The organism is Enterobacter sp. T1-1 (genome assembly GCF_000710795.1).
In the GTDB taxonomy this organism is placed as follows: Bacteria; Pseudomonadota; Gammaproteobacteria; order Enterobacterales; family Enterobacteriaceae; genus Enterobacter; species Enterobacter cloacae.
In genome coordinates this window covers 1-46,090 of the sequence record NZ_JALW01000046.1, presented here as the reverse complement: position 1 = coordinate 46,090, position 46,090 = coordinate 1, and the positions used below count along the sequence as shown (strand labels likewise).

Sequence of the window (46,090 nt, the reverse complement as noted above, 5' to 3'; positions counted from 1 at the left end):
CCCTCAGCCCACAGGGAGAGGGGACAAAAAACGCCCTCTCCCCTATGAGGAGAGGGGTTCAAACCCACCCTTTCCAACCCACCCCGCAAGCCGTGAATAGACCACTTCCACCGCGGCTTTCACCGGTGGTGTCATCGGGTAATAAAATCCGACGATGTCCGGCTGAATGCCCAAAAACAGCACCTCGCCCACGTCCTCTTTGATCTGATCCACCAGATAGTTAAGCGGCATATTATGCGTGGTCATCATGAACATGTCGGCAATGTCGTCCGGGTCGATCAGGCGGATTTCCCCCGGGTTCAGCCCCATATCCGTAGCATCGACAATCAACAGCCGATCAGGGTGCAGTTCACGGATGGCCACCACGTCGTTTTCCGGCGCGCTGCCGCCGTCAATCACCACCCAGTTGCCCTGCGGGTTCGCGGCACACATCTCTGCCAGCAGCGGGCCTGCGCCGTCGTCGCCCATCATGCTGTTGCCGACACACAGTAAAACGTCAGTCACGTAATCTCCTCACCATCAGGTAGATGGCACTTTCCTGATGAATATCATGCAGCATGCTGAGCAGCGTTTTGCTCCACGCCTGCTGTTCGGGGGTTTGCCGTTTCAGCGCCGCGTCAAACGCGTTCGCCAGCATCGCAATATGGTTGGCGTCGATAACGATCTCACCGTACTTCGGTACCCCTTCCATTTTGCGCCGCGCCGTACTGCCCTCTTCCAGCGTGGCGATCCACGCCAGATAGTCGGACCACGGGCAGCTCAGCGCCGCCTCCAGGCAGTCGATCACCCCGAGGTGATGCCCAATCGCCAGGCTGTAATAGACCACCTGCTGCGCCGCGTCCGGCGTGGCATCGTTCTCATCAATAAATTTACGGCTCAGCTGACTGAACACCACCGTCTCACTCATCGGATACGCGCCTCATCCACAATGCTGTTCAGGTTCGCCACAATCTCATTAAGACGCGGATCGTTTTCCGCCTCCAGCCAGCGCGCCACCTGGTGCTCGCCCTGGCTCAGCAGGCGCAGGTAATCGTCGGCAATCTGACGGCCATAGCGATAGCCCGCCAGCCTGCGCGCCGTGCGGTCGACCTTCACCCGCAGCGGCTGCACCATGTCCGGGTGCAGGATCATCGCAGGCTGATTGTCGGGTTCACCCGGTTCACGGGCGTGGATTTTCTGCTCCAGCAGGCCGAGCGCCATGGCAAAGCCGTACAGCGTGGCGGCAGGCGTCGGCGGACAGCCCGGAATGTAGACGTCCACCGGCACGATTTTGTCGGTGCCGCCCCACACGCAGTAGAGGTCATGGAAGATGCCGCCGCTGTTACCGCACGCCCCATAGGAGATACAGATTTTCGGATCGGGCGCAGACTGCCAGGCGCGCAGCGCGGGCGAGCGCATGGCGCGGGTGACGGCCCCGGTGAACAGCAGAATGTCGGCATGACGCGGAGACGGCACCACTTTGATGCCGAAGCGTTCGGCGTCAAACAGCGGTGACAGCGTGGCGAAGATCTCAATCTCGCAGCCGTTGCAGCCGCCGCAGTCCACGCGGTAAACGTAGGCCGAGCGTTTGATTTTTTTCAACAGCGACGCCTTCATGCTGGCGATGGACTCCTCCACCGTCATTGGCACCGGAATGCCCCGCTCGTCGCGCGGACCGAGTAAGTTTTCCATCAGCTGGCCTCTCTCATATGACGGGTGATATCGATGCGGTCGGACGGCAGCAGGCATTTCTGCCGTTTGCATTCCGGGCAGGTTTCAAAGCTTTCGCGATGATGCTCCGCGCGGGCGTCGCCGTTGTGCTTCAGCAGCGCGATGGCGTAGTCGATCTCTTTTTGCACGGCGAACGGACGTTTGCAGACGCGGCAGTTACACAGGGCAAAACGCGACTGCTGCAAAAAATCCTCTTTCTTCCACACCGCCAGCTCGTACTCCTGAGACAGACGAATGGCGACCGTCGGGCAAACCTCTTCGCAGCGGCCGCAGAAAATGCAGCGTCCGAGGTTAAACTGCCAGGCCAGTTGGCCGGTTTTCAGATCCGTTTCCACCGTCAGGGCATTCGACGGACAGGCGTTGACGCAGGCCGCACAGCCGATGCACTGCTGCGGGTTGTGCTCCGGCTTGCCGCGGAAGTTTTTATCCACCGGCATCGGCTCCAGGGGGTAGCTGCTGGTGGGCGTGCCGGTTTTGATCACTTTTTTGATAAAGGTAAACATGACGAGTCCTTATTTCAGCGGCGAGTTCTTACGCTCGATGCTGTAGCGCTCAAGCTCTTTGTACGGCACCACCTGGCTTTTCTTCTTGCGCACGTCCACCACGGTCATGCGGTCGGTGCAGGAGTAGCACGGGTCGAGGCTGCCGATGATCAGCGGCGCGTCGGAGACCGTGTTGCCGCGCAGCATATAGCGCAGGGTTGGCCAGTTGGCGTAGGTGGCCGCACGGCAGCGCCAGCGGTAAAGCTTCTGGTTATCGCCGGTCATGCTCCAGTGGATGTCGTCCCCGCGCGGCGCTTCGGCAAAGCCGAGGGCAAAGCGGTTCGGGATGTAGGTGAAGCCCTCCACCATCAGCGGGCCGCCCGGCAGGTTATCGAGCCCAAAGTCGATCATATTCAGCGCGGTGAAGACCTCGTTGATACGCACCTTCAGGCGGGAGATGACGTCGCAGCCCTGTTCGCTGTGTACGGTCATTGGCAGCAGGCCGTAACCGACAAACGGGTGATCGGCGCGGGTGTCGCGGGCGTGGCCGCTGGCGCGCACCATCGGGCCAACGTTGCTGAAGTCGCGGGCGATCTCCGGATCAAGACGGCCGATCCCCACGGTACGCTGCTCGATGTTGGGCGTGCTGAGCAGCATATCCACCAGCTCCTGCACGTCGCGACGCATCTGCTGTGCCAGCTGTCGGGTCTGGATCATGTCGTTTTTAAGCAGGTCACGGCGGATCCCGCCGATCAGGTTCAGACCGTAGGTTTTACGCGCCCCGGTGAGGATCTCCGCCATCTTCATCGACGCCTCGCGCACGCGGAAGAACTGCATAAACCCGGAGTCGAAACCGACAAAGTGACAGGCCAGACCGAGATTCAGCAGGTGCGAGTGCAGACGTTCCACTTCCAGCAAAATGGCGCGGATCATCTGCGCGCGCTCCGGCACCACGATCCCCATGCCGTTCTCCACCGAGGTGGTATAGGCGGTGCTGTGGGCGAAGCCGCAGATGCCGCACACTCGGTCCGAGAGGAATGTCACCTCGTTATAGCCCATCCGGGTTTCCGCCAGCTTCTCCATGCCGCGATGGACGTAGAACAGGCGGTAGTCGGCGTCAATGATGTTTTCGCCGTCAACAAACAGGCGGAAGTGGCCTGGTTCATCAGAGGTGACGTGCAGCGGGCCAATCGGCACCACGTTGTTCTTTTTGTTGCCGAGTTCGTTAATGAACTCGTAGGTTTCGCTGTCGGTGGTTGGGGCCGGACGCTGGCGGTAATCCATGCTGTCCTTGCGCAGCGGATACAGTTCGTCCGGCCAGTCGTCCGGCAGCACCAGGCGGCGTTCATCCGGCAGCCCCACCGGCACCAGGCCATACATGTCACGCACTTCGCGCTCGCCCCAGACGGCGGCAGGCACGCGGGGCGTGACGGACGGGTACTCCGGCTTGTTCGGGTCGACTTCCACGCGTACGGTAAGCCAGCACTTCTCGCCCTGCTCCATCGACATCACGTAGTACACCGCGTAATTGCCGCACAACTGACGCTCGTCATTGCCGAACAGCACCGACAGCCAGCCACCCTGCTGGTAGTAAAGAAATTCCACCACTTCCGGCAGATAGTTCACCTTAATGGTGACGGTTACCTGGTCTTTGGTCTGCCATCCTTCATCCAGCACAACACCCGGAAAAGCCTGATGCAACGCGGCGAGATACTGCTGACCTTTCTTTTCTTCAGACATAAATACTCTCTTTAATCACGCCACCAGCAAGGAGACGAACGCTAAAAATGCAAAACCAAAACCGGCCCAGGTGATGCGCGAGGTCGCGACAAAGCGCAGACGTGCCATGCTGTTTTCAAACAGGGCAATCACCAGTACGCCGACCAGCAGCTTGAGCGCGGCAACCACCACGGCCAATACCAGTCCTCCAGCGGAGAAGTGCGTCATCTGCCCCCACGGGAAGAAGACGCCAACAAACATCTGCAGGACCACCAGCTGCTTAAGGCTGATGCCCCACTTAAGCACCGCAAAGCCGTAGCCGCTGTATTCGGTCAACGGCCCTTCCTGTAGCTCCTGCTCGGCTTCTGCGAGGTCAAACGGCAATTTGCCCATCTCAATAAAGGTGGCGAACGCGCAGGCGCAAAGAGCCAGCATTAGCGGGAGGGTGCGTGACACCGGCCAGTGGTAAACGGTGTGGGTGATAAAGCTGATATGGGTAGAACCCGCGACCTGCGCGGCCACCCACAGCCCCAGCAGCAGGATCGGTTCGACCAGCACGCCCAGCATCGCCTCGCGGCTGGCGCCGATACCGGTAAACGGGCTGCCGGTATCCAGGCCCGCAATAGCAAAGAAGAAGCGGGCAATGGCGAAGAGGTAAATCAGCGTAATCAGATCCCCAAGTGCAGGCAGCGGCGAGCCCACCGTCACCACCGGCAGCGCGGTGGCGATGGTCAGCATCACGCCGACCATCACGAACGGCGTCAGGCGGAAGACCCAGCCTGCGGCATCCGGCGCCACGCTCTGGCGGGAGAGCAGCTTGAAGAGATCGCGGTACTCCTGGAGCACGCCAGGCCCGCGACGGTTGTGCATCCGGGCGCGCGCCACGCGCGTGATGCCCGACAGCAGTGGCGCAACGGCGAACAGCACCAGCGCCTGAAGTATTGCCAGTAACAGACTCATGTCAGGCTCCTCGTGAAATCACAATGACCACCAGCACCGCCAGTTCGATCAGCGCCAGACGGCGGAACAGCGCAGGTACAGCGGCGCTCTGCCAGCCCGGCATCCAGCCCACCGGGTTCAGCCAGTGGCGCAGCTTCAGCACGGCAGCGAAGTTCTCTTTCACCGGCATGGCAAAACCGTGGGCGGTGATGACCATCGATTGTTCGTGTTCGTAGCCACAGGCCCAGGCCGCCCCGCGCGAGCGGGAGGGGAGTCGGTCGCGCCTGAAGAACAGCATCAGCACAAACGGCAGCAGCGGTGCGGCAACCAGCAGCAGCGCCATCATCGGCTGGGAGACGGTGGTATGGGCGGTGGTCAGCGGCAGTGGAATGGCGTTACCCAGCAGCGGCAACAGCCATGGGGCGGCGACCCCGCCCGCGATGCAGCACAGCGCCAGCGCGACCACGCTGGCACACATCAGTACCGGGGCGCAGCAGGCATTTTCCGCTTCCCGCGTGCGCGGTGCGCCGAGGAAGGTGACGCCGTAGACTTTTGCCATACACATCACCGCCAGCGCCCCGGTTATCGCCAGCCCAACCGCCAGCAGCGGGCCGAGCAGTCGGGCGATAAAGGCGTCGCTCTGACCGAGCGCGAAGAAGGACTGGTAGATCACCCACTCTCCCGCAAAGCCGTTCAGCGGCGGCAACGCGGCCATCGCCATCAGCCCGACCAGCATGGCGAGAGAAATCACCGGCATCTTTTTGCCAATGCCGCCGAGTTTTTCGATATCCCGATGACCGGTACGGAACCAGACGCTGCCCGCGCCCAGGAACAGGGTGCTTTTAAACAGGCTGTGGTTAACGAGGTGATACAGCCCCCCGATAAACCCGGCGGCAATCAGCGCCGGTTGATTAAGTGCCAGGCCGGTCACGCCTGCGCCGATGCCGAGCAGGATAATGCCGATATTTTCCAGGGTGTGGTACGCCAGCAGACGCTGAATGTTGTGCTCCATCAGCGCATACAGCCCGCCGACAAAGGCGGTAACCATACCTGCGATAAGCAGCGCGACACCCCACCACAGCGGCGGCTGGCCGCCGGTCAGGGTGATCGTCAGAATGCCGAACAGACCGACTTTCATCACCACGGTGGAAAACAGCGCGGCAGCGGGTGCAGAGGCATTCGCGTGCGCCTGCGGCACCCAGCCGTGCAGAGGGATGATCCCGGCCAGCAGGCCAAAGCCCGCCACGCCCAGCAGCCAGACGTCATTTCCCAGCGGCTGACCGTTAAGCGCTGCGAAGTCGAGCGTGCCGAAACGTTGCCACACCAGCCAGCAGGCCAGCGCCAGCAGCAGCGTGCCGAGGCGACCGAGCGCAAACCACAGCTTGCCGGAGGCGCTACATCCCGTCAGGAATACGCCGCAGAGCGCCATGATCTCCGCCATCACCACCAGCGCGCCGAGGTTGCTGGCAATGACGGTGCAGACCGCCGACGCCAGCAGCAGGTTAACCAGCAGACCATTCGCGCGGGTGTGCTGATGGCGGTGCCAGTCAATATTGAACAGGCTGATAAACACCCCGCACAGGCCAAAAGTCACCAGCCAGATGGCGTTCAGCGGCGTGAGCTGAACGGTATGACGGACGATCGGAATCATTGCTTCGGCGGTCTGGCCGCTGAGTAACACTGCCGTACCTGCTGCCAGCGTCATCAGGCTGCCCACCGCCCCGCCGATACCGGCGATCCAGCCGCTCAGGGTTTTATGGAATGACAGGAGCCACACCAGCACAGCAGCGGCGGCAAAGTACGCCACGGCGCTGTTAATCATGAATATCGCGTTCATTTCGCCCCCTCGTTAAGCGCCTGAAGCAGAGAAAGATCGCCGACGTCGGTATTAATGGTCAGCTCGCGCTTGCGTTTGCTGGTGCGGGCAATATCGCGAATGTTGACCAGAATCAGCGCTTTGGTCGGGCAGGTGCGCACGCAGGCCGGGCCCTGCTCATCGAAGCTGCACAGGTCGCACTTCACCGCCACCGCACGCACGCCGGGCACCCAGTCAAGCAGCGTACTGACACGTGCCGGAGCCGGGGGAGCAGGTGGCGCTTTTGGGGTGTTGGCATTCGCCGGAATATGCAGCGGACGGCTGCCGGAAAATTCAATCGCACCGAACGGGCAGGCTATGCCGCACAGCTTGCAGCTCACGCACAGGCTTTCGTTCAGCTGTACCGCGCCGTCAACGCGGGTGATGGCATTCACCGGACAGACGCCCGCGCACGGCGCATCTTCACAGTGGTGGCAGAGCTGCGGGGCAGACTCTTTTTCATTACGCATGACGCGCAGGCGCGGCATGGACTGGAGCCCGTGCAGGCGGTGCGTTTCCGAACAGGCCGCCTCACAGGTTCGACAGCCAATACAGACCGTCGAGTCAGCAATTACAAAACGGTTCACCGGGTCATCCTCTGGTGATAGTCATTTTTGACGAAAAACTGTCATGTCGACACTTCTCGACACGTGATGATCAGGCCACGTCCGCTGAGGCGTGTTCATCCATCAGCTGCTTCAGGTTGACCGGGAGATCGTGTTCAACGGCGGTGTACAGACCGTTATAAACCGGCGCGATTTTTTCCAGATAGTGCTCCAGCACCTGCTGGCGATCGCGGTTGCTGACGTGACCGTCAACCATGCCGTCGGCCATTAGTTGCGCCTTCGCAATACACTGTTTTTCACCCTCTTTTGTCTCGACGTAGTACTCAATGGTGTGGCTGTTGAAGGTGTCGGCCAAGGTGACGTAAATCGTGAAATGGCCGAACAAAACAAAGCGCATATCCCCCTGCGCCGCACAGCTCATGGCGTGGTGAAGACGGGCTTTGGAGAGGGTGATCCCCTGGACCAGTGAGTTGCAGTAAAGGTGCCACTGGTCCTGTAACTGCTGGTGACGCTGCGCGATGTAATCCGCTTTTTCGCTAATTTCCCAAATAGTCATAGAAGGTATCCGGTTAATGGAGATAGCGGCTGCTAAGCAGATTCCATGCCAGTTTTTAATGCATTGATATTTAATGGATTTAATTCAAAACAGGCTGTCAACAAGAGGGTGTCGACGTGTCATTTCGACAGCGTTGACATCGTCACCCCCTAACCAAAACCAGGCTGGCATTGTTATTGCATTAACGGGGCAATTCATTAAGGAAGCGTCATGCACGAAATCACCCTCTGCCAGCGGGCACTGGAACTCATCGAACAGCAGGCAGCGCAAAACCACGCGACGCGCGTGACCGGCGTCTGGCTGAAGGTCGGGGCCTTTTCCTGCGTCGAAACCAGCGCCCTCACCTTCTGTTTTGAGCTGGTGTGCCGCGGCACGCTGGCGGAAGGCTGCGAGCTTCATATTGAAGAGCAACAGGCGGAGTGCTGGTGCGAGCAGTGTCAGCAGTACGTCACCCTGCTGTCGTCGAAGGTCCAGCGCTGCCCACAGTGTCAGCACACCGGCCTTCGCATCGTGGCGGATGACGGGATGCAGATCCAACGCCTTGAAATCGAGAAGGAGTAAAGTATGTGTAGTACCTGCGGTTGCGCCGAAGGCAACCTGTATATCGAAGGGGATGAACACCGTCCTCACTCCGCGTTTCGCTCCGCCCCTTTTACCCCCGCACCGCGTCCGGCAGCGGCACTCACCGGGATTCGCTTTGCGCCTCAACGCTCCGATATGGGCGATCTTCATTACGGCCACGGCGAGGCGGGTACCCATGCGCCGGGCATGAGCCAGCGCCAGATGCTGAACGTAGAAATCAACGTACTCGATAAAAACAACCAGATCGCCGCCCGCAACCGCGCCCGGTTTGCCGCACGTCAACAGCTGGTGCTCAACCTCGTCTCCAGCCCCGGCTCCGGCAAAACCACGCTGCTGACGGAAACGCTCAAACGCCTGAACGAACGCGTCTCCTGCGCGGTGATCGAAGGCGATCAGCAAACGGTCAACGATGCCGCCCGTATTCGTGAAACCGGCACCCCGGCGATTCAGGTCAATACCGGTAAAGGCTGCCATCTGGATGCGCAGATGATTGCCGATGCCGCGCCGCGTCTGCCGCTGGCGGATAACGGCATTCTGTTTATCGAAAACGTCGGCAATCTGGTCTGCCCGGCCAGCTTCGATCTCGGGGAGCGGCATAAAGTGGCGGTCCTCTCGGTGACCGAAGGAGAAGACAAGCCGCTCAAATATCCGCATATGTTTGCCGCCGCGTCGCTGATGCTGCTGAACAAAGTGGACCTGCTGCCGTACCTGAATTTCGACGTGGATAAATGTCTGGCTTATGCCCGTGAAGTGAACCCGGACATTGCGATCCTGCTGGTCTCCGCCACGCGCGGCGACGGCATGGCGCACTGGCTAAACTGGCTGGAGAGTGAACGATGTGCATAGGCGTCCCTGGACAAATCCATTCCATTGACGGAAACCAGGCCAAAGTGGAGGTCTGCGGCATATTGCGTGACGTCGATTTAACGCTGGTGGGCAGCACCGATGAGACGGGCGTCTCGCGCCTTGGTCAGTGGGTGCTGGTACACGTGGGGTTTGCCATGAGCGTGATTAATGAAGCGGAAGCGCGCGACACGCTGGATGCCCTGCAGAATATGTTCGATGTGGAGCCGGACGTCGGCGCGCTGCTGTACGGCGAGGAACGGTAATTATGCGTTACGTTGATGAATACCGCGCACCTGAGCAGGTGATGCAGCTTATCGGTCATCTGAAAACGCGGGCCGCCCTGCTGAAACACACGGCGGAAAAGCCGCTGCGGATCATGGAAGTCTGCGGCGGGCACACCCATGCCATTTTCAAATTTGGCCTCGATCAGCTGCTGCCGGACAATATTGAGTTTATCCACGGCCCGGGCTGCCCGGTTTGCGTGCTGCCCATGGGGCGCATCGACAGCTGTATCGAGATCGCCAGCCAGCCTGACGTCATTTTCTGTACCTTTGGCGACGCGATGCGCGTGCCGGGGAAAAAGGGCTCGCTGCTGCAGGCCAAAGCGCGCGGCGCGGATGTGCGCATCGTGTACTCGCCGATGGATGCCCTGAAGCTTGCAACCGATAACCCTGGCCGAAAGGTGGTATTTTTCGGGCTGGGTTTTGAGACCACCATGCCCGCTACGGCGATCACGCTGCAGCAGGCAAAACGCAGCAATGTCACCAATTTTTTCTTTTTCTGTCAGCACATTACGCTTATCCCGACGCTGCGCAGCCTGCTGGACGCCCCGGACAACGGCATTGACGCGTTCCTGGCACCGGGCCATGTCAGCATGGTGATCGGTACCGGGGCCTACGGCTTTATCGCTGACGATTACCATCGCCCGTTAGTCGTCGCTGGTTTCGAACCTCTTGATCTACTGCAAGGCGTCACCATGCTGGTTGAGCAGAAAATAGCAGCCCTGAGCGCGGTGGAAAATCAGTACCGCCGCGTGGTGCCGGATGCCGGAAATGAACGGGCGCAGCAGGCGATAGCTGACGTATTTAGCGTTGAGGGCGACAGCGAGTGGCGCGGGCTGGGGTTGATTGCTGAATCCGGCGTACGCCTGACCCCAGCCTACCGGTCGTTTGATGCAGAAACGCATTTCCGCCCACAGCCACAACAGGTTTGCGACGATCCCCAGGCCCGCTGCGGCGAGGTCCTTACCGGAAGATGTAAACCCCACCACTGCCCGTTGTTTGGCAACACCTGTAACCCGCAAACGGCATTTGGCGCGCTGATGGTCTCTTCCGAAGGGGCATGTGCCGCGTGGTATCAGTACCGCAACCAGGAGAGTGAAGCATGAACACGGTTGAAATGGCACACGGCAGCGGCGGTCTGGCGATGCAGCAGCTGATAAACCGGCTGTTTATGGAGGCCTTTGATAACCCCTGGCTCGCCGAGCAGGAAGACCAGGCCCGCATTGACCTCGCTTCCCTCACCGCCCAGGGCGACAGGCTGGCCTTCTCCACCGACAGCTATGTGATTGACCCGCTATTCTTCCCCGGCGGCGATATCGGCAAGCTGGCCGTCTGCGGTACCGCGAACGATGTCGCCGTCAGTGGTGCCATTCCGCGCTACCTCTCCTGCGGATTTATCCTTGAAGAAGGTTTGCCGATGGAGACGCTCGCGGCGGTGGTCAGCAGCATGGCGCACACCGCGCGCGAGGCAGGGATTGCTATCGTCACCGGCGATACCAAGGTGGTGCAGCGCGGCGCGGCGGATAAGCTCTTTATCAACACCGCCGGGATGGGGGCGATCCCTGCTGACATTCACTGGGGCGCGCAGCAACTGGCCGTGGGCGACGTGCTGATGGTCAGCGGCACGCTGGGCTGTCACGGGGCGACCATCCTTAACCTGCGCGAAGGGCTGGGGCTGGACGGGGAACTGCGCAGCGACTGCGCGGTGCTCACCCCGCTTATCCAGACGCTGCGGGCGATCCCCGGCGTGAAAGCCCTGCGGGATGCCACCCGTGGCGGCGTCAATGCCGTGGTGCATGAGTTCGCGGCCTGCTGCGGCTGCGGTATTGAACTTACTGAGCGCAGCCTGCCCGTGAAGCCTGCGGTTCGCGGACTGTGCGAACTGCTGGGGTTGGATCCACTCAATTTTGCTAACGAAGGCAAGCTGGTGATAGGCGTTGAGCGCGCCGCGGCCGAAGCCGTACTTGAACAGCTGCGGGCGCATCCGTCAGGAAAAGAGGCCGCGATAATTGGTGAGGTGGTTGAGCGCAAAGGGGTGCGCCTGGCCGGACTGTATGGCGTGAAGCGCACGCTGGATCTGCCGCACGCGGAACCGTTACCCCGCATTTGCTAGAACCGCGCGAAAAGCGGTCGGCACGGAATTTATTTTTTTGCCCGTTTCTACTGGAAAGCACTATGCCGTATACACCGATGAGCGATCTCGGACAGCAGGGTCTGTTCGACATTACGCGAACACTTTTACAGCAGCCCGACCTGGGTGCGCTGAGCGATGCCCTGACGCGCCTGGTCAGGCAATCTGCACTGGCAGACAGCGCCGCCATTGTGCTCTGGCATAGCGGGAGCCATCGTGCGAGCTACTTCTCCACACGAGAAAACGGAAAAGCGTTTGAATACGAAGACGAAACGTATCTCGCTCACGGGCCGATACGCCGTATTCTTTCCCGGCCGGAAGCGCTGCACTGCAATTTTGAGGAGTTCCGTCAGGCGTGGCCGATGCTGGCCCGGAGCGCCTTATATCAGCCGTTTGGTCATTACAGCCTGCTGCCGCTGGCGGTGGAAGGCCACATTTTTGGTGGCTGCGAGTTTATCCGTAATACCGACCAGCCATGGAGCGAGGCGGAATATGAGCGTCTGCACACATTCACCCAGATAGTGGCCGTCGTCGCCGAGCAGATCCAAAGCCGCGTCAGCAATAATGTGGATTACGACCTGCTGAGCCGTGAGCGTGACAACTTCCGCATTCTGGTGGCAATCACCAATGCCGTGCTCTCCCGTCTCGACATGGATGAGCTGGTCAGCGAAGTGTCGAAGGAGATCCATCACTACTTCAAAATTGACGCCATCAGCATTGCCTTGCGCGGCCATCGCAAGGGCAAGCTCAACATCTACTCCACGCACTATCTCGACGAAGCGAACCCGGCCCATGAGCAGAGCGAGGTGGATGAAGCGGGAACCCTTTCTGAACGGGTGTTTAAAAGTAAGGAGATCCTGCTGCTCAATCTCAGCGAGCAGGATGTGATGGCGCCTTACGAGCGAATGCTGTTTAACATCTGGGGCAACAAAATTCAGACTCTGTGCCTGCTGCCGTTGATGTCCGGTAACACCATGCTGGGCGTTCTGAAGCTGGCGCAGTGTGAGGAAGGGGTGTTCACCACCGCCAACCTGAAGCTGCTGCGTCAGATTGCCGAGCGTATCTCCATCGCGCTGGATAACGCGCTGGCGTATCAGGAGATCCACCGTCTGAAAGAACGGCTGGTGGATGAAAACCTGGCGCTGACGGAACAGCTTAACAATGTCGACAGCGAGTTTGGCGAAATCATCGGACGCAGTGATGCCATGTACAGCGTGCTCAAACAGGTGGAGATGGTCGCGCAAAGCGACAGTACAGTGCTGATCCTGGGCGAAACCGGTACGGGTAAGGAGCTGATTGCCCGCGCGATCCACAATCTCAGCAACCGCAACAGCCGCCGGATGGTGAAAATGAACTGTGCCGCCATGCCTGCGGGTCTGCTGGAAAGCGATCTCTTTGGCCATGAGCGCGGTGCGTTTACCGGTGCCAGCAGCCAGCGACTGGGCCGTTTTGAACTGGCGGATAAAAGCTCGCTGTTCCTCGACGAAGTGGGCGATATGCCGCTGGAGCTACAGCCTAAACTGCTGCGTGTGCTGCAGGAACAGGAGTTCGAACGTCTTGGCAGCAATAAGCTGATTCAGACCGACGTGCGGCTGATTGCCGCCACCAACCGCGATCTGAAAAAAATGGTCGCCGACCGCGAGTTTCGCAGCGACCTCTACTATCGCCTGAACGTGTTCCCGATTTGCCTGCCGCCCCTGCGCGAGCGTCCGGAAGATATCCCGCTGCTGGTCAAAGCGTTTACCGCCAAAATTGCCCGCCGGATGGGACGCAACATCGACAGCATTCCCGCCGAGACGTTACGCACCCTTTCCTCGATGGAGTGGCCCGGCAACGTGCGCGAGCTGGAAAACGTCATTGAGCGTGCGGTGCTGCTGACGCGTGGTAATGTGCTGCAACTCTCCCTGCCGGAGGTTTCTCTGCCGGACTCTCCCGCGGCCGCGACCGACGTGGCCCAGGACGGGGAAGATGAATATCAATTGATCGTCCGCGTACTGAAAGAGACCAACGGCGTGGTGGCCGGGCCGAAAGGGGCAGCCCAGCGTCTGGGGTTAAAACGCACCACCCTGCTGTCGCGCATGAAGCGCCTTGGAATAGATAAAGAGAGCCTGATTTAAGGCGCATTCCGGCGGTGCTTTCTGGCACCGCCTTTTGTCACCCTGCGTTATTGTCCCTCATTGACACACAATATTTTCCTCTGTATAAAATTCCGCCTTAATAATGAGTTTCATTTGCATCAAAAATAACTTTAATGAAGGGTAGCGTTTAATGAAGAAGGTCATCTGCGCGTTAGGCCTGGCGGTTGCGTCGGTCAGTTCTGCTCTGGCAACCACGTATCCTCTGACCATTGAAAACTGCGGTTATAAAGAGACCTTCACCAAAGCGCCGGAACGCGTCGTGGCCCTTGGTCAAAATACCGTTGAGATTTTGCTTCTGCTGGGTCTGGAAGATAAGGTGAAGGCCAGCGCCTTCTGGCCGACCAAAGTGCTGCCGCAGCTGGCGGAACAGAATGCCAAAATCAAAACGCTCACCGTCGAAATTCCTACGCTGGAATCTATCCTTGCGCAAAACCCCGATTTTGTTCCTGCACAATTGCCGCTGCTGCTCGGGCCAGAAAGTAAGGTCGCAAAACGTGAGGATCTGGCTACCGTCGGCGTGAACAGCTATTTATCACCGGGCATGTGCGCCACTAAAAAAGCCTCGGGCGATATGTACGGCAGCCGCCAGAAGCTGTGGGACATGACATACCTTTATAAAGAGATTGAAGATTTCGCCAAAATTTTCAACGTTGAAGACCGTGGTCAGGCCGTTATCGCCAGCTTCAAAAAACGTGAGGCAGACCTGCGCAAAGAATTTGGCAAAAGCAAAAAAGACCTCTCCTTTGTGTTCTGGTTCTCAAGCGCCTCTCCTTCTGCTGATGCCTACGTGGGCGGTAAAAACAGCGCCTCAGGCTTTATCGCTGACGTACTGGGTGGCCATAACGCCATCACCGCCGAGGCCGAATGGCCAACCGTGGGCTGGGAAAGCATCATTGCCGCTAACCCGGACGTGATTGTGGTCTCAAGCCTCGACCGTAACCGCTGGGCGCTGGATAACGCGGAAGAGAAAATCAAATTCCTGAAAAGCGATCCGGCCGTCAGCCAGCTTGAGGCCGTCAAAAAAGGCCATATCGTGGTGATGGACGGCCAGGCAATGAACCCGACGATCCGTACCATTTATGGCGCTGAACAGGTGGGCGAACAGCTCAGAAAACTGGGGCTGAACTGATGACGGCAGCTGTACTTCAGGCCCGACAGGGCCTGTTCCTGACCACTTCCGCCCTGCTGGCTATTGTCCTGTTGTTTCTGGTGATCGCCCTAGGCGTAAGCGTCGGAGAGTTGTCGATTCCGCTGTCCAATGTCTTTTATGCTATCGGTAATAAGCTGGGGCTGACCGCGGTTCCGCTCAACCGCATCTATGAGAGCGTGATTTGGGACTTCCGCCTGAGCCGCGCGCTGGTGGCGGCCTGCTGCGGCGCGGGGCTGGCTATCTGCGGCGCGGTTTTGCAGAGCCTGCTGAAAAACGCGCTGGCTGAACCTTACGTGCTCGGCGTCTCTGCGGGGGCGTCCACCGGCGCGGTTTCCGTCGTGGTGCTGGGGATGGGGACCGGCGCGGTGTCGCTCTCTGCGGGCGCGTTTGCTGGCGCATTCGCCGCCTTTGCGTTTGTCGCCTTTCTGACCAACGGCGCGCGCGGCGGCAACGAGCGCACCATTCTGGCGGGCGTTGCTGCCTCTCAGCTCTTCAACGCCATCACCGCCTATACCATCAGCACCTCTGCCAGCGCGCAGCAGGCGCGTGATGTGATGTTCTGGCTGCTGGGCAGCTTTAGCGGTGTACGCTGGCCTGAATTCCAGCTGGCACTGGTTGTGGTGCTGATTGGGTTAGCCATTTGCCTCTACTATTCCCGGGCGCTGGATGCCTTTACCTTTGGTGACGACGCCGCGGCCTCGCTGGGGATTGCCGTCCCCTGGGTGCGCCTGGCGCTCTTTACCACCACCGCATTGATTACTGCAACCATCGTCAGTATGGCCGGCTCAATCGGCTTTGTCGGGCTGGTGGTTCCGCACGTCATGCGTTTCTTGTTCGGTCCTCTGCATCGAACCCTGCTGATTGCCAGCGCACTGGCGGGGGCGATCCTGATGGTGCTGGCAGATATCGCCTCGCGCATGCTGATTGCCCCGCAAAGTCTGCCCGTCGGGGTGGTAACCGCCCTGGTTGGCGTGCCGTTCTTTGCCGTGATCATCTACCGCTCAAGGAATAAGTAATGAGTATCTGCGCTGAAAATATTACCTGGAAGGTAGGCAAAAAGGTCATCGTCAATAACGTGTCGCTCAAGGTGGCGCGCGGTGAAACGGTAGGACTGCTTGGCCCTAATGGTTGCGGTAAATCATCGCTTCTGCGCATTCTGGCTGGCCTGCGCCGCCCGGATGCGGGCTGTGTGACGCTGGACGGTCAGGACATTTCCCGCATCGCCAAAAAGCAGCTTGCGCGCCGGGTGGCCTTCGTTGAACAGCACGGCATGACCGATGCCAATATGCGCGTTCGCGATGTTGTCAAACTTGGTCGCATCCCGCATCACTCCCCGTTCTCGAACTGGGGCAAGCAGGATGACGAGACCGTTACCGCCGCCCTGCAGCGGGTGGATATGCTGGAAAAAAGCGATCAGGGCTGGCTGAGCCTCTCCGGTGGGGAGCGCCAGCGCGTGCATATCGCCAGGGCGCTGGCGCAGACGCCTACAGAAATTTTGCTGGATGAACCGACCAACCACCTGGACATTCACCATCAGATGCAGCTGATGCACCTGATAAGCGACCTGCCGGTGACCAGCATTGTGGCTATTCACGATCTCAACCATGCATCGATGTTCTGCGATTCGCTGATTGTGATGCAGCAGGGGCAAATCGTGGCCACCGGAACGCCGCAGGAGATCCTCTCTGAGGCGTTGCTCTGGGACGTTTTTCGGGTCAAAACCAAAATCGAGATCTCGCCGTTCCATGGCAAAAAGCACATTCACTTTATCGTTTAAGCGCCCGTAACATGATGCCCCTGCGCCCTGCCACAACGCTCTGGCCGCCCGTCTTACTGGGCAGCCAGTTTGTGTTTAACATCGGTTTTTACGCGGTCGTCCCCTTCCTGGCGATCTTTTTGCGCGACGACATGCTGCTTTCCGGCGGCCTTATCGGGCTGATTCTGGGGCTGCGTACCTTTTCGCAGCAGGGGATGTTCATCGTCGGCGGTGCGCTCTCAGACCGCTTTGGTGCCAAAATCATTATCCTCTGCGGCTGCGTCATTCGCGTTGCGGGGTATCTGCTGCTGGCATTTGGACACGCGCTCTGGCCCATCATCCTTGGCGCCTGTCTGACTGGTATTGGCGGCGCGTTGTTCTCTCCCTCCATCGAAGCGCTGCTGGCCAGGGCGGGTACGCATAGCGAGACTAAAGGTCAACGCAGCCGTGCAGAGTGGTTTGCGCTGTTTGCCGTCTGCGGTGAACTCGGCGCGGTGCTGGGCCCGGTTGTCGGGGCGTTGCTCACGGGGCTGGGGTTTCGCCAGGTGGCGCTGGCGGGGGCGGGGGTCTTCGTCGTCGCGCTGATTGTGCTCTACTTCTGCCTTCCGGCTGCGCAACACAGCAAGCAGGCACTCAATATTGTTCCCTGGTGGACAACCTTCCGTCAGCCGCGCTTTGTCGCCTTTATCATCGCCTACAGCTCGTGGCTGTTGAGCTACAACCAGCTCTATCTGGCGCTGCCCGTAGAGATCCAGCGTGCCGGTGGTAACGAGAAAGATCTCGGCCCCCTGTTTATGCTGGCCTCTGTGCTGATCATCACCTTGCAGCTTCCGCTGGCCCGCTTTGCACGACGCGTGGGCGCGGTGAGAATTTTGCCGGTGGGCTTTTTACTGCTCTCGGCATCTTTTGCGAGCGTGGCGGTGTTCGCCCCGACGGTGCCGCCGGAAGGCTGGCTGCGCTTGCTGCCGTCGGTATGTTTTGTGGCGCTATTAACGCTTGGGCAAATGCTGCTGGTGCCCTCGGCGAAAGATCTGGTTCCTCGCTTTGCGGAGGAATCGACGCTTGGCGCGCACTACGGCGCACTCGCCACCGCAGGCGGTGTTGCGGTGCTGCTGGGGAATTTGCTGTTTGGCAGTCTGCTGGATCGTGCGCTTGTCCCTTCGCCGCAGGCGATGTCCCCCTGGCTGCTGCTGGCCCTGTTCCCGCTATGCAGCGCGATCGCCATGAAGATCATTTGTCGCCCTTTCACACGCTGAGACGGTTACTTTTTCGGGCGATACTTTTCCGGTAATTCCGGTACCGGGCGACGATCGTCAAGCAGATGGCGTACCGTAAGGATGGGGTGACGCCACAGCATGCGGGGCCCCGCCCAGCGCATAATCTGCTTCATCTCTTCACGCCGGGCGGGCTGGTAGCAGTGTACCGGACACTGTTTACAGGCCGGTTTTTCCTCACCAAAGACGCACTTATCCAGACGCTTATCTGCATAGGCATTCAGCGCCTGATAATGTCCCTCTTCCTGAGAAGCCTCCGGGCACTGTTTTTCATACAGAGCGATCATTCTGGCGATCGTCTTTTTTTCCCGTGAAATACGTTTACCAGACATAGCGGCTCACCGACTAAAAACATGCATTGATAATACTCCTTTATCTGCCACTTTTCAGTCGTTGCATTTCGTTTTCTGAAGCCGCCTTCCACTATTAAGCCCACCCCCACCCTTTTTTACTGGTATTTTATACAGGCATTAACAACACGCGTCGCTCATCGTTACGGAGGCTATATGCAAGAGATCGCCACGACCAAACACTATCGCCACTTAAAAGTCGGTTATTTCAGAAAGCGTCACGAAGACCGGAAGACCAAAATCCCGCGACGTTACAGCGTACATGCGGCGTTGAGCTTAAAAGGCGACTGGCTGGAGCAGGCAGGGTTTACTACCCACTCTCAGGTCAGGGTGGGGGTTGAACAGGGGAAAATTGTCATCGAACTACTGAAAGAAGATCTCAGCGAGAGCAGAAGAAAATAGGACGCTTACCGACGGTAAATAGAAACCCTCTGGGCCCTTGTTTCAGAATGGTATAGTTCAATTTATGGTTCGGATAAATAAAGAAATCAGGCAACACGTCGCCGAGTACATTATCCGGCAGGGAGTCTTCATTAACCTCATGGATCTTCACGGAGGTAAACTGGAAAGAGTCTTTGTTTTCGGTCCAGATATAAGACACATCCCGGCGGATAGAGGCTATCGCCTTGTCGTTTTTAAAATATGTCCCGCTTAGCGCGATGACCCCGGTCTGCTTTTGCATGGTGTACATAAAATCCAGCGTCAGGTTTGCGCGGGCATCTTCATGGTAAACAACAACAGAAACTGAACAGGCTTCCGTATTTTGTTTTTTTTCTAAGTGATAATGATAAAGCCAGGACGTCAGCGCCCCAACGGCAAACAGGACGAGACACAGGATGGCAGTAGACTTTTTAGTCACTGATTGTACCCCCTAAAATAAAGCGTAACGCATCCTGCATCTTCTTCTTGCTCATACGGTTTTCTGCAAATGAGTACAGAAAGTGCCGGAGCCGTGCTGGATGAAGAGAAGTAGGCCCAGGGGTATTTTTTACAATCGAGCCCTGTTCGCATGATAATTTGCTTATAACGCGTGAAGTTACCCCTGCTTTTAATATCATCGTTTCGTGAGAAAAAATGGCAGCCATTTTCCGTACTGCTTATGGTGTAGTCTTTAAAAAAGTCTTTTCTGGAATAGTCATGGACCGCCAGATGAAGAATAAAATAGCCCAGCCCAAAAGAGAGGGCCATAAAAAGCAGTGGAAGATAGCGACGATAGTAATGACGCGGGGTCTTATCTTTCACCTGAACGGCAGCAGTTTCCGCAATCACCTCTTTCGAGCCGGTGACAGGCTGGGCTTCTGCTATCGCGCTTTCTGATTCTGTTACGTCGTTTTCAATTCGGCTGACCTTAACTTCTTTTTTAATCTGGAACCCTTTTCTGGGTACCGTGGCAACCAGCGTGTCGTCAGTCTCTCCCGTCGTGCGCAACCCACGCCGGATAATGGAGATATTCTGATAAAGGGTATTGGCCGGAACTAACATTCCGTCTTCACCCCAAACTTTAGTGAAGAAATCCCTTTGATTAACCACTTCCGGGGCGGACTCAAGCAGAAGAACCAGACAACGACTGGCTGGCGTGGTCAGAATGACGCTCAACTCCGGTCGGGTCATAGAGACAAGTAAGTTTTTCTCTGGACAAAATTTAATATTATCGTTAATTATCCAGAACATATGAGACTCACTATGCAATAAACAGAATCAGAAAACTGTTGCCAGAGTTAGCAAGTATACTCTGCGAATATTCCTTGTCAAAGCAGTAAGTTATGGTGTTTGTTCAGCAGTAACACCGAAATAAAAATAATGTGAGCATAATAGAATATTATACCCACATCGAAGACAAATACGTTTCTGAAACAGAAAAAAAGGATGACGTTATATTCTGACGCCTTTATTCCCGTTTACGTTTAATACGCAAGGAATATCGCGCGGTGTTCCTTTAGCGTTACCGGACCAGCGTGCCTGTCGCAATTGCGGCAAGACAGGCCCACGTCTTCAGCATCGCTGGAATCAGGTGCGCATTTTAGTCGAAAGAGCCTGCACGTCTGTTTTCCTGTCCAGCAGAGTCCGTTATCATGGTCCGTGAACGATTCATGATAAGAAACGCAGGCTGTCATGCGTTCCAATGAGAGAGTAAGAAACCTGACAATAAAAAAGACAACTCATTGAAATTGAAAAAAATGGACACGGTAACCTAATGAGTACACTTGAAAATTTTGACGCCCATACCCCAATGATGCAGCAGTACCTGAAGCTGAAAGCGCAGCATCCGGAAATCCTGCTGTTTTACCGCATGGGCGATTTTTACGAGCTGTTTTATGACGATGCTAAACGGGCATCGCAGCTGCTCGACATCTCTCTGACCAAACGTGGCGCATCGGCAGGGGAACCCATCCCGATGGCAGGCATTCCGCATCATGCGGTAGAAAACTACCTGGCCAAGCTGGTGAATCAGGGCGAGTCGGTTGCCATATGTGAGCAGATCGGCGATCCGGCCACCTCAAAAGGCCCGGTTGAACGCAAGGTCGTGCGTATCGTCACGCCAGGCACCATTAGCGACGAAGCCCTGCTCCAGGAGCGTCAGGATAACCTGCTGGCGGCCCTGTGGCAGGACGGCAAAGGGTTTGGTTACGCCACGCTGGATATCAGCTCCGGGCGTTTTCGTCTGAGCGAGCCGGCTGACCGGGAAACCATGGCAGCCGAGCTGCAGCGCACCAACCCGGCGGAACTGCTGTATGCCGAAGATTTTGCCGAAATGGCGCTGATCGAAGGTCGTCGCGGCCTGCGCCGCCGTCCGCTGTGGGAATTTGAAATTGATACCGCTCGCCAGCAGCTCAACCTGCAGTTTGGTACCCGCGATCTGATTGGCTTTGGGGTGGAAAACGCCCCGCGCGGATTGTGCGCCGCGGGCTGTCTTTTGCAGTATGTGAAAGACACCCAGCGCACCGCCCTACCGCATATCCGCTCTATCACCATGGAGCGCCAGCAGGACAGCATCATTATGGATGCGGCCACGCGCCGGAATCTGGAGATCACCCAGAACCTGGCGGGTGGCGTTGAGAACACGCTGGCATCCGTCCTCGATAACACCGTGACGCCGATGGGCAGCCGCATGCTGAAGCGCTGGCTGCATATGCCCGTCCGCGATACGGATACGCTCGTTTGTCGTCAGCAGACCATTGCCGCGCTGCAGGATCGCTACACCGAACTGCAGCCTGTGCTGCGTCAGGTGGGCGATCTGGAGCGTATTCTGGCTCGCCTGGCACTGCGCACGGCGCGGCCTCGCGACCTTGCACGAATGCGTCATGCCTTCCAGCAGCTGCCGGAACTGCGTGCTCAACTGAGCGACGTTGACAGCGCACCGGTTCAGAAACTGCGCGAAACCATGGGCGAGTTTGCTGAGCTCCGCGATCTGCTGGAGCGCGCTATCATTGATGCGCCGCCGGTTCTGGTGCGCGACGGTGGCGTAATTGCCCCTGGTTACAACGAAGAGCTGGATGAATGGCGCGCGCTGGCTGACGGCGCAACGGATTACCTCGACAAGCTGGAGATCCGCGAGCGCGAACGTCTCGGGCTCGATACCCTGAAAGTCGGCTATAACGCAGTCCACGGTTACTATATTCAGATCAGCCGCGGGCAGAGCCATCTGGCGCCGATTCACTATGTGCGTCGCCAGACGTTGAAAAACGCTGAGCGCTACATCATTCCTGAGCTGAAAGAGTATGAGGACAAAGTTCTCACCTCGAAAGGCAAAGCGCTGGCCCTGGAAAAGCAGCTTTACGACGAGTTGTTCGACATGCTGATGCCACACCTCGCGGACCTGCAGTTAAGCGCTGGTGCGCTGGCGGAGCTGGATGTGCTGGTGAATCTGGCTGAGCGCGCTGAAACGCTGAACTATACCTGCCCGACCTTTACCGACAAGCCCGGCATTCGCATTACCGAAGGCCGCCACCCGGTGGTGGAGCAGGTACTGAACGAGCCGTTCATCGCTAACCCGCTGAGCCTGTCGCCGCAGCGAAGAATGCTGATCATTACCGGTCCGAACATGGGCGGTAAAAGTACCTATATGCGCCAGACGGCGCTTATCGCCCTGCTCGCCTACATAGGCAGCTACGTTCCGGCGCAGAAAGTGGAGATTGGCCCCATCGATCGTATCTTCACCCGCGTGGGTGCGGCGGACGATCTGGCCAGCGGCCGTTCCACCTTTATGGTCGAAATGACGGAAACCGCCAATATCCTGCACAACGCGACAGAACACAGTCTGGTGCTGATGGACGAAGTCGGACGCGGCACCTCAACCTACGACGGACTGTCGCTGGCATGGGCGTGTGCGGAAAACCTGGCGAATAAAATCAAGGCCATGACGCTGTTCGCCACGCACTACTTTGAACTGACGCAGTTGCCGGAGAAAATGGAGGGCGTGGCAAACGTCCACCTGGATGCGCTTGAGCATGGCGATACCATCGCCTTTATGCACACGGTGCAGGAGGGGGCAGCGAGCAAGAGCTATGGCCTGGCCGTCGCGGCACTTGCGGGTGTGCCTAAAGAGGTAATTAAACGCGCGCGTCAGAAACTGCGCGAGCTGGAAAGCCTGTCACCGAATGCGGCGGCCACCCAGATTGACGGTACACAGATGTCGCTGCTGGCACCTGCGGAAGAGACGTCACCCGCCGTTGAAGCGCTGGAGAATCTCGATCCGGATTCACTGACGCCACGTCAGGCGCTGGAGTGGATTTATCGGCTGAAGAGTCTGGTTTAGTTTTCTGCGGTCTGTTTTGTCGGGTGGCGGCTTCGCCTTACCCGACCTACAAAACCCGTAGGCCCGGTAAGCGTAGCGCCACCGGGCTTTTTTTTACAGCAATGGCGGAATGGTCGGCATCTGCGGCGCCTCATCAATATCCTTCTGCGTCATGCGGAACGCTTCAGGGTAATGTTCGCGGCTGGTACGACGCAGCGGCTCGGTATCGCGCCAGGTATACAGGCAATGCTGGCACTGATAAACCGTCCAGATCCCTTTCACCGGTGATGTGGCCATCACCTCAATTTGCTCATCGGCACAACGTGGACAAATCATCTTTTCCTCCTTATTGGCGTGCTGCCAGCATCGCAGTCAGCTTTTCAGCCCAGGCTTTGGTTTCAGGTAAATCCTGCACCGGCTGGCTGTAGTGACCGCGGTTATCCGGCGCAACAGGCGTGGTGGCATCAATAATCAGCTTGTCGGTGATGCCTGCCGGGCTGGACCCCGGATCAAGCTCAAGGACCGACATGTTCGGCAGCTGCACCAGATCCCCTGCCGGGTTCACTTTCGATGACAGCGCCCACATCACCTGCGGCAGGTTGAACGGATCGACATCTTCATCCACCATAATCACCATCTTCACATAGCCCAGGCCATGCGGCGTGGTCATGGCGCGTAAACCGACCGCGCGGGCAAAACCACCGTAGCGTTTTTTGGTGGAGATGATCGCCAGCAGACCGTGGGTGTACATCGCGTTCACCGCCTGCACTTCAGGGAATTCTGCTTTCAGTTGCTGGTAAAGCGGCACACAGGTGGCTGGCCCCATCAGGTAGTCGATCTCGGTCCAGGGCATCCCGAGATAGAGGGATTCGAAAATCGGTTTGGTGCGGTACGAGACTTTATCAATACGGACCACCGTCATATTGCGTCCGCCCGAATAGTGCCCGGTAAACTCACCGAACGGCCCTTCAATTTCACGTTTACGGCCTTCAATCACCCCTTCCAGGATCACTTCAGACCCCCACGGCACATCGAAGCCTGTCAACGGCGCGGTCGCAATCGGGTACGGGCTTTCACGCAGCGCCCCGGCCATTTCATACTCGGACTGATCGTATTTCAGCGGCGTTGCGCCCATCAGGGTGGTGATCGGATCGTTGCCCAACGTAATCGCAATCGGCAGGTCTTCACCACGCTCTTCGGCTTTATGCAGATGCAGGGCGATATCATGCATCGGCACCGGCTGCAGGCCGAGCTTACGTTTGCCCTTCACTTCCATGCGGTAAATACCGACGTTCTGCTTGCCGAAATGGTCCGGGTCGAGCGGATCGCGCGAGACAACGCACGCTTTGTCGAGATAAAAACCGCCGTCCCCGTCGTTCAGTCGAAACAGCGGCAGGATGTCGAACAGGTTAATCTCCTCACCGTCCACCGTATTCTGCGCCCATGCGGGGTTGGCCCGGCGCTCCGGTGCGACCGGGAATTTATCCCAGCGGCGAATAAACTCATCGATCTGCTTTTTGACCGGGGTATTCGCCGGCAGCCCCATCGAAATGGCGTGGTTCTGCCAGGAGCCGATGGTGTTCATCACCACCCTGGCATCGGTAAACCCGCGAATGTTATCGAACCACAGCGCAGGCGCACCGTCACCGATACGTCCCGTCGCGTTAGCGGCCGCCGCCAGATCCGGCTCCGCATTGACCTCTTCTTCAATTTTCAGCAGTTGCCCTTGCTCATCGAGCGCCTGCAGGAAGCTTCTCAAATCATCAAATGCCATCGTTATTCTCCTGTGAAAAATGTTTCGCCGCCTGCAGGCCGTTCCAGCGACGCGCCTTTTTGTGCTCCAGACCAAACTGGTCGAGCACGCGGGTCACGATATGCTGGGTGATATCATCGGCGGTTTGCGGGTGGTTGTAATACGCAGGCATGGGCGGCACCATCGCCACCCCCATGCGGGAAAGCGCGAGCATGTTCTCCAGATGAATGGTGCTGAGCGGCGTTTCACGCGGGACCAGCACCAGCTTGCGCCCCTCTTTCAGCACCACGTCTGCCGCACGGCCCACCAGCCCTTCGGCATAGCCCGCGCGGATACCCGCCAGCGTTTTCATGCTGCAGGGAATGACGATCATGCCATCGGTACGAAACGAGCCGGAGGAGATAGTGGCAGCCTGATCGGCAGGACTGTGCACGACATCTGCCAGGGCGGCGACATCCTGCGCGGTATAAGGCGTTTCCAGCTCAATGGTGGTTTTCGCCCATTTCGACATCACCAGATGGGTTTCAACCTCTGGCATGTCCCGTAACGCCTGCAGTAAAGCCACACCCAGCGGAGCACCTGTTGCTCCCGTCATTCCCACGATCAATCTCATTCAGCACCTCAATTAATTTGTTCGCATACGAACATAATGACTACGTTACTCCCGGTGAGCTGAGCTGACAATATTGTTCGCACACGATCACACGTAATGCTAAAAACTGCTGCGTTAAAATCGCAGGCAATAGCGGCTATCATAGGGGGAGATTTTTTTCGTCGGAGTGTTCATGGAACTGAGACAAGAAGCGTTCCACCTGCTACGGCAGCTTTTTCAACAGCATACTGCCCACTGGCAACATGCTTTACCGGCGCTGACCAAGCCGCAATATGCGGTGATGCGATCTGTTTCTGAAAATCCGGGGATCGAGCAGGTCGCCCTGACGGAAGTTGCCGTGAGCACAAAAGCGACGCTGGCCGAAATGCTGAGCCGCATGGAATCGCGCGGGCTGGTGAAGCGCGAACACGATCCTGCGGATAAGCGCCGCCGGTTTGTCTTCCTCACGCCTGAAGGAGAAGCCCTGCTTGCAAGCTGTAAACCGGTCGGCAATGAGGTGGATGAGGCGTTTTTAGGACGTCTCAGCCAGGACGAGCGGGAACAATTTACGGCGCTGATCAAAAAGATGATGAACGACTAGCTCACCCGGGCACGCATAAAATCAATAAATGTCCGAACCTTAGCGGGTACATGCTGGGCATCTGGATAAACGGCATAGATGCCCTGCTGAGCAAACGTGTATCCCGGTAAAAGCGATACCAGCCCCCCCGAATTCAGTGCGTTTCGCACCAGCCACTCCGGCAGCAGCGCCACACCACATCCCGCATGCGCGAAAGCCATCAGCGCCTGGGCGCTATCTGCGTACAGGCGCGGGGCTTTTTTAATCTCAAAGGCAACCAGATTGCCATCTGCATCTTTCACCTGCCAGTGCAGCGGCGAAGGTAAACGCTCGTGAACGATCCACTCGGCCTGCGCCAGGTGTTCGAGAGATCCAACGGGATGGTTAGCCAGCCACCCGGGGGCGGCAACCGGCAGGATAGTAAAGTTTGAAATCAAGGCGGCGTGGTAGCGCGAATCAGCGAGTGTTCCCAGCCGGATGGCGACATCAAAGCGCTCCGAGATGAGATCGGCGTGCTGAGACGACGAAACATGACGAACGCGAAGCTCCGGATGCTGCTGGCTAAATTCGGCCAGCAAAGGCACAACCACCTGCGAACCGTATTCGGGCGTGGTGGTGATCCGCAATTCGCCGGTCAGGCCGGCATGGTTAGCGCGAACGTCGTCCTGCAGGCGTTCAGCCTCCTGTAAAAGCCTGACGCTTCGCTGATGAAAAAGCGCGCCCGCCTCGGTTAACGTCAGGCGACGGGTGGATCGCAACAGCAGCGTGACTCCCAGCTCATCTTCCAGCTGGCGAATATTGAAGCTGACCACGGCCTTTGTCAGCCCCATCGACTCTGCGGCGGCAGTAAAACTGCCCGCATCCGCTACCGCCACAAACATCGCCGTTCGCTGGAGATTCAGCATCGTTAACCTTCAAAATTGTCAAAATAGTTTTGACAGTATATCGCGAATTGTTGCGTTTATCGGCACCGGACAAGCCGATACGATACGCCCCCTCACCGGAGGATCCACCATGACGTATCGCAGCAAAGTCGCCGTAGTCTATCTGCTGGGCTTTTTTCTTGATTTGATCAACATGTTTATCGCCAGCGTCGCCTTTCCGGCAATGGCGCAGACCTATCACGCCACGCCCTCTGCACTCGCCTGGGTCAGTAACGGGTATATTGCCGGCCTGACACTGGTGATCCCGTTCAGCAGTGCCCTGACGCGTCGCATCGGGGCAAAGCACGTCATCCTTCTCTCGCTGGTTCTCTTTAGCGTAGCCTCCACCGCGGCAGGCTTGTCTGCCACACTTGAAAGTCTGATTGCCTGGCGGGTGCTGCAGGGCGTGGGCGGTGGCTTATTGATCCCCGTAGGGCAGGCGCTGACCTGGCAACAGTTTAAAGCGCATGAACGCGCCAGGCTCTCTTCCGCCGTCATGCTGGTTGCACTGCTTGCCCCCGCATGCTCACCTGCGTTAGGGGGCGTACTGGTTCAGGCGTTAAGCTGGCGGTGGGTATTTTTTGCTACCCTCCCGGTTGCTCTCCTGACCTTTGCGTTGGCCTGTCTGTGGCTTAAGCATGAAATGCCCGCGATGAAAGCAAACCGACTGCTGAACCTGAGTTTGATCGCCGATCCGCTTCTGCGCGTTTCCATGATGGTTTATGTATGTGTCCCCGGCATGTTTATCGGAATAAACGTCACCGGCATGTTTTATCTGCAGAGCGTGGCCAACATGACGCCAGCCGCGACGGGCATGCTGATGCTGCCGTGGTCTCTGGCATCGTTTATGGCCATCACCGCAACGGGCCGTTACTTTAACCGTGTCGGCCCCCGACCTCTGTTGATCGCGGGTTGCCTGCTTCAGGCGTCAGGTATTCTGCTTTTGCTCTGCGTCAGTGCGACCACGGGCACGCTGCCAGCGATCGTTGCGTTTGCATTAATGGGCGCAGGAGGCAGTCTTTGCAGCAGTACGGCGCAGAGCAGCGCATTTCTGACAACGCGTCGGGAAGAGATGGCTGATGCCAGCGCGCTGTGGAATCTTAATCGTCAGCTGAGTTTTTTTGCGGGTGCCTTTCTGCTGGCACAGGTGCTGGATCTGGCCCAGAGGTATTTGCCCCCCGTCGCCGCGTGGCACGGGATGTTTCTGGTTGCTTCGGCCATCACGTTGGTGCCCGTCATCTCTGTATTTCGTCTTAACAACCCGCAGGTGCTTGCACAACTGCAACAGGAGAAACCATGACGCCTTTCGAACACGACATCATTGATATTCATATCGCACTGGAAAACTGGCTGGGTGCCGGTGAAGGTAATATTGATGCCCTGCTCGCCCGTTTCCAGCCAAACTTTCTGATGGTTCCCCCGAGTGGGGCGCATTTAAACCATGACGCCCTTGTCCGTTTTCTGCACGCCCAGCGTGGAAGCCGACCCGGCCTTAAAATCATCATTGATGAGCTAGCCACGATTCAGTCATGGGATAACGGTGCGGTGCTTCATTACCGGGAGACGCAGACCCGCCCGGACCAGCCCGTCAACGTACGCTGGTCAACCGCGGTGCTCAATCGGGATGGAGAGAAAATCAGCTGGCGTCTGCTGCACGAAACGGCGCAGCCGTAAGAGATAAAAAAGGCCCGTCTCACGACGGGCCTTTTTTTGACGAAAGGTTGCTTATTCGCGGAACAGCGCTTCGATATTCAGACCTTGCCCCTGCAGAATTTCACGCAGGCGGCGCAGACCTTCAACCTGAATCTGACGAACACGTTCACGGGTCAGGCCAATTTCACGGCCGACGTCTTCCAGTGTCGCAGCTTCATACCCCAGTAAACCGAAACGACGAGCCAGCACTTCACGCTGTTTGGCGTTCAGTTCGAACAGCCATTTGACGATGCTCTGTTTCATGTCATCGTCCTGCGTGGTGTCTTCCGGGCCGTTGTCTTTTTCATCGGCCAGGATATCCAGCAACGCTTTTTCGGAGTCGCCACCCAGCGGGGTGTCAACCGAGGTAATGCGCTCGTTGAGACGCAGCATGCGGCTTACGTCATCAACCGGTTTGTCGAGTTGCTCAGCAATCTCTTCTGCGCTTGGCTCGTGGTCCAGTTTATGGGACAACTCGCGCGCGGTACGCAGATAGACGTTCAACTCTTTGACGATGTGAATCGGCAGGCGAATCGTACGGGTTTGGTTCATAATGGCCCGTTCGATGGTCTGACGAATCCACCAGGTCGCGTAGGTGGAGAAGCGGAACCCACGTTCAGGGTCAAACTTCTCTACTGCGCGGATGAGACCTAAGTTGCCCTCTTCAATCAGATCCAGCAGAGCCAGACCACGATTGCCGTAACGACGGGCAATTTTCACGACCAGACGCAAGTTACTTTCAATCATGCGACGGCGCGAGGCAACATCACCACGCAAAGCACGACGTGCGAAATAGACTTCTTCTTCGGCCGTTAACAGTGGGGAGTAACCAATCTCCCCAAGGTAAAGCTGAGTCGCGTCCAGTACACGCTGTGTGGCACCCTGCGATAACAGCTCTTCTTCAGCCAAATCGTTATCACTGGGTTCCTCTTCTACTAAGGCTTTTTCGTCAAAAGCCTCTGCTCCGTTCTCATCAAATTCCGCATCTTCATTTAAATCATGAACTTTCAGCGTATTCTGACTCATAAGGTGGCTCCTACCCGTGATCCCTGAACGAGACACCCTGGCTGGCATGCCCCGTCAATTTATCGCTGCGGCAAATACTGCAGCGGGTTTACGGATTTCCCCTTGTAACGAATTTCAAAATGCAAGCGTGTAGAACTGGTTCCGGTGCTACCCATGGTAGCGATTTTTTGCCCCGCCTTAACTTCTTGTTGTTCCCGGACCAGCATTGTGTCGTTATGGGCGTAGGCACTCAGGTAATCATCGTTGTGTTTGATGATAATAAGATTACCGTAACCGCGCAGAGCGTTACCGGCATACACAACGCGTCCGTCTGCGGTCGCGATGATAGCCTGTCCCTTACTTCCTGCGATATCGATCCCTTTGTTTCCTCCTTCGGAGGAAGAGAAGTTCTCGATAACCTTACCGTCAGTTGGCCAGCGCCAGGTTGAAATTGGCGAACTGGAACTCATACTGCTGGCAGTCGGTTCAGTAGAGCTAACCACAGGTGCCGTAGCCGGTGCTGTGACAGCAGTCGCAGTCCCTTTATTATTCGGCAACATTTTGTTAGCAGTCTGATCACCTGAATCTTCAGAATACGTAATTACAGGTTGTGAAGCAACCACCGTGGTGGATTTTTGTGCAGGCTTAACGCTGTTATTTTGCGCGGTCACGTCGGCTGCAGAAACGGTATTGCCAGGCGTAAGCGGCGTACCCGTCGCGTTGCCCACCTGGAGCGTCTGCCCGACTTCCAGCGCATACGGTGCCTGGACGTTGTTGCGCTGCGCGAGGTCACGGAAATCGTTCCCGGTGATCCACGCAATATAGAACAGCGTATCGCCACGTTTCACGGTATAGGTGCTGCCGCCGGTATAGCTGCCTTTCGGAATGTTCCCATACTGACGGTTATACACTATGCGGCCATTTTGGGTCTGAACAGGTTGTTCGACTGGCTGAATCTGTGTTGGCTGTGTAACAGGATGTTGCACAGGCTGAATTTGTGGTGTTTGCTGCGGCGCAGCAGTGCCCATTTTAGGTGGCGGCGTGATCAACATTCCGCTGGACGTGTTACCGGAGCCGCTGTTTCCGCCAACAGAACTGACAGGCGCAGGTGCATTGTTAGAACTCGAACAGCCTGCCAGCCAGAGCGAAACCAGTGATAATGCCGCAACACGGCTGATGGTGAATTTAGGGCTTCCCGCGCTCATTTATCCCCCAGGAATGTGTTAACTACCAGTGACTTAAAATTAACCGTGATGGCACGACTCTTTCGCGCCACACCATACGCTGAATTTGCCTTAATAACCCTGGAAAATTCCGAGTCTTAGGCCAGTTCCCCCTTTACCAGAGGCACAAAGCGCACGGCTTCTACGGTATCGATAATAAACTCGTCGCCACGTCGACGAACGCGCTTTAACAGCTGCTGCTCATCGCCAACAGGCAATACAAGAATGCCCCCCTCATCCAGCTGCGACAACAGGGCCGCAGGGATCTCCGGTGGAGCCGCCGTCACGATGATAGCGTCAAACGGGGCGCGAGCCTGCCAACCCTGCCATCCATCACCGTGTCGTGTCGAAACATTGTGTAAATCAAGTTGTTTCAGGCGACGACGCGCCTGCCACTGTAAACCTTTGATCCGCTCAACCGAGCACACATGATGCACCAGATGCGCCAGAATCGCAGTCTGATACCCGGACCCGGTGCCAATCTCCAGCACGCGGGAGTCGGGGGTGAGCTCCAGCAGCTCCGTCATGCGCGCAACCATGTAGGGCTGCGAAATCGTCTGGCCCTGCCCGATGGGCAACGCCACGTTTTCCCACGCTTTGTGTTCAAACGCCTCGTCTACAAATTTCTCACGCGGAACCTGGGCGAGCGCGTCAAGCACATGCTCGTCGCGGATCCCCTGTGCGCGAAGTTGTTCCAGAAGAGTTTGTACACGTTTGCTTACCATTGCGCGTTCACTCCTGCGCGATCAAGCCAGCCCGATACCACATCATGCGCGCTATACGCGGTTAAATCTACGTGCAGCGGCGTTACCGAGACATAGCCTTCATCCACAGCGGCAAAGTCAGTATCCGGCCCCGCATCGCACTTATCGCCGGGAGGGCCAATCCAGTAGAGCGTGTTGCCGCGCGGATCCTGCTGCGGGATGACCTGATCGGCCGGATGACGGCTTCCGCAACGCGTGACGCGAATGCCCTTGATTTCATTCAGCGGGAGATCCGGCACGTTGATGTTGAGGATGCGCCCGGTACGCAGCGGTTCACGGCTAAGTGCCCGCAGGATAGAACAGGTTACCGCTGCCGCCGTGTCGTAATGAGTGTGACCATTTAACGATACCGCCAGCGCCGGAAAGCCAAGATGACGGCCTTCCATTGCGGCCGCCACGGTACCAGAGTAGATAACGTCATCACCCAGATTCGGCCCGGCGTTAATCCCGGAAACGACGATATCCGGGCGCGGGCGCATCAGCGCATTCACCCCCAGAAAAACGCAGTCCGTTGGCGTGCCCATCTGCACAGCAATATCGCCATTCTCAAAAGCAAAGGTGCGAAGCGACGACTCCAGCGTCAATGAGTTAGACGCTCCACTGCGGTTACGATCGGGAGCCACGACCTGCACATCCGCAAATTCGCGAAGGTGTTTCGCCAGCGTCTGAATGCCTGGCGCATGGATCCCGTCATCGTTACTCAGCAATATTCGCATAATCACCCGACGTGTTGATAAGTTCCCTGACAACACTGGTGGCAAAACTACCTGCCGGCAGCCAGAAACGTAACTCAACGGTTACGTCATCCCACCAGTTCCAGCTTAACTGCTGCGGGTAGAGCAACATCGCCCGGCGTGCTGCTTCGACTTTTTCCCGCACCAGCAATGATTGTAATTCTTGCGCTTCGGCCACGGCTGCCTGCTCCGCGGCCAGCGCGTCACCCTGCGTTCCCCAGTCGCCCGTGCCGGGCAAGGCTGCGGTGATCATCAGCGTTTTAGCGTCCACGCGCGACTGAACATCGGCCATTTCTTCGGCCGTTGCCACAAACCAGCTACCGCGTCCCGCTAATTGTAGCGCATCGCCGACAACAACTTGATTCACGTCCGGTTTTTTCAGCCGTTCGCTTACGATCTGATTAAACAACGCACTGCGGGCCGCCGACAACCAAAAACTGCGTTTATTCCTGTCGCGCACCGGCGCATCGCTCTGAGCCCAGCGCAGTGCGCCCTGCAGGTTACTGCCGCCGATGCCAAAACGCTGTGCGCCAAAATAGTTAGGCACACCGCGTTCATTGATGGCCTGCAAGCGCTTTTCCACGTCGTCACGGTCGGTCACTTCACGCAGTACGAGGGTAAAGTTGTTACCTTTCAACGCCCCCAGACGCAGTTTGCGCTTGTGACGGGCGTACTCCAGCACCTTACAGCCCTCAAGCTCAAATTTGCTTAAATCAGGCATCGCATTGCCGGGAACGCGCGCGCAAAGCCACTGTTCGGTGACCGCGTGTTTGTCTTTCTGCCCGGCGAAGCTCACTTCGCGGGCATGGATTTTCAGAAATTTAGCCAGCGCATCGGCCACAAAGCGGGTATTGCAGCCATTTTTGAGGATGCGCACCAGAATATGCTCGCCTTCGCCGTCCGGCTCAAAGCCCAAATCTTCCACGACCACGAAATCTTCGGGGCTGGCTTTCAGCAGACCACTCCCCAGCGGTTTACCGTGCAGGTAGGTCAGGTTGTCAAAATCGGTCATTTGCTCGCCTTCACCAGCAGCGCCACGGCTTCGCAGGCGATGCCTTCGCCGCGACCGGTAAAGCCCAGTTTCTCCGTGGTGGTCGCTTTGACGTTGACGTCATCCATATGGCAGCCCAGATCTTCAGCGATAAATACGCGCATCTGAGGAATATGCGGCAGCATTTTAGGGGCCTGAGCGATGATCGTCACATCAACGTTACCCAAGGTGTAGCCCTTCGCCTGAATACGGCGCCAGGCTTCACGCAACAGCGCACGGCTGTCTGCGCCTTTAAACGCCGGATCGGTGTCCGGGAACAGCTTGCCGATATCGCCCAGCGCCGCCGCGCCCAGTAAGGCGTCGGTTAAGGCGTGTAGTGCCACGTCGCCATCAGAATGCGCCAGCAGCCCTTTTTCATAAGGAATGCGCACGCCGCCAATGATAATTGGGCCAACGCCTCCAAAGGCGTGTACATCAAAACCGTGTCCAATTCGCATTATGCCTTCTCCTGATGGGTCGAACGGGTAAGATAAAATTCCGCGAGCTGTAAATCTTCCGGACGCGTCACTTTTATATTATCAGCGCGCCCTTCAACAAGCGTTGGGTGGAAACCGCAATACTCCAGCGCAGAGGCTTCGTCGGTGATGGTCGCACCTTCTTTAAGCGCGCGCGTTAAGCAGTCGTGGAGTAATTCGCGGGGGAAAAATTGTGGCGTCAGCGCGTGCCAGAGATCGACGCGCTCAACGGTATGCGCGATAGCCTGTTTGCCAGGCTCGGCACGCTTCATGGTATCGCGTACCGGCGCGGCCAGAATGCCACCGACTTTACTGGTTTCACTTAGCGCCAGCAGACGCGCAAGATCGTCCTGATGCAGACACGGGCGCGCAGCGTCGTGGACCAGTACCCACTGGGCATCGCCAGCGGCCTGGATGCCCGCCAGCACGGAATCGGCGCGCTCGGCACCGCCATCAACGACGGTGATCTGCGGATGAGCGGCCAGCGGTAACTGTGCGAACCGGGCATCGCCCGGACTGATGGCGATGATGACACGCGTCACTCGGGGGTGCGCCAGCAGCGCCGCCACGGCATGTTCGAGGATCGTTTTATCGCCAATAGAGAGGTATTGCTTGGGACATTCTGTCTGCATGCGCCGGCCAAAACCCGCGGCCGGCACCACGGCGCATACGTCCGAAAAAGTCACTGCCATGTCGTAATCCTGGGCCTGATTATCGATTGTTTTGTGCTGAGCCCTGATTGCGTTTAGACGCATCCGGAACCAGACGATAAAAGGTTTCGCCCGGTTTAGTCATACTGAGTTCATTGCGTGCGCGTTCCTCAATCGCCTCCTGCCCGCCATTGAGGTCATCAATTTCAGCAAAGAGTTGATCGTTTCGCGCCTTAAGTTTGGCGTTAGTTGCCTGCTGAGCCGCGACGTCATCGCTTACCCGGCTATAGTCGTGCAGTCCGTTTTTACCGAACCACAGCGAATATTGCAGCCAGACCAGTAGAGCCAGCAACAGCAGCGTTAGTTTACCCATCCTGCCCCCTGAAAAACGGCATCTTCATCCCACAACGTCCCCGGCGCTCTATGCCGGAGTAACAGAGATGCCGCAACATCGCGGGCAAATGTACCACATTTTTTCCGCAGAATCGCCCTGCTCAATATCGTCACACAGTTGGTTACGGTTTGAATTATGGCTGAAGTTAGCCCATGAGCCACAAAAATAACAGACCAAACATCAGGACCACCGTCACAATCGTGACAACGGTACTGTACAGGAGTTTGCCGTTAAGCAGTGAATGCAGGGCGATGCCGACGACAACCGCCACGGGCATCAGCGCCAGGAAGAAGGGCCAGGTGTAGAGAAAGAAGAACAGCGTGTTACCGCCGTAGATGAGAAACGGGATGCCCAGCGCCAGCAACCACGAGACGAAGCCGACGAAGGCCCCGGGAAAGGACCAGGTCGTCTCGTCGTCGGTCGCTATCGGATCCGACCCGGTGGTAATCATGTAGTTTTCACTGTTGCGCATAGCTAATCCTGTGACCGTGACTCATCGTTCGGGAAGACAGCTCCCGAACGATACCGTCTCAGGATCTGATAATATCGTCCCGTCTGAGCAGGTCTAATAATTGGCTTACTAAATTTGTTACCAATTGTTGACCTTGCAGGTGAATCTCAGGGGATTCAGGCGCTTCGTAGACCGAGTCGATGCCGGTGAAGTTTCGCAACTCACCCGCGCGGGCTTTTTTGTACAGCCCTTTCGGATCGCGCGCTTCGCAGATTTCCAGCGGCGTATCGACAAACACCTCGATAAATCGATCCTGACCGACGCGCTCGCGTACCATCTGCCGCTCGGCGCGGTGAGGCGAGATAAACGCGGTCAGCACCACCAGCCCGGCATCCGCCATCAGGCTGGCCACTTCCCCAACCCGACGGATATTCTCCTTGCGGTCTTCATCGCTAAACCCTAAATCACTGCACAGTCCGTGACGCACGTTGTCGCCATCCAGCAGGTAGGTGCTCACCCCCTGCTGATGCAGCGCCTCTTCCAGCGCGCCCGCGACCGTCGATTTACCGGAGCCGGACAGCCCGGTAAACCACAGCACAACCCCACGGTGGCCGTGGAGTTGCTCCCGCTGAGCGACGGTAACCGGATGAGGATGCCAGACGACGTTCTCATCATGGGCGGCCATTACTTGCCTCCCAGCAGATCGCGTGCGCCCCAGTGCGGGAAGTGCTTACGCACCAGCGCATTCAGCTCAAGCTCAAAGGCGCTGAATTCAGACACCGCTGCCGCCTGTTGATTAGGCTCGCGGACCATGCCTGCACCAACGGTAACGTTGGTCAGGCGATCGATAAAGATAAGTCCACCCGTTACCGGATTTTGCTGGTATTTGTCCAGCACCAGCGGCTCGTCAAAGGTGAGATCCACCAGGCCAATACCGTTCAGCGGCAGTTCGCTCACTTCACGCTGGGTCAGATTGTTGATGTCCACCTGGAACTGGATACCGTCCACGCGGGCGCGGGTTTTCTTACCGGCAATTTTGATGTCGTAGCTTTGGCCTGCGGTCAGCGGCTGTTCAGCCATCCACACCACATCCACGGCAGCACCCTGCACCGCCGCCAGCGTTTCCTGCGCATCCACCAGCAGATCGCCGCGGCTGATATCAATCTCATCTTTCAGCACCAGCGTCACCGCTTCACCGGCACCCGCTTCCTGCAGGTCGCCATCAAAGGTGACGATACGGGCAATGGACGACTCCACACCCGACGGCAGCACTTTGACGCGCTGCCCCACCGTGACGGTGCCCGAGGCGAGGGTACCGGAGAAGCCGCGAAAATCGAGGTTCGGGCGGTTCACATACTGCACCGGGAAGCGCATTGGCTGGGTATCTACCACGCGCTGAATTTCAACCGTCTCCAGCACTTCCAGCAGCGTCGGGCCGCTGTACCACGGCATGTTGGCGCTCTGGGAGGCAACGTTATCCCCTTCCAGCGCCGAGAGCGGCACAAAGCGAATATCAAGGTTACCCGGCAACTGTTCAGCAAAGGTCAGGTAGCTCTGGCGGATCTCCTCGAAGGTCTCTTCGCTGAAGTTCACCAGATCCATTTTATTCACCGCCACCACCAGGTGTTTGATCCCCAGCAGCGTGGAGATGAAGCTGTGACGACGGGTTTGATCCAGCACGCCTTTACGGGCGTCGATCAGCAGGATCGCCAGCTCACAGGTTGATGCACCGGTGGCCATGTTGCGGGTGTACTGCTCATGCCCCGGCGTGTCGGCAATAATAAATTTGCGTTTCTCAGTGGAGAAATAGCGGTACGCAACATCAATAGTGATGCCCTGCTCGCGCTCCGCCTGCAGGCCGTCCACCAAAAGCGCCAGGTCGAGCTTTTCGCCCTGAGTACCATGACGTTTGCTGTCGTTATGCAGGGAAGAGAGCTGGTCTTCATAGATCTGACGCGTGTCGTGCAGCAGGCGACCAATCAGCGTGCTTTTACCGTCATCAACGCTACCGCAGGTCAGAAAGCGCAGCAGGCTCTTGTGTTGTTGTGCGTGCAGGTATGCTTCTACGCCGCCTTCGTTGGCAATTTGTTGGGCAATCGTGGTGTTCATGGCGGCTCCTTAGAAATAACCCTGACGTTTCTTCAGCTCCATCGAGCCAGCCTGGTCGCGGTCAATGACGCGGCCCTGTCGCTCGCTGGTGGTCGATACCAGCATCTCTTCGATGATCTCTGGCAGCGTTTGCGCGTTGGACTCCACCGCGCCGGTCAGCGGCCAGCAACCAAGAGTACGGAAACGTACCATCTGTTTTTTGATCACTTCGCCCGGCTGTAAATCAATGCGATCGTCGTCGATCATCATCAGCATGCCGTCGCGCTCCAGCACCGGGCGTTCAGCCGCCAGGTAAAGCGGAACGATCTCGATATTTTCCAGATAGATGTACTGCCAGATATCCAGCTCGGTCCAGTTGGAGAGCGGGAAGACGCGAATGCTTTCGCCTTTGTTGATCTGGCCGTTGTAGTTGTGCCACAGCTCAGGACGCTGGTTTTTCGGATCCCAGCGGTGGAAGCGGTCACGGAAGGAGTAAATACGCTCTTTGGCACGGGATTTCTCCTCGTCACGGCGCGCACCACCGAAAGCGGCGTCAAAACCGTACTTGTTCAGCGCCTGCTTCAGCCCTTCGGTTTTCATGATGTCGGTGTGTTTGGCGCTGCCGTGAACAAACGGGTTAATGCCCATCGCCACCCCTTCCGGGTTTTTATGCACCAGCAGCTCACAGCCATAGGCTTTGGCGGTACGGTCGCGGAACTCATACATCTCACGGAATTTCCAGCCGGTATCCACGTGCAGCAGCGGGAACGGCAGCGTACCCGGATAAAACGCTTTACGCGCCAGATGCAGCATCACGCTGGAATCTTTACCGATGGAGTACATCATCACCGGGTTAGAGAACTCGGCGGCCACTTCGCGGATAATATGGATACTTTCCGCTTCAAGCTGTCGCAGGTGAGTAAGTCGTTTTTGGTCCATAACCGTTCCTTAAGCCAGATTCACCACAGAGGAGCCAAACCCCTCTGAGTCTGTTGTATGTTGAAACCAGGCGAGCGTGCTGTGCAGCTGTACCACTTCGCCCACCACGATAAGCGCGGGCATCGGGGCGTCTTTCGCCAGGACTGCAAGGTCTTGTAGCGTACCGGTCACCACACGCTGCTCGACGCGGGTACCGCGAGAAATCACGGCCACCGGCGTTGTCGCCTCGCGACCGTGCTGAATAAGTTGTTCACTGATGTCCGCCGCCTTCATGGTGCCCATATAGATGGCCAGCGTCTGTCGGCTCTGGGCGAGATGCGACCAGTCAAACGGCGTGCTGTCGGCCTTATAATGACCAGTCACAAAGGTCACGCTCTGGGCGTAATCGCGGTGCGTAAGCGGAATACCTGCGTAGGCCGTTACCGCGGAGGCCGCCGTAATCCCCGGCACCACCTGGAACGGCACGCCCGCTTCGGCTGCCGCCTGCAGTTCTTCGCCACCGCGACCAAAGATGAACGGATCGCCCCCTTTAAGGCGCACCACGGTTTTGCCTGCTTTCGCTGCGGCAACCAGCATCTGATTGGTGTCGTGCTGCGGTACCGAGTGCTCGCCTGCGCGTTTACCCACGCAGATTTGCTCGGCATCGCGACGAATTAGCTCGCGCACACCGTCGGTGACCAGATGGTCATAGAACACCACGTCCGCGTCCTGCAGCACCTGCAGTCCGCGTAAGGTCAGTAACCCGGCATCACCCGGACCAGCACCTACCAGAATGATCTCGCCGCCCGTGCTGCCGGGGTTATCCAGCTCGTCTTCGAGGATTTTTTGCGCTGCCGTCTCATTACCGGCGTGCATCAGGCTGGCAAAGCGGCCACGGAATACCCGCTCCCAGAAGCGACGGCGTTCCGTTACGCTGGTCAGGCGGGTTTTCAGATGGTTGCGCCAGTAGCTCGCTTTCTCTGCCATACGTCCGAGACTGGTTGGTAACAGCGCTTCAATCTTTTCCCGCAGCACGCGCGCCAGCACCGGTGCGGTACCGCCGGAGGAGATCGCCACCAGCAGCGGCGAGCGGTCGACAATCGACGGGAAGATAAACGAGCACAAAGGCTGGTCGTCGACCACGTTCACCAGGCGGTAACGCGCCTGAGCGGCCTCGGAAACGCGTCGGTTAAGTTCACGATCCTCCGTCGCTGCAATCACCAGCACCACGCTGTCGATTTGTGACTCGTCGAACTCCGCTTCTGCGACAACCCGCACCTGCGCGCCCGCGCGCTGCAGAAACGCGATTTTGCGATCGGCAATTTCACCCGTACCCACAACCAGTACCGGTTTTTCTTTAATCGCAGCAAAAAGGGGCAGATAGTCCACAAGCAACAACTCACTAACAACGAGGAATAGAGGGACTATAGGGGGCGGCTTAGACCGAATGAAATTACGAATTGGAATGAGTAGTTACTCAATGGAATAACGCGATGAAAAAGCAAATATCAAAAAGTGCTTAACACGCGAAATTTCGGGCATTTAAGAGCAATTCAAATTGTGTATGGCCGATCACAGTTTCATACTAAGCGGGTTATAATTTTGCTCTGTTTTTAAGGACTCACTATGTTTTCCGCAATGCGCCACCGATACGTTGCCCTGGCGCTCGGCGTTTGCTTTATCCTTCCGGCTCAGGCAAAAAATCAACCGTATGGTGAAATCGCCAATATGCAGGCGCGGCATATTGCCACCGTTTTTCCCGGACGCATGACCGGCTCCCCTGCGGAAATGCTTTCCGCTGACTATCTTCGCCAGCAGTTTGCCGATATGGGCTACCAGAGCGATATCCGGTCGTTTCACAGCCGCTATATCTACACCTCACGAAATAAAACAAAAAACTGGCATAACGTGACCGGCAGTACCGTTATTGCGGCACATGAAGGTAGCGCAGCTGAGCAGATCATTATTATGGCGCACCTGGACACTTACGCGCCCATGAGCGACGCCGATACCGATAACAATCTGGGCGGGCTGACGCTGCAGGGGCTGGACGATAACGCGGCGGGTCTGGGCGTGATGCTTGAACTGGCCGAGCGAATGAAAAACATTCCGACAAAATACGGTATTCGCTTTGTGGCAACCAGCGGCGAAGAGGAAGGCAAACTCGGCGCGGAGAATTTCCTTAAGCGCATGAGCGCTGAGGAGAAGAAAAATACGCTGCTGGTGATTAACCTCGATAATTTAATCGTTGGCGATAAGCTCTATTTTAATAGCGGACAGAGTACGCCGGGTACCGTGCGTAAACTGACCCGTGACCGGGCGCTGGCGATTGCGCGCAGCCATGGCGTGTATGCCACGACCAATCCTGGCGGCAATCCGGCTTATCCGCGCGGAACGGGCTGCTGTAACGACGGTGAAGTGTTCGATAAAGCGGGCATCCCGGTGCTGTACGTCGAAGCCACCAACTGGGCGTTAGGCAAGAAAGATGGCTATCAGCAGCGGGCTAAAACGAAAGCCTTTCCGGACGGGACGAGCTGGCATAACGTGATGCTGGATAATCAGCAGCATATTGATAGCGCACTGCCGCAGCGCATTGAGCACCGTAGCCGCGATGTAGTGAAAGTGATGCTGCCGCTGGTGAAGGAGCTGGCGAAAGCGGGGAAAGCCTGAGGTTTTTGAACGCTGTGCGGCCTGATGCCCTCACCCCAACCCTCTCCCACCGGGAGAGGGAGGAAAGATCATTACCCTTCGTGTAACCCGCACTCGCGCTTCAGCCCAAAGAATCGCGTCTCTTCTTCCGCCATTCCCGGCTCCCATTTGCGCGTGGTGTGGGTATCCCCCACGGACAGGTAGCCCTGATCCCACAGCGGATGGTATTTCAGCCCGTGTTTTTGCAGGTACTGGTACACCGTACGGTTATCCCAGTCGATGATCGGCAGCACTTTAAACACGCCGCGCTGCACCGCCAGCACCGGCAGCGTGGCCCGGCTGCCGGACTGCTCGCGGCGAAGACCGGCAAACCAGGTCTGCGCGTTCAGCTCTTTCAGCGCACGGTTCATCGGCTCGACCTTGTTGATCTCATTGTATTTCTCAATGCCCTCAACGCCCTGCTCCCAGAGTTTGCCGTAGCGCGCCTCCTGCCAGGCCGCGCTCTGCTCCGCGCGGTACACTTTCAGGTTCAGCTTAAGCTTGTCCGTCAGCTCATCGATAAACTGGTAGGTTTCCGGGAACAGATAGCCGGTATCGGTGAGGATCACCGGAATATCCGGGCGGATCTGATTCACCAGATGCAAACTGACCGCCGCCTGAATGCCAAAGCTCGACGACAGCACGTAGTCACCCGGCAGGTTTTCCAGCGCCCACGCCACGCGCCCTTCGGCGTCCAGCTTTTCCAGTTGGGCGTTGGTTTCTGCGAGTGCCAGAATGCGTTCGACTTTTGGCAATGCGTTAAGCGCGTTTAGATCGAGTACGGACATAATTACCTCTCGTGGTTACTCCCAGAAATCCCTTGCGGGATCGAGCACCGGGCGAATAATGCCCGCACGCACCGTAAAGTCGCCGAAGCCTTCACCCGCTTCGCGCTCTTTCGCCCAGCGCCCGACAAGCTCATCGATGGAATCGAGAATTTCTGGCTCAGTGATATTCTCGCGGAACATACGCGGAATACGCGTGCCGATACGGTTACCGCCCAGGTGCAGGTTATAGCGACCCGGCGCTTTCCCCACCAGCCCAAGCTCGGCCAGCATCGCGCGGCCACAGCCGTTCGGACAGCCGGTAACGCGCATAACAATATGCTCGTCCGGAATACCGTGTTTTTCCAGAATCGCTTCCACTTTGTCCGTAAATGACGGCAGGAAACGTTCCGCTTCCGCCATCGCCAGCGGACAGGTCGGGAACGACACGCAGGCCATCGAGTTTTCGCGCTGCGGTTTGACCGCATTCATCAACCCATGGTCACGCGCCAGCGCCTCAATTTTCGCCTTTTCACTTTCCGGCACACCAGCAATAATCAGGTTCTGGTTGGCGGTAATGCGGAACTCACCTTTGTGGATCTTCGCGATTTCCAGCAGGCCGGTTTTCAGCGGACGGCCCGGGTAATCCAGAATACGGCCGTTTTCGATAAACAGCGTCAGGTGCCATTTATTGTCGATGCCTTTTACCCAGCCGATGCGATCGCCGCGACCGGTGAATTCGTAAGGGCGGATCGGCTCAAATTTGATCCCCGCACGACGCTCCACTTCCTCTTTGAACGTCTCAACGCCCACGCGCTCCAGGGTGTATTTGGTTTTCGCGTTTTTACGGTCGGTACGGTTACCCCAGTCGCGCTGGGTGGTGACCACCGCTTCCGCCACGGCCAGCGTATGCTCCAGCGGCAGGAAGCCGAACTCGCTCGCGGTGCGGGCATAGGTTTTCTTGTTACCGTGTTCAATGGACAGACCGCCGCCCACCAGCAGGTTAAAGCCCACCAGCTTGCCGTTTTCGGCAATTGCCACAAAGTTCATGTCGTTGGCGTGCAGATCGATGTCGTTCTGCGGCGGGATCACCACCGTGGTTTTGAACTTACGCGGCAGATAGGTCTGACCGAGGATTGGTTCTTCATCGGTGGTCGCAACTTTTTCCTGATCGAGCCAAATTTCCGCATAGGCGCGGGTACGCGGCAACAAGTGCTCGGAGATCTTCTTCGCCCACTCATAGGCTTCAGCGTGCAGCTCGGACTCATACGGGTTCGAGGTGCAGAGCACGTTACGGTTCATGTCGTTGGCCGTTGCCAGCGCGTCCAGTCCGACGGAGTGCAGCATCTGGTGTACCGGCTTCACGTTCTTCTTCAGAATGCCGTGGAACTGGAAGGTCTGACGGTTGGTCAGACGAATGCTGCCGTAAATGGTGTTTTCACCGGCGAATTTATCAATCGCCTGCCACTGTGTCGTGGTGATCACTCCGCCCGGCAGACGGCAGCGCAACAGCATCGCGTGACGCGGCTCCAGCTTCTGTTCAGCACGCTCGGCGCGAATGTCGCGGTCGTCCTGTTGATACATGCCGTGGAAACGGATCAGCAGGAAGTTGTCGCCTTTGAAACCGCCGGTGAGACCGTCATTCAGATCTTCAGCAATGGTGCCGCGCAGATAGTTGCTTTCCAGCTTCATGCGCTCGGCGTCTGACAGTTTACCTTCGACCACCAGGGGTCCTGGATGTTTTTCGCTCATTAGTAGACATCTCGCTGATAACGGCGCTCAACGCGCAGCTCACTTAAAAATTCATCCGCCGCTTCGGCATCCATACCACCGAATTCGGCAATCACTTCCAGCAGTGCCTGCTCAACGTCTTTCGCCATGCGATTGGCGTCACCGCAGACATAAATGTGGGCACCGTCATTGATCCAGCGCCACAGCTCTGCGCCCTGTTCGCGCAGTTTGTCTTGTACGTATACTTTTTCTTTCTGATCGCGCGACCAGGCCAGATCGATACGGGTCAGCACCCCTTCTTTCACGTAGCGCTGCCACTCAACCTGATAGAGGAAATCTTCGGTAAAGTGCGGGTTACCGAAGAACAGCCAGTTTTTACCCCGTGCCTCGTCCGCCGCACGCTGCTGCATGAAGGCACGGAACGGCGCAATGCCGGTACCCGGGCCAATCATGATTACCGGCGTTTCCGGGTTCGCCGGCAGACGGAAGTTGTCGTTGTGCTCGATAAAGACGCGCACTTCGCCCTCTTCCTCCACGCGATCGGCCAGGAAGCTGGAGGCACCGCCCGCGCGGGCACGGCCTTCGAGGTCGTACCGCACCACGCCCACGGTGATGTGCACTTCGCTCTCGACTTCAGCCTGCGATGAGGCAATGGAGTACAGACGCGGCGTGAGCGGACGCAGCAGGCCGATCAGCGCCTCGGCATCCAGCTGTGCCGGAGAGAAACGCACCATATCGACAATCGGCGTGGTCGCCGCGTAATGCTGCAGCTTCGCCTTATCGCCCACTAACGGCAGCAGCGATTCGCTGCGCGTTAAGGTGGCATAGTTCTCAACGATATTGGCGGTATTTACCGTCAGCTCGAAGTGCCACTGCAGCGCTTCAGAGAGCGGCTGCGTTTTGCCTTCGACGGTGACAGGCTCGTCGCCTTTCAGCCACAGCAGTTCGACCAGCTCTTTGACCAGCGCTGGATCGTTTTGATACCAGACCCCCAGCGCATCGCCAGGCTGATAGCGCAGACCCGAGTCGCCCAGATCGATCTCGATATGGCGCACATCTTTTTCAGAGTCGCGACCGGTAATTTTTTGATTAACCGACAGGCTTGCCGACAGCGGCGCCTCTTTGGTGTACGGGCTGGTGTGAATGTCGTTGACCACGCCGGTCGCGGTGATCGCAGCCTGGGCTGGTGTCTCTTTCGGTACGCGTGCTTTCAGCACGTCAACAATGCGCGCACGCCACTCTGCAGCGGCAGCCTGGTATTCCACATCTGCATCAACGCGGTCCAGCAGGCGCTCTGCGCCCAGCTCCGCCAGCTTGCTGTCAAAATCTTTGCCGGACTGGCAGAAGAATTCATAAGAGGTATCGCCCAGGCCGAACACGGCAAACGCAGTGCCATCGAGTCTGGGCGCTTTTTTCGAGAACAGGAATTTATGCAGCGCGACCGCCTCTTCAGCGGGTTCACCCTCGCCCTGCGTTGAGGCCACAACCACCAGCAGTTTTTCTGACGCGATCTGTTTGAATTTATAATCCCCGGCGTTCACCAGGTTCACGTTCAGTTTGGCGGCCAGCAGGTCGTCACGCAGCGCTTCTGCCACGCGGCGGGCATTGCCCGTCTGCGAAGCGGAGATAAGCGTAATGGCAGGAATTTCTACCGCCGTTGCCGGAGCCGCAGCCACAGCGCCAGGCTGCTGGTTGAGCATTCCCCAGAAATAGCCAGAGACCCAGGCAAGCTGGGTGGGAGAAAAATCAGAGGTGGCAGCCTGAAGGCGCGCCAGTTGCTCCGGGTTCAGGGGAAGCAAATTTGAAGGTGGGGCCTGTGTTGTCATGCGTCGTTATGTTCCAGTAGCCAAGCGGACTTTAAGCGAATAAATCCAAACTGAAGATAAGGTTAACGGCGAGGATAATAACAATTAAAGAAGGGATGGAAATAATAAATAACCAAATGGACTAACCTGTTTTAGTTATCGTTCTTAACGGTAAAAGCGATAAACTAACTCACTGTAAAATAAGGATATAAATCACAAAGCGACGGCTTTTTTGCTGCATTGAAGGTAAAGGCCGTTTTAGTTAATGCTAAAAATTGTGCTTTCCGGTACTATGCGGCGGTTTTTTCCGCATTACTGAGAGCGATCATGTCCACCACACTGTTTAAAGATTTCACCTTCGAAGCCGCCCACCACCTTCCGCATGTTCCTGAAGGACATAAATGCGGCCGTCTGCACGGGCATTCGTTTATGGTGCGTCTTGAGATCACCGGTGAAGTTGATCCGCATACCGGTTGGATCATGGACTTTGCTGAGCTGAAGGCGGCATTTAAGCCGACTTACGATCGTCTGGATCACTATTACCTGAACGATATTCCGGGCCTTGAAAACCCGACCAGCGAAGTGCTGGCAAAATGGATTTGGGATCAGATGAAACCGTTGGTACCGCTACTGAGCGCAGTGATGATCAAAGAGACCTGTACGGCAGGCTGCGTGTATCGCGGCGAGTGATGCTTGCCGGGGGTCGGCTTCGCCTTACCCGGCCAACAAAAGCCTGGAAACGTAGGCCCGGTAAGCTCT

49 protein-coding genes are annotated in these 46,090 nt (G+C 57.3%); 17 read left to right on the top strand and 32 right to left on the bottom strand.

Annotation, left to right across the window (positions count from 1 at the left end; genetic code table 11):
* Positions 1-42: 42 nt before the first annotated feature.
* The 9 genes from hycI to hycA all read right to left on the bottom strand — a co-directional run bounded on the left by hycI (position 43) and on the right by hycA (position 7,827).
* Positions 43-504, bottom strand: a complete 462-nt coding sequence (hycI, locus tag AK59_RS0115625) for a hydrogenase maturation peptidase HycI (protein WP_029883194.1) — start codon at positions 502-504, stop codon at positions 43-45.
* Entirely contained in the window at positions 497-907 is a 411-nt protein-coding gene (locus AK59_RS0115620; protein WP_014833049.1) for a formate hydrogenlyase maturation HycH family protein, read from the bottom strand. Before AK59_RS0115620 ends, hycI begins: the two co-directional genes overlap by 8 nt.
* A complete protein-coding gene (locus AK59_RS0115615; protein WP_014833050.1) occupies positions 904-1,671 on the bottom strand; it encodes an NADH-quinone oxidoreductase subunit B family protein in 768 nt (255 codons plus the stop codon). The genes AK59_RS0115620 and AK59_RS0115615 overlap by 4 nt, the downstream gene beginning before the upstream one ends.
* The gene (locus AK59_RS0115610) at positions 1,671-2,213 is read right to left on the bottom strand and encodes a formate hydrogenlyase complex iron-sulfur subunit (protein ID WP_029883193.1); all 543 of its coding nucleotides are present in this window, start codon (positions 2,211-2,213) and stop codon (positions 1,671-1,673) included. The genes AK59_RS0115615 and AK59_RS0115610 overlap by 1 nt, the downstream gene beginning before the upstream one ends.
* A gap of 9 nt (positions 2,214-2,222) precedes the next feature.
* Positions 2,223-3,932, bottom strand: coding sequence for a formate hydrogenlyase subunit HycE (gene hycE, locus AK59_RS0115605; RefSeq protein ID WP_029883192.1), 1,710 nt, complete (start codon positions 3,930-3,932; stop codon positions 2,223-2,225).
* 15 nt (positions 3,933-3,947) lie between these two features.
* A complete protein-coding gene (locus AK59_RS0115600; protein ID WP_029883191.1) occupies positions 3,948-4,871 on the bottom strand; it encodes a respiratory chain complex I subunit 1 family protein in 924 nt (307 codons plus the stop codon).
* Position 4,872: 1 nt separating this feature from the next.
* Positions 4,873-6,687, bottom strand: coding sequence for a formate hydrogenlyase subunit 3 (hycC, locus tag AK59_RS0115595; RefSeq protein ID WP_029883190.1), 1,815 nt, complete (start codon positions 6,685-6,687; stop codon positions 4,873-4,875).
* Positions 6,684-7,292 carry a 4Fe-4S dicluster domain-containing protein gene (locus AK59_RS0115590; protein ID WP_013098468.1) on the bottom strand — a complete coding sequence of 203 codons (609 nt, stop codon included), beginning with the start codon at positions 7,290-7,292 and terminating at the stop codon, positions 6,684-6,686. The genes hycC and AK59_RS0115590 overlap by 4 nt, the downstream gene beginning before the upstream one ends.
* Before the next feature lie 70 nt (positions 7,293-7,362).
* A complete protein-coding gene (gene hycA, locus AK59_RS0115585) occupies positions 7,363-7,827 on the bottom strand; it encodes a formate hydrogenlyase regulator HycA (protein WP_013098469.1) in 465 nt (154 codons plus the stop codon).
* Positions 7,828-8,037: 210 nt separating this feature from the next.
* On the opposite strand from hycA, the gene hypA reads away from it, so the two are divergent.
* From hypA to AK59_RS0115535, 10 genes are all read left to right on the top strand, one after another.
* Positions 8,038-8,388, top strand: coding sequence for a hydrogenase maturation nickel metallochaperone HypA (hypA, locus tag AK59_RS0115580; protein ID WP_014833056.1), 351 nt, complete (start codon positions 8,038-8,040; stop codon positions 8,386-8,388).
* A gap of 3 nt (positions 8,389-8,391) precedes the next feature.
* A complete protein-coding gene (hypB, locus tag AK59_RS0115575) occupies positions 8,392-9,255 on the top strand; it encodes a hydrogenase nickel incorporation protein HypB (protein ID WP_020689279.1) in 864 nt (287 codons plus the stop codon).
* Positions 9,246-9,518, top strand: coding sequence for a HypC/HybG/HupF family hydrogenase formation chaperone (locus AK59_RS0115570; protein WP_020689280.1), 273 nt, complete (start codon positions 9,246-9,248; stop codon positions 9,516-9,518). The genes hypB and AK59_RS0115570 overlap by 10 nt, the downstream gene beginning before the upstream one ends.
* A gap of 2 nt (positions 9,519-9,520) precedes the next feature.
* A complete protein-coding gene (gene hypD / locus AK59_RS0115565) occupies positions 9,521-10,642 on the top strand; it encodes a hydrogenase formation protein HypD (protein WP_020689281.1) in 1,122 nt (373 codons plus the stop codon).
* Positions 10,639-11,649: a hydrogenase expression/formation protein HypE gene (gene hypE, locus AK59_RS0115560; RefSeq protein WP_029883189.1), complete on the top strand. Its 1,011-nt coding sequence runs from the start codon at positions 10,639-10,641 to the stop codon at positions 11,647-11,649. The genes hypD and hypE overlap by 4 nt, the downstream gene beginning before the upstream one ends.
* A 62-nt stretch (positions 11,650-11,711) precedes the next feature.
* On the top strand, positions 11,712-13,784 hold the full coding sequence (gene flhA / locus AK59_RS0115555; protein WP_029883188.1) for a formate hydrogenlyase transcriptional activator FlhA: 2,073 nt from the start codon (positions 11,712-11,714) through the stop codon (positions 13,782-13,784).
* A 151-nt stretch (positions 13,785-13,935) separates the two neighbouring features.
* Positions 13,936-14,934, top strand: a complete 999-nt coding sequence (locus tag AK59_RS0115550) for an ABC transporter substrate-binding protein (protein ID WP_029883187.1) — start codon at positions 13,936-13,938, stop codon at positions 14,932-14,934.
* Positions 14,934-15,971, top strand: coding sequence for a FecCD family ABC transporter permease (locus AK59_RS0115545; RefSeq protein WP_013098478.1), 1,038 nt, complete (start codon positions 14,934-14,936; stop codon positions 15,969-15,971). Before AK59_RS0115550 ends, AK59_RS0115545 begins: the two co-directional genes overlap by 1 nt.
* The gene (locus AK59_RS0115540; protein WP_029883186.1) at positions 15,971-16,732 is read left to right on the top strand and encodes an ABC transporter ATP-binding protein; all 762 of its coding nucleotides are present in this window, start codon (positions 15,971-15,973) and stop codon (positions 16,730-16,732) included. Before AK59_RS0115545 ends, AK59_RS0115540 begins: the two co-directional genes overlap by 1 nt.
* Positions 16,733-16,746: 14 nt before the next feature.
* Positions 16,747-17,967: an MDR family MFS transporter gene (locus tag AK59_RS0115535; protein WP_029883185.1), complete on the top strand. Its 1,221-nt coding sequence runs from the start codon at positions 16,747-16,749 to the stop codon at positions 17,965-17,967.
* 5 nt (positions 17,968-17,972) lie between these two features.
* Here the strand turns inward: AK59_RS0115535 and AK59_RS0115530 are convergent, their stop codons facing one another.
* A complete protein-coding gene (locus tag AK59_RS0115530) occupies positions 17,973-18,317 on the bottom strand; it encodes a nitrous oxide-stimulated promoter family protein (protein WP_028028023.1) in 345 nt (114 codons plus the stop codon).
* Positions 18,318-18,491: 174 nt separating this feature from the next.
* Here AK59_RS0115530 and AK59_RS0115525 point away from each other — a divergent pair, with 174 nt between their 5' ends.
* Positions 18,492-18,737: a SymE family type I addiction module toxin gene (locus AK59_RS0115525; RefSeq protein ID WP_013098482.1), complete on the top strand. Its 246-nt coding sequence runs from the start codon at positions 18,492-18,494 to the stop codon at positions 18,735-18,737.
* On the opposite strand, the gene AK59_RS0115520 is transcribed toward AK59_RS0115525, so the two are convergent.
* Together AK59_RS0115520 and AK59_RS0115515 are read right to left on the bottom strand one after the other, a co-directional pair.
* Positions 18,715-19,194: a membrane protein gene (locus AK59_RS0115520; protein WP_013098483.1), complete on the bottom strand. Its 480-nt coding sequence runs from the start codon at positions 19,192-19,194 to the stop codon at positions 18,715-18,717. The two genes, AK59_RS0115525 and AK59_RS0115520, sit on opposite strands and share 23 nt — an antisense overlap.
* Positions 19,191-20,006 (bottom strand): winged helix-turn-helix domain-containing protein, encoded by an 816-nt coding sequence (locus AK59_RS0115515; protein WP_029883184.1) that lies wholly within the window; start codon positions 20,004-20,006, stop codon positions 19,191-19,193. The genes AK59_RS0115520 and AK59_RS0115515 overlap by 4 nt, the downstream gene beginning before the upstream one ends.
* A gap of 523 nt (positions 20,007-20,529) precedes the next feature.
* Between AK59_RS0115515 and mutS the strand changes: the two genes are divergently transcribed.
* Positions 20,530-23,091 carry a DNA mismatch repair protein MutS gene (mutS, locus tag AK59_RS0115510; RefSeq protein WP_029883183.1) on the top strand — a complete coding sequence of 854 codons (2,562 nt, stop codon included), beginning with the start codon at positions 20,530-20,532 and terminating at the stop codon, positions 23,089-23,091.
* 93 nt (positions 23,092-23,184) lie between these two features.
* Here mutS and AK59_RS0115505 read toward each other — a convergent pair whose 3' ends face one another.
* The 3 genes from AK59_RS0115505 to AK59_RS0115495 are packed head-to-tail and all read right to left on the bottom strand — an operon-like array spanning position 23,185 to position 25,436.
* The gene (locus AK59_RS0115505) at positions 23,185-23,406 is read right to left on the bottom strand and encodes a non-oxidative hydroxyarylic acid decarboxylases subunit D (protein WP_029883182.1); all 222 of its coding nucleotides are present in this window, start codon (positions 23,404-23,406) and stop codon (positions 23,185-23,187) included.
* A gap of 10 nt (positions 23,407-23,416) precedes the next feature.
* Positions 23,417-24,844 (bottom strand): non-oxidative hydroxyarylic acid decarboxylases subunit C, encoded by a 1,428-nt coding sequence (locus AK59_RS0115500; protein WP_029883181.1) that lies wholly within the window; start codon positions 24,842-24,844, stop codon positions 23,417-23,419.
* A complete protein-coding gene (locus tag AK59_RS0115495; RefSeq protein ID WP_013098488.1) occupies positions 24,834-25,436 on the bottom strand; it encodes a non-oxidative hydroxyarylic acid decarboxylases subunit B in 603 nt (200 codons plus the stop codon). The genes AK59_RS0115500 and AK59_RS0115495 overlap by 11 nt, the downstream gene beginning before the upstream one ends.
* Positions 25,437-25,608: 172 nt before the next feature.
* On the opposite strand from AK59_RS0115495, the gene AK59_RS0115490 reads away from it, so the two are divergent.
* A complete protein-coding gene (locus AK59_RS0115490; protein ID WP_029883180.1) occupies positions 25,609-26,016 on the top strand; it encodes a MarR family winged helix-turn-helix transcriptional regulator in 408 nt (135 codons plus the stop codon).
* On the opposite strand, the gene AK59_RS0115485 is transcribed toward AK59_RS0115490, so the two are convergent.
* Positions 26,013-26,900, bottom strand: a complete 888-nt coding sequence (locus tag AK59_RS0115485) for a LysR family transcriptional regulator (protein ID WP_029883179.1) — start codon at positions 26,898-26,900, stop codon at positions 26,013-26,015. The two genes, AK59_RS0115490 and AK59_RS0115485, sit on opposite strands and share 4 nt — an antisense overlap.
* Positions 26,901-27,009: 109 nt before the next feature.
* On the opposite strand from AK59_RS0115485, the gene AK59_RS0115480 reads away from it, so the two are divergent.
* On the top strand, positions 27,010-28,218 hold the full coding sequence (locus AK59_RS0115480) for an MFS transporter (RefSeq protein ID WP_029883178.1): 1,209 nt from the start codon (positions 27,010-27,012) through the stop codon (positions 28,216-28,218).
* Positions 28,215-28,592, top strand: coding sequence for a DUF4440 domain-containing protein (locus AK59_RS0115475; RefSeq protein WP_029883177.1), 378 nt, complete (start codon positions 28,215-28,217; stop codon positions 28,590-28,592). Before AK59_RS0115480 ends, AK59_RS0115475 begins: the two co-directional genes overlap by 4 nt.
* A 51-nt stretch (positions 28,593-28,643) precedes the next feature.
* Here AK59_RS0115475 and rpoS read toward each other — a convergent pair whose 3' ends face one another.
* From rpoS to cysG, 13 genes are all read right to left on the bottom strand, one after another.
* On the bottom strand, positions 28,644-29,636 hold the full coding sequence (rpoS, locus tag AK59_RS0115470) for an RNA polymerase sigma factor RpoS (RefSeq protein WP_013098493.1): 993 nt from the start codon (positions 29,634-29,636) through the stop codon (positions 28,644-28,646).
* A gap of 59 nt (positions 29,637-29,695) precedes the next feature.
* Entirely contained in the window at positions 29,696-30,820 is a 1,125-nt protein-coding gene (gene nlpD / locus AK59_RS0115465; RefSeq protein ID WP_029883176.1) for a murein hydrolase activator NlpD, read from the bottom strand.
* A 116-nt stretch (positions 30,821-30,936) separates the two neighbouring features.
* Complete coding sequence (locus AK59_RS0115460) at positions 30,937-31,563, bottom strand: protein-L-isoaspartate(D-aspartate) O-methyltransferase (RefSeq protein WP_013098496.1); 627 nt, start codon at positions 31,561-31,563, stop codon at positions 30,937-30,939.
* A complete protein-coding gene (gene surE / locus AK59_RS0115455; protein ID WP_029883175.1) occupies positions 31,557-32,318 on the bottom strand; it encodes a 5'/3'-nucleotidase SurE in 762 nt (253 codons plus the stop codon). Before surE ends, AK59_RS0115460 begins: the two co-directional genes overlap by 7 nt.
* The gene (truD, locus tag AK59_RS0115450; RefSeq protein ID WP_029883174.1) at positions 32,299-33,348 is read right to left on the bottom strand and encodes a tRNA pseudouridine(13) synthase TruD; all 1,050 of its coding nucleotides are present in this window, start codon (positions 33,346-33,348) and stop codon (positions 32,299-32,301) included. The genes surE and truD overlap by 20 nt, the downstream gene beginning before the upstream one ends.
* The gene (gene ispF / locus AK59_RS0115445; RefSeq protein WP_013098499.1) at positions 33,345-33,824 is read right to left on the bottom strand and encodes a 2-C-methyl-D-erythritol 2,4-cyclodiphosphate synthase; all 480 of its coding nucleotides are present in this window, start codon (positions 33,822-33,824) and stop codon (positions 33,345-33,347) included. The genes truD and ispF overlap by 4 nt, the downstream gene beginning before the upstream one ends.
* Positions 33,824-34,534, bottom strand: a complete 711-nt coding sequence (gene ispD / locus AK59_RS0115440) for a 2-C-methyl-D-erythritol 4-phosphate cytidylyltransferase (RefSeq protein ID WP_013098500.1) — start codon at positions 34,532-34,534, stop codon at positions 33,824-33,826. Before ispD ends, ispF begins: the two co-directional genes overlap by 1 nt.
* A gap of 19 nt (positions 34,535-34,553) precedes the next feature.
* A complete protein-coding gene (ftsB, locus tag AK59_RS0115435) occupies positions 34,554-34,865 on the bottom strand; it encodes a cell division protein FtsB (RefSeq protein WP_003862095.1) in 312 nt (103 codons plus the stop codon).
* 166 nt (positions 34,866-35,031) lie between these two features.
* Positions 35,032-35,358 (bottom strand): DUF3561 family protein, encoded by a 327-nt coding sequence (locus tag AK59_RS0115430; RefSeq protein WP_013098502.1) that lies wholly within the window; start codon positions 35,356-35,358, stop codon positions 35,032-35,034.
* Between the two features lie 58 nt (positions 35,359-35,416).
* Positions 35,417-36,022 carry an adenylyl-sulfate kinase gene (cysC, locus tag AK59_RS0115425; protein ID WP_029883173.1) on the bottom strand — a complete coding sequence of 202 codons (606 nt, stop codon included), beginning with the start codon at positions 36,020-36,022 and terminating at the stop codon, positions 35,417-35,419.
* A complete protein-coding gene (gene cysN, locus AK59_RS0115420; protein ID WP_020689300.1) occupies positions 36,022-37,446 on the bottom strand; it encodes a sulfate adenylyltransferase subunit CysN in 1,425 nt (474 codons plus the stop codon). Before cysN ends, cysC begins: the two co-directional genes overlap by 1 nt.
* A 9-nt stretch (positions 37,447-37,455) precedes the next feature.
* On the bottom strand, positions 37,456-38,364 hold the full coding sequence (gene cysD / locus AK59_RS0115415) for a sulfate adenylyltransferase subunit CysD (RefSeq protein WP_008499613.1): 909 nt from the start codon (positions 38,362-38,364) through the stop codon (positions 37,456-37,458).
* A 9-nt stretch (positions 38,365-38,373) separates the two neighbouring features.
* The gene (gene cysG / locus AK59_RS0115410) at positions 38,374-39,723 is read right to left on the bottom strand and encodes a siroheme synthase CysG (protein ID WP_197028019.1); all 1,350 of its coding nucleotides are present in this window, start codon (positions 39,721-39,723) and stop codon (positions 38,374-38,376) included.
* A 246-nt stretch (positions 39,724-39,969) separates the two neighbouring features.
* Here cysG and AK59_RS0115405 point away from each other — a divergent pair, with 246 nt between their 5' ends.
* Complete coding sequence (locus AK59_RS0115405) at positions 39,970-41,013, top strand: aminopeptidase (RefSeq protein ID WP_013098506.1); 1,044 nt, start codon at positions 39,970-39,972, stop codon at positions 41,011-41,013.
* Between the two features lie 71 nt (positions 41,014-41,084).
* Here AK59_RS0115405 and cysH read toward each other — a convergent pair whose 3' ends face one another.
* From cysH to cysJ, 3 genes are read right to left on the bottom strand one after another with little or no spacing between them, the layout of a single operon-like run.
* Positions 41,085-41,819, bottom strand: coding sequence for a phosphoadenosine phosphosulfate reductase (gene cysH, locus AK59_RS0115400; protein ID WP_020689303.1), 735 nt, complete (start codon positions 41,817-41,819; stop codon positions 41,085-41,087).
* A 15-nt stretch (positions 41,820-41,834) separates the two neighbouring features.
* Entirely contained in the window at positions 41,835-43,547 is a 1,713-nt protein-coding gene (cysI, locus tag AK59_RS0115395; RefSeq protein WP_020689304.1) for an assimilatory sulfite reductase (NADPH) hemoprotein subunit, read from the bottom strand.
* Entirely contained in the window at positions 43,547-45,352 is a 1,806-nt protein-coding gene (gene cysJ, locus AK59_RS0115390; RefSeq protein ID WP_029883171.1) for an NADPH-dependent assimilatory sulfite reductase flavoprotein subunit, read from the bottom strand. The genes cysI and cysJ overlap by 1 nt, the downstream gene beginning before the upstream one ends.
* 306 nt (positions 45,353-45,658) lie before the next feature.
* Here cysJ and queD point away from each other — a divergent pair, with 306 nt between their 5' ends.
* Positions 45,659-46,021: a 6-carboxytetrahydropterin synthase QueD gene (queD, locus tag AK59_RS0115385; protein WP_010434567.1), complete on the top strand. Its 363-nt coding sequence runs from the start codon at positions 45,659-45,661 to the stop codon at positions 46,019-46,021.
* Positions 46,022-46,090 lie beyond the last annotated feature (69 nt).

Excerpts from the sequence above, each read along its gene's own strand:
- hypA (WP_014833056.1), top strand. The coding sequence starts at position 8,038 with ATGCACGAAATCACCCTCTGCCAGCGGGCACTGGAACTCATCGAACAG.
- cysJ (WP_029883171.1), bottom strand. The coding sequence starts at position 45,352 with ATGACAACACAGGCCCCACCTTCAAATTTGCTTCCCCTGAACCCGGAG.
- ftsB (WP_003862095.1), bottom strand. The coding sequence starts at position 34,865 with ATGGGTAAACTAACGCTGCTGTTGCTGGCTCTACTGGTCTGGCTGCAA.
- hypD (WP_020689281.1), top strand. The coding sequence starts at position 9,521 with ATGCGTTACGTTGATGAATACCGCGCACCTGAGCAGGTGATGCAGCTT.
- AK59_RS0115610 (WP_029883193.1), bottom strand. The coding sequence starts at position 2,213 with ATGTTTACCTTTATCAAAAAAGTGATCAAAACCGGCACGCCCACCAGC.
- rpoS (WP_013098493.1), bottom strand. The coding sequence starts at position 29,636 with ATGAGTCAGAATACGCTGAAAGTTCATGATTTAAATGAAGATGCGGAA.
- AK59_RS0115495 (WP_013098488.1), bottom strand. The coding sequence starts at position 25,436 with ATGAGATTGATCGTGGGAATGACGGGAGCAACAGGTGCTCCGCTGGGT.
- cysH (WP_020689303.1), bottom strand. The coding sequence starts at position 41,819 with ATGTCCGTACTCGATCTAAACGCGCTTAACGCATTGCCAAAAGTCGAA.
- cysN (WP_020689300.1), bottom strand. The coding sequence starts at position 37,446 with ATGAACACCACGATTGCCCAACAAATTGCCAACGAAGGCGGCGTAGAA.
- hycE (WP_029883192.1), bottom strand. The coding sequence starts at position 3,932 with ATGTCTGAAGAAAAGAAAGGTCAGCAGTATCTCGCCGCGTTGCATCAG.
- AK59_RS0115485 (WP_029883179.1), bottom strand. The coding sequence starts at position 26,900 with ATGCTGAATCTCCAGCGAACGGCGATGTTTGTGGCGGTAGCGGATGCG.
- AK59_RS0115505 (WP_029883182.1), bottom strand. The coding sequence starts at position 23,406 with ATGATTTGTCCACGTTGTGCCGATGAGCAAATTGAGGTGATGGCCACA.
- AK59_RS0115525 (WP_013098482.1), top strand. The coding sequence starts at position 18,492 with ATGCAAGAGATCGCCACGACCAAACACTATCGCCACTTAAAAGTCGGT.
- truD (WP_029883174.1), bottom strand. The coding sequence starts at position 33,348 with ATGACCGATTTTGACAACCTGACCTACCTGCACGGTAAACCGCTGGGG.
- AK59_RS0115615 (WP_014833050.1), bottom strand. The coding sequence starts at position 1,671 with ATGGAAAACTTACTCGGTCCGCGCGACGAGCGGGGCATTCCGGTGCCA.
- ispD (WP_013098500.1), bottom strand. The coding sequence starts at position 34,534 with ATGGCAGTGACTTTTTCGGACGTATGCGCCGTGGTGCCGGCCGCGGGT.
- nlpD (WP_029883176.1), bottom strand. The coding sequence starts at position 30,820 with ATGAGCGCGGGAAGCCCTAAATTCACCATCAGCCGTGTTGCGGCATTA.
- hycA (WP_013098469.1), bottom strand. The coding sequence starts at position 7,827 with ATGACTATTTGGGAAATTAGCGAAAAAGCGGATTACATCGCGCAGCGT.
- AK59_RS0115480 (WP_029883178.1), top strand. The coding sequence starts at position 27,010 with ATGACGTATCGCAGCAAAGTCGCCGTAGTCTATCTGCTGGGCTTTTTT.
- AK59_RS0115540 (WP_029883186.1), top strand. The coding sequence starts at position 15,971 with ATGAGTATCTGCGCTGAAAATATTACCTGGAAGGTAGGCAAAAAGGTC.
- AK59_RS0115570 (WP_020689280.1), top strand. The coding sequence starts at position 9,246 with ATGTGCATAGGCGTCCCTGGACAAATCCATTCCATTGACGGAAACCAG.
- AK59_RS0115430 (WP_013098502.1), bottom strand. The coding sequence starts at position 35,358 with ATGCGCAACAGTGAAAACTACATGATTACCACCGGGTCGGATCCGATA.
- surE (WP_029883175.1), bottom strand. The coding sequence starts at position 32,318 with ATGCGAATATTGCTGAGTAACGATGACGGGATCCATGCGCCAGGCATT.
- AK59_RS0115490 (WP_029883180.1), top strand. The coding sequence starts at position 25,609 with ATGGAACTGAGACAAGAAGCGTTCCACCTGCTACGGCAGCTTTTTCAA.
- cysI (WP_020689304.1), bottom strand. The coding sequence starts at position 43,547 with ATGAGCGAAAAACATCCAGGACCCCTGGTGGTCGAAGGTAAACTGTCA.
- AK59_RS0115530 (WP_028028023.1), bottom strand. The coding sequence starts at position 18,317 with ATGTCTGGTAAACGTATTTCACGGGAAAAAAAGACGATCGCCAGAATG.
- queD (WP_010434567.1), top strand. The coding sequence starts at position 45,659 with ATGTCCACCACACTGTTTAAAGATTTCACCTTCGAAGCCGCCCACCAC.
- mutS (WP_029883183.1), top strand. The coding sequence starts at position 20,530 with ATGAGTACACTTGAAAATTTTGACGCCCATACCCCAATGATGCAGCAG.
- hypB (WP_020689279.1), top strand. The coding sequence starts at position 8,392 with ATGTGTAGTACCTGCGGTTGCGCCGAAGGCAACCTGTATATCGAAGGG.
- AK59_RS0115405 (WP_013098506.1), top strand. The coding sequence starts at position 39,970 with ATGTTTTCCGCAATGCGCCACCGATACGTTGCCCTGGCGCTCGGCGTT.
- flhA (WP_029883188.1), top strand. The coding sequence starts at position 11,712 with ATGCCGTATACACCGATGAGCGATCTCGGACAGCAGGGTCTGTTCGAC.
- AK59_RS0115460 (WP_013098496.1), bottom strand. The coding sequence starts at position 31,563 with ATGGTAAGCAAACGTGTACAAACTCTTCTGGAACAACTTCGCGCACAG.
- AK59_RS0115545 (WP_013098478.1), top strand. The coding sequence starts at position 14,934 with ATGACGGCAGCTGTACTTCAGGCCCGACAGGGCCTGTTCCTGACCACT.
- hycC (WP_029883190.1), bottom strand. The coding sequence starts at position 6,687 with ATGAACGCGATATTCATGATTAACAGCGCCGTGGCGTACTTTGCCGCC.
- AK59_RS0115475 (WP_029883177.1), top strand. The coding sequence starts at position 28,215 with ATGACGCCTTTCGAACACGACATCATTGATATTCATATCGCACTGGAA.
- AK59_RS0115620 (WP_014833049.1), bottom strand. The coding sequence starts at position 907 with ATGAGTGAGACGGTGGTGTTCAGTCAGCTGAGCCGTAAATTTATTGAT.
- AK59_RS0115550 (WP_029883187.1), top strand. The coding sequence starts at position 13,936 with ATGAAGAAGGTCATCTGCGCGTTAGGCCTGGCGGTTGCGTCGGTCAGT.
- hypE (WP_029883189.1), top strand. The coding sequence starts at position 10,639 with ATGAACACGGTTGAAATGGCACACGGCAGCGGCGGTCTGGCGATGCAG.
- AK59_RS0115500 (WP_029883181.1), bottom strand. The coding sequence starts at position 24,844 with ATGGCATTTGATGATTTGAGAAGCTTCCTGCAGGCGCTCGATGAGCAA.
- cysC (WP_029883173.1), bottom strand. The coding sequence starts at position 36,022 with ATGGCCGCCCATGATGAGAACGTCGTCTGGCATCCTCATCCGGTTACC.
- AK59_RS0115600 (WP_029883191.1), bottom strand. The coding sequence starts at position 4,871 with ATGAGTCTGTTACTGGCAATACTTCAGGCGCTGGTGCTGTTCGCCGTT.
- AK59_RS0115535 (WP_029883185.1), top strand. The coding sequence starts at position 16,747 with ATGCCCCTGCGCCCTGCCACAACGCTCTGGCCGCCCGTCTTACTGGGC.
- AK59_RS0115515 (WP_029883184.1), bottom strand. The coding sequence starts at position 20,006 with ATGTTCTGGATAATTAACGATAATATTAAATTTTGTCCAGAGAAAAAC.
- ispF (WP_013098499.1), bottom strand. The coding sequence starts at position 33,824 with ATGCGAATTGGACACGGTTTTGATGTACACGCCTTTGGAGGCGTTGGC.
- cysD (WP_008499613.1), bottom strand. The coding sequence starts at position 38,364 with ATGGACCAAAAACGACTTACTCACCTGCGACAGCTTGAAGCGGAAAGT.